Source organism: Photobacterium kishitanii (assembly GCF_003026355.1).
Taxonomy (GTDB): Bacteria; Pseudomonadota; Gammaproteobacteria; order Enterobacterales; family Vibrionaceae; genus Photobacterium; species Photobacterium kishitanii.
Genome location: NZ_PYON01000028.1, coordinates 1 through 44,959, shown reverse-complemented (window position 1 = coordinate 44,959; position 44,959 = coordinate 1). Strand labels below are relative to the sequence as shown.

Below are 44,959 nucleotides of genomic sequence, written 5' to 3'. Positions count from 1 at the left end.
GGTCAGCAAGGCAATAAAGACCAGCAGCAACAACAAGGTCAGCAAGGCAATAAAGACCAGCAGCAACAACAAGGTCAGCAAGGCAATAAAGACCAGCAGCAACAACAAGGTCAGCAAGGCAATAAAGATCAGCAGCAACAACAGGGTCAGCAAGGCAATAAAGACCAGCAGCAACAAGGTCAGCAAGGCAATAAAGATCAGCAGCAACAACAATTAGGAAACGAAAACAAACAACAATCAATGACTGAAGCTGAGAAAAAACAGCAAGCAGAACACAATGCACAGCAAGCATTAAGCCAACAGACGCAACAGCAAAAATCAGGGAAAGAAGTTAAACAAGGCGAGAACCAGCCATCGGCAGTCACGATGCAGCAAGGAAAACCAAGTGCGGATCAGCAACAAGTGCTTTCAGTCAGTAATCCGATTTTGAAAAAACTTGAGCAAGTACCAGACGATACCGCAGGGTTAATTCGAGCCCAATTAATGTTGCAAGCCCAGCAAAGAGCCGAGCAACAACAAAGTAATAAATCATGGTAATAGAGAAAATGAAAATGTCAGTAAATCAAACAAATTGGGCTAAAAAGTGCCTCTCTCCATGGTTATTACTTCTAGCCATGCTCGTTACATTAGTGCCATTACAAGCAATGGCCGCACAAGCAGAAGCGACGGTGTCTAAAAATGTCGTGGCTGTAAATCAAGTGTTTCAGTTATCTGTTTCAGTAGATACTGCTATCAACCCCGACAGCGTTGATTTTAGTGTTTTGAGCCCTGACTTTGCTTATGGTCAACCAAGTGTAAGCAGCTCAACGTCATTAATTAACGGGACGATGTCACGCAGCACGACTTGGACAATTGCTGTTGCTGCTAAAAATGTTGGCACAGCAACGATTCCTGCATTTAAAATTGGTAGCTCGCAAACAACACCAATTACCATTACCGTTCTAAAAAACAGTCAAAAAAATAATTCAGCGGATACTGATCAAGCTAATGTTCGCATAACTGCCGAAGTTGATAAGAACAGCGTCTATGTTGGTGAGAGCATTAATTATCGGGTTAAGATCTTCATTGGTGAACAACTATCTCAAGCATCGTTGAGTGCACCTTCAGGTGAAGGCTTCGCGGTATCGCAAGTGGGTCAAGATGCTCAAAATAATATCGTTCAAAATGGACGCCGTTATTTAGTCATCACCCGTAACTATCAACTTACTGCAGAAAAAGCCGGTAAGCTAATCATCCACGGCGCAACATTTAATGGTAGTGCTGTGCGTGGTGCCAATGGTTTCAGTTCAGGTATTACTGTACCTGTTAACAAAGATGCTAGAAATATCACTTTGAATATCAAGCCCAAACCTACAGATTACAAAGGGCTATGGCTACCAACACCAGATTTACAGTTACATCAAACATGGCAACCACAAGTTTCTAACCAAAATGATGTCACAACCAAAGTTGGTGAGCCAATAACTCGTACAGTTACATTACGTATTAAAGATATTGCTCAAAGTAATATGCCAAATATCAACCTTACCTACCCCGATACTGTACGCATTTACAATGAGAAACCTGAGTACAGTACTGAAAATGGCTACAGCGTGATGACGTTAAAACAAGTCATTATTCCTCGTCAGGCAGGTAAAGTCGCACTACCACCACTAACGATTAATTGGTGGAATACCGCCACAGCGAAGCAGCAACAGAGTAAAATTGACGGCTTAACCTTAAATGTGGTCGCAGATCCAACGGCTAATAGTCAATTTTCTCCACCAGCAGTAACAGCTACGCCACCAACAACGGCAGCAATAAATCCAATAAAAACGGTCACATCTGCAGGTATGTGGCCATGGGCAACACTAGTGTTTGCAATATTATGGTTAATCACTCTAACGTTATTACTTAAAAAGCGTCAGCAAACCATTCTTGCACCAGCAATAATCACAACTGGAAAAGCAGATGTCGTTTCAGCACTTGAGATGGCAATTAATGATAATGACCCAATTAAAGTACAAACTTATTATCAGCAATGGCGTCAACAACAGCATTTGATGCTCAGTACTCAACCACAGTTATTACAGCAACTTGATGATGAAGTAAAAGCAATGATGGCTGCTCATTATTCACCACTGGATAACCCGTGGAATAACCAAACATTGTTAGCATTATTAACCCAAGCTAAACAACTAACGGTAATAAAACATACATCTACAGCCTTATCCAGCCTCGACCCTAAGTAACACTACAAAATAATAAGAGGCTATAACAATAGCCTCCCTAAACGCCTAATATCGGTTACTACTTAGAGTAGGAATCAATTTATATTAGGCGTTTTTCATTTTGTAACCGAATGTAAATAAACATAACATTCACTGCTACCCCTATAAATAATGTAACTAACAAACTTTTAACAGTTAAATGCTCTGCATTAATTCATATTTTTTATTTACGTGACATATAGCAATAGAAACACTCATATTGATATTTAAATGTGACCAAAACGTAATAAAATTTGTTAAAAAACAGCAATAACTATGGTTATTAAAAGAAGGCTGGCTATTTGAAACAGATCCTGTTAAAAAATGTTTCTGTTACAAAATATAAAACTCTAACACAACAATAAAAATGCAGGATGAACTATGAGTCAATCACAACCTTTTCTTGCCAGAGTCGCTAATGGCAGTTTAGTAATACAAATATTGGTGGGGATTATTGCCGGCGTGGCATTAGCGGTTATTTCTCCATCATCAGCACTCAGCGTTAGCTTTTTAGGTGGACTATTTGTTGCCGCATTAAAAGCTGTCGCACCGATATTGGTGTTTATATTGGTAGCATCATCGATTGCTAATCAAAAAAAAGGCACCCATACCAATATGAAGCCAATTATTTTCCTGTATTTATTAGGAACATTATTAGCTGCTTTTACCGCCGTAGCAATGAGCTTTCTTTTTCCTACCACTTTAACGCTTGTTACTAACACGACCTCAATTGCACCACCAGAGGGCATTGCGCAGGTAATTAACTCTCTGTTTTTTAAGATAGTTGACAACCCAATCAATGCTTTAATGACCGGTAACTTTATTGGCATTTTAGCTTGGGCGATTGCACTTGGCTTTTCACTCCATCAAGCAAGTGATGCCACTAAGCAAGTTTTCCAAGATATGTCTGACGGCGTAACCTTAATTGTACGTTTTATTATCCGTCTGGCGCCTATTGGTATTTTTGGACTTGTAGCACATACTTTTGCTCAAACAGGTTTTAATGCATTATTAGGCTATGCGCATCTACTCGCTGTATTATTAGGCTCAATGGCAATTATTGCATTAGTCGTTAACCCGATTATCGTATTTGCCAAGATCAAATCTAATCCTTACCCGCTTGTATTTCGTTGCATACGTGAAAGTGGTATTACTGCCTTTTTCACCCGCAGTTCAGCTGCCAATATTCCGGTGAACATGAAACTATGTAAAGATCTTGATTTACATGAAGATACTTATTCTGTTTCGATTCCTTTAGGTGCAACAATAAATATGGGTGGTGCTGCAATTACCATCACAGTCTTAACGTTGGCAGCAGTACATACATTAGGTATTGAAGTTGATCTCGCAACAGCTGTATTACTCAGTGTGGTTGCCGCAGTATCAGCATGTGGAGCATCAGGTGTTGCCGGCGGTTCACTACTTTTAATTCCATTAGCAGCAAGCTTATTCGGTATTCCAAATGAAGTCGCAATGCAAGTTGTTGCGGTAGGCTTTATTATTGGTGTAATTCAAGATTCCGCAGAAACAGCGCTAAATAGCTCAACAGACGTAGTATTTACTGCTGCGGCATGTCTTGCTGCCGAGCGTAAACAGGCAAAAGTACTCCTACAAAAATCATAAGTACATTGCTAGCAATATAACAGCACAACATAAAAATGCGGCTATCATATGATAGCCGCATTGCTATCTAACACAGTACTCATTAATAACTATTAGTTGCTTTACGAATAGCGTTATTTGAACGATGAATCAGACTATTAACAGCCTTTTTCTTCTTGTTTTTTACTGCTCGCCCAACACTTTTCTCAGCATATGTGCCCTCTTTAATCTCCGTTATGTTTCTTTGGGTATTGTTATATTTTTTCTGAGTACCATTAACAGTATGTTCAATACGAGAAAGCTGTTTATTTACTTTATGAAGTTGCTTGATTGCACCATCGGCATGCACAGCCGTCGAGGTTGCTAATAACACGACCAGAGGGATAAAACGAAGGTTTTTTTGTAGCATTACTGATGCCTCTTAACTTAATATTCATTCTTATTGTGCAAATCTTACCTACAAAGACACCGATTTCAGACTAAAATGTAATAATAAAAACCCCAAAGGCTATTATTATTACATTTTTATACAGAATCTGGTCGTTATTCGAATAAATGAAGCAAATATCGAAACTTCAATATTGATGAAAAGATCTAATGACGATGATTGAATTATTTAGTTGGTAACCATATGTCTTCGCCCGATAAAATCGTTTGATATAGACAAACGTTACCCCTAACGTCCTATCCTCAACATCGATAAAAGAGGGCTTCGTCATGGCGACCATCACAGCGCATCATACTGGTTATACCATCGCAAAATCAGCCGTAACAAAAGCAAGTAAACAACTTTCAGCCGCTGGCTATTTTACTGATATTTACTGTATGGATCGTCGATTTAGATTAGTGATCACTAACGACAAACAATTACCTTATGAATATGCCATCCATTTTATTCCCAGTGTTGATGGTGATGAGACCCACCTTGAAGTATTTATCAAAAATGATCAACAACGCTATTTTGTCGATGATTTTTCAGAACCAGAGATCATCGCTGATATTATCAATCACTACCAACATTACAGCCGCAGCGAGTTTTAATACCACAATAATAAAACTATAGGGGTCATATGCTTGAACACCTAACCAGCATAATCACTGAACTCTGTAGTATTATTATTGTTACTGCTATTTTTAGCAGCTTGTTCCTCTATACTCGCCAACCCATTATTCTTGCTTATATTTTTACTGGTATCGTCATTGGTCCTTACGGGCTCCAGCTTGTCACTAATGCCACCAGCATTAGTCAAATGGGGCATCTTGGCGTCATTTTATTACTGTTTATTTTGGGGTTAAACCTCCAACCTCAGCGACTACTGCACCTATTTAAACAAAGTGCCGTGATCACTATTGTTAGCTGTTTATTATTTTTTATTTGTGGGTTCTTATTTGCTTTATTAATCAACCTTTCAGCGACTGATGCATTAATTACTGCTGCCGCAATGATGTTTTCTAGTACCGTTATTGGCCTTAAGTTAATCCCAACCACAACCCTACATCACTTACGTATGGGGGAAGTAATGACGAGCATTCTACTGATGCAAGACATTATCGCGATCAGTGTGTTGCTACTGCTTAATATCGATGCTGATCATAATCTCACTCTCAGCCTTAGCTTATTGGTCATTAAAATAGTCGTTATTATTGTTAGTGCTTACTTCGCCGTAAAATACATTATGTTACCGCTACTAAAGCGGTTCGATATTATTCAAGAATATAGTTTTATTGCAACATTAGCATGGTGCTTTTTCTGGGCAGTCTTGAGCCATAATATCGGTCTATCATATGAAACAGGCGCATTTATCGCTGGTATCTCTCTTGCTGTAAGCCCTGTATCACAAGCCATTGCTGTTCACCTCAAACCATTACGCGAATTTTTCTTGATCTTATTTTTCTTTGCTATTGGTGCAAAAATCAATTTATGGGACAGCGATATTTATACTGCTTTAGGGGTTATTTTTGGCATCTGCCTTATTCGAATAAAAGCATGGGGATTTAAAATTGCTCTAATATTAGCCCATGAAAACCACATCGAAAGTGTCGAGCTGCGCGCTCGCTTAAGTCAAGCCAGTGAATTTTCATTATTATTAGTCTACGCGGCAACCGCTCAGGGCTTACTGTCAGATCAAGGAAAAACTTTCATAGAAACAGTGACGATAACGACTTTTGTTATTTCGACCTATTGGATTGTACGTCGTTATCCAACGCCAATTTCAATGGTCAACAATCTTCGTAAAGATTAATTTCAATAAAAAGACCTGCCGCTGAATAAACAACGACAGGTGAACCGAAAAATAACTACTATTATTATAATTTACAAATATCTATATTGACCAAACATAGAAAACTTGTGCCTTCATTCGAATGATAATGCCACGAATAACATCTAAAAAACCAAGGAAGCTAATCGGTTTTTCAGCACTCACCCACGCTAAGCCTACCGAGCCAACAGGAATATCATAACCTTCAGTTTCATAAAGTTTTAAACGTACAAAATGATGTTTATTTGCAATATTTGCCCCTGTCATCTGACGGACATTGGTTTCACGACCAATCAAATTACCTTGTGACTCTCCCGTCGCTTCGACAATACCCTCAACTTCAGCCGCAAACACTTTACCTGGATAAACTGCTGACGAAAATTCTGCCATTTGTCCCGGTTTTACATTGCGAATCGCTTGGTGGTTAACACGCATCAATACATATTTTTCATCGGTGTACATTTGAATACGTGGAATTGAACCGACAAACTGCCCTTCACGCATAATAAAATTCGTCACAAACCCATCAGCAGGTGCGTAGACCTTAGTATTATCTAAATCCCATTGTGCTTTAGCGACATTCTCTTGAGCAGTGACGATATCAACTTCACGACTATTTAAGCTTAATTGCGCTTTTTCTATCCCTAATTGCGCTTTTTTAACTGCTATATGTGCTTTTTCAATTTGCGAGTTCAACATCACCTGTTGTGATTTAGCAACAGCAACCGCTGTACGTTGCTCATCTAACATACTTGCTGTCACCGTGTGCTTAACGACACTATTTTGTTTTACGTAACGGGCCAACATCGTATTTTTTAAACGATAATCAGCATCAGCAACCGACAACTGTTTAGTCGCTATATCAATATCTTTCACCGCTGCTGTTTCTGAGGCTTGTGCCATGGCGATATTTTGTTCAGCCATATCTCGGGCTACTTTAGCTGAATCTAAACTTGCCAGTGCTTTGTTAAGAGCAATAGTGTACGGTTCAGCTTCTAATTCATAGATTAACTGGCCTTGAGTCACCTGACTATTAGGCTCAACATAAATTGCTTTTACTCGGCCATTTATTGTCGTTAATGCTGGTCGTAACTGTACATGCGGTGACTGCACTAATGAGCCTCCCGATAAATCCATTGGGGCGTAAGTTATTAGCCCAAACCACACAAACACCAACCAACTGCCCCCACCAATATACGCAAAAGATTGAGTAAATTTATTCCATGGCATACCCACCAAGCGCAGCAAATAAATAAACAGTGCCCAAACCGCTAAACCTTCTAACATACTATTTATCCTCTGTATTGACGGATTCTGTTGGCATTGTCGGCATACGATCGCCATGCCAAATATCACGAATACGACGCAGTGCTTGCTCACCATCTACAAACGCAATAATGACCGCAATAACCCATACCCAATGCCATACAAAGCCAATCCAAGTCAGCGCAGTTATTAGCCCTATTTGATGATGTTCTTTTGTTGAAGCCTTATGGATCGGTAATTCATGTATTTTCCAAAAACCAATTCCAACCGCGGCGATAGTGGCAATTAAGACCACCCCAGCAAACACACTTAACGCCGTATCAATATTAGTATCGACAAATGGCATACTCAGTAGACTCATTCATACTCTCCGGTTCAAAATTAGCAATTCAAAAACCATCACTCATGCAGTGATGAATGCAAACCATCATGGACAGTGATCACACTAATTACGTAAAAAGAGTCTATTTAAATCGGAAAAAAGCTATATTTGATACAATCAATCCAATATCAACAGTAACTATGATTGATATTCACCAAGGATCAACCAAATTATAGGGATACTAATGATCAATATTGCCTTTATTCGCACAGCTTTTCTGAAACCATTAGAGCTTGGCTTACAAAAAAAATATGGGATCAACTTGGCTGAGTTAGGTATTCCAACACAACTCCTTAAAGAACCAACCTCATTAATTCCTTTCAACGATTACTTACACTGGCTAGAACGTATTGAAACATTAACCGCAGATCCCGCTTATATGATCAAAATAGCAGCAGATCTTACTTTCGAAAATATTGGGGCAATTGGTAATTGGTATGTCACTTGCCCTGATCTCGCATTAGCTTTTCGACGCATCAATCACGGGATTTCATGTTTACAGAGCGGAGCGTCTTATCATGGTGAGCAATCAGGAAAAATCGTAAAATGGGTATATAACAATAGCTATGCACATGGCCGTGCAGCGAGCTTTGATAGTTTAAAAGTTGCTATTTTATTTACTCAAGTCACGCGTAATTATATGGGTGATAATTATATGCCTTTAAAAATAGAGTTATCTGGTGCAGAAATTGTCGATCCCGCCATTCAACAGTTTTTTGGTTGTCCTATCACATGGCAAGCACCAGCAACTAAAGTATGGCTGAACCTATCGATATTAGAGCATGGCAATCAGCGCCCATTACCGATAATCAAACCCATTTTAGTGTCAAATTTACAACTTGATGATTTGCTCAACATGCCACAGCCACAAGATATCGCTAAAGTTATGTTTGAAGTTATTAACTATTCACGCTATTACGGCTTTCCAAATCTTGATTTTGTTGCTGAAAAAATAGGATTATCCAAACAGCAATTACAACGGCGATTGCACGATAATGGTTGGACATTTATGGGGACGACTAACTATATTTTATGTAATTTAGCCATAAAATATATGCTTTCAGGCATGAGTATCAACAATATTGCAGCAGCGCTTGGCTACAGTAATGTCCAAAGTTTTAATAAAGCATTTAAGCGCAATCGCGGTTTAACACCAGCTCAATACCAACAAAAGTTATTAGAACGCAGTCTGAGTTAAACGTCATATAACAAAAAAAACCATAAAAAAACGCTAAATAACATCGGTTATTTAGCGTTCATTTATTGTCACGCAACCAAATTTAAGCCATTGCGTGAACCAATTTTTTAGATGTAGGTTGTTCAGAGGCGTGATCCATTTCAGTATTAGAAAAACGTTCTTTAATTGTCGACACCAGCACAATAGGCCCCATCATCGTCACCTTAAGCGGCGTACTACTTAAACCAAATTGTAGATCTAGCTGGTCTGAGGTTGAGTAATTATAGCGACAATCAAATCTATCACTCGCAATATGTAGCAAATCAAAATCTTTACGATGGCATGAAATATATGCACACCAATACATGGCATCGATAATTTCATCTTGACGCATAGCGCGGATTACAAAACGCCAGCTCCCCTCTTCGCCATAAAAATCAACAGGAAAGTGATTTTTTTTCTTTCGTCTCTTCAGCAAGTCAAACCTTCCACAGCTCATTTAATGCTTTAAGTTATCCCCAAAATTCAATCATAGCCCTTAAAAAAAGAGATACCAACTGCAATTTGAATTATTTCAAACTTATCAATAAAGTAAATTATGCGGGTATTCGGGAAGGTTTAAAATTAAAATATGATAAAAAATAAGGGATTAATAATAAAAAAGTGATAATTATGAATAAAACCATTCTTATTGAGATATATTTATTTACATTTTAGGGGTTGTGTTTAAAAAATCTCTGCCTATAATGCTGAAAACCGGAGCGTCTGCCAACGCTCCGGTTTTTTTGTGCCTGCTCAAAAGGCAAAAAAGTTACCTGCCAGTAACTATTTTAACTAGAGCTGCATTCGATCTGATTTAAGGAATAAATATCATGCGTATCGAACAAGACTTAAAATTAGGCTTTAAAGATGTGTTATTTCGTCCAAAACGCTCAACATTGAAAAGTCGCTCTCAAGTTGATTTAACCCGTGATTTTACATTCAAACATAGCGGTCGTCAATGGTCAGGCGTGCCAATTATTGCTGCTAATATGGATTCCGTTGGTAGCTTTGATATGGCAATCGCATTATCACAACACAAAGTGATGACAGCTATTCACAAGCACTACACTGTTGAGCAGTGGGCTGAGTTCATTAATACTAACGATGCATCAGTATTAAACAACGTGATGGTCTCTACAGGAACGTCTGATGCAGACTTCCAAAAGACCAAAGACATCATGGCGCTGACCAACGATATTATCTTTATCTGTATCGATATCGCTAATGGTTACTCTGAACACCTTGTTGAATACGTTGAGCGTGTACGTACTGAATTCCCAGACAAAGTAATCAGTGCTGGTAACGTGGTTACTGGTGATATGGTTGAAGAACTTATCCTTGCTGGCGCAGACATTGTTAAAGTTGGTATCGGCCCAGGTTCTGTATGTACTACTCGAGTTAAAACTGGCGTAGGTTACCCTCAGCTTTCAGCTATCATTGAATGTGCTGATGCTGCTCACGGCCTTGGTGGTCGTATCATCGGTGACGGTGGCTGTTCATGTGCTGGCGATGTAGCAAAAGCTTTCGGTGGCGGCGCTGACTTCGTCATGCTTGGCGGTATGCTTGCAGGTCACACTGAAAGCAACGGCGAAGTTATTGAGCAAGATGGCAAGCAGTTCATGAAGTTCTATGGCATGTCTAGCCAAAGCGCGATGGACAAACACTCAGGTGGGGTTGCAACATACCGCGCAGCTGAAGGTAAAACAGTACTACTTCCTTACCGTGGTTCAGTTGAACACACCATTCAAGATATCATGGGCGGCGTACGTTCTACTTGTACTTATGTTGGCGCAGCGCAGCTTAAAGAGCTAACTAAGCGTGCGACATTTATCCGCGTACAAGAGCAAGAAAACAACGTCTACGGTAAAGAATAAACTCGATATAATTGGTCGTTTTGTTGAAACAACCATAAAGTATATCTATAGCTGTTAGCACTAGACTAAAAGCTATCTTAAGCCAGAGCAAGATAATGATCTTGCTCTGGCTTTTTAATTAGATCAATAGTCATGCATAAAGCACACTTGGATGTTAACAATCTCCGATAAGTAAGAAACTTCATAAAAGTTCAATGATAGCAGTTCACTACATGTTTGATAGTCATTCCAATCATTACAAGAAAACTTATTAATTGATGTTAAATATTAACGCTATATAAATAGTTTCGGCTTCAATACAAAGAAATTAATTAAACGCGGGAATATAGATTTAAAATAGGTAAAGATACTATTTAATGAGTAATTAATGCTATCCCATTTCAAGCGAATAATAATCAGTATCTTGACCTATCTTATTTAGGTATTTATACAAAAATATATCAATGGTGATTTCTATTATTTTTTTTCAACTTTATTATCGTTTATTTTGTCTAATTCACATTCTGTCTCTAATTTCTGAGCATCTTTTTCATCAGAACTATCTTTATCTTCACCGTCATCTGAGTCACATTTTGATTCTTCATCATCAGATTCATTCTCTGATTGATACTTTAACTCTGTTTCATACTCGTCATCTTTATCTGATTTATCTTTAGACTTCTTTTTTAGTAGTCCGCGATCCTCAAATACTGACTTTGCCTCAAAAATAGCGTCTATTGAACGTGACAACCCACAACTGAAAGAAATCTGAAGCATCGTTTCTAAAATTTCATCACAACTACAATCTGCATCAATAGCTTCATTAATGCTTCGTTTAAGTACTTTATGGCATGAGCCTAGTGTAGTTAAACTTGCAATATTGATTAAGCACGTTGTTTTTTTATCTAGAATTTCTCGTCGCTTAATACTGTGTGTAGATGTATCTATACAGGTTGCAATATCAGGTGATATCTTCGCAATTTTAGCAATGATCTTATCGAAGCTGTTAGACATGATGTTTACTCGTTGATTTGAAAGTTGATACCAACAAAATAGACTTAATTGGTAGTATAACAATCTCCATTCGCTCAATATAAAAATGACAAAAGTAGAAACTACTCAAACAAATTATTATCAATAACAGCTAAATTTATAAGATAAATTGATTTTTACTCAATCTAACTAACTGCTCACCATACCATCATAAACAATGACGCTAATTTCAAAACAAACCACAGCGCCTAAATGATAATTTGACTAATTAAGTGAACAAGAAATAGGATGTAAAGGCACATGACAATAATGTTCAGTTATATACTGTATACCTTAATGAGTAAGAGTAATCCTAATGTCTAATGTCGTTCAATTCTCTATGTTCAGTGGTAATAAGAAGCCTAATACTACTCCATCCAGCCCTAAAGCTTTAAGGGAACAGGCAGCATTGAAACAAGAGAATCGCTGCTACTTTTGCGGCACACGTAAAGACGCCAAAGAACTGAACTGGCTTAATAAAGTTGGTTTTAAACAAAAGACTTATGTTGTCTGCGGCAGTTGTAGTTCTGAAGCTAAGTCACGTTCAATGGATGAACTACGAATAATCCTTGCGCTGAAGGCTATGGATTTCAGAACCATTAAAATTCAGCAGTACCTTGAGCTAAGAGAAAAAGGCGTTCAGATAGACGGAGTACGTGCATACAAATTTCACTTTGAAACTATTAAGTGATTATGAACTAAATACTTTTTTCGTAAGGCCTTTGGATAAAGGTCGCTGCTAAGGTTTCACCCTGCACCGTGCAATGATAGATTTTATGCTCGTAATTGTTAACGTGAAAGTTTCACCTGACTCTAAGTGACAGCTGTTTTCAACTGCTCGGTTAGCGCCACTAATCCCTGCTACAAATGTAAATGTTGTCCCCATTAGCAGGACGGAGGAAAGCAGTGTGGAAGATGATTTTAGTAATGTTTTAGGTATTGTTATATCCAAATAAAAGCCAATACCTTATTCACTTTCGACTAAAAGTATTGGCTTTATTCGTATGATGGCTGTTGCGATTGGAGTGTGCTATCCGTTAGGGACAAATAAAAAGACAACTATCACGACGTTGTTTTTATTTACCTCACGGTGTTTGTTGTATAGCCCAAAAGTACAACCCCATTATTAAAGTTTACAGACTGTAAGATGCTAACAAGTTATGAAAATACAGTGAGATACTTGCCCAGGTTCGAGTGAGCCAGCCACCTTGTTGAACACTGTTGAGCGCGACAAGTGGCTCAGATTGAATAACTTTGTCTTTATAAGTTACAGTAATTTCACCTAATTTCTCGCCCTTATCAACCGGTGCTTTGATATCACGGTCAATTTGAAGCTTAGTTAGCAGATCTTTCTCATCAACACTGGAAGGAAGAACCAAGGTTAGTGGCTTCTCAAGGCCTAAAGAGACATTATCTTGCTGTCCTCCCCAAACGTTTTGTTCAGAAAGTTTGCTGTTTGCTGAATATAAGGTGTCTTGCTTGAAGAAATGAAAGCCGTAATTGAATAGTGCCTTACTTTGAGCGGCAACCTCATTCAGTGATTTTGTGCCTAGAACAACTCCAACCAACTTCATTGGATTATTTGGTATCTCAGCAGAGCTTACCAGTGAGTATCCCGCAGCTTCTGTACTACCTGTTTTCATGCCTGTCGCATATTGGTAAGTGAACAATAAACGATTGAAATTTGGTTGGCGGATATGATTGTATTCAAAATACTTTTGACTGAAAAAATGAAAGTATTGAGGGTAGTCGTTCATGATGTGCTGTCCGAGCAGCCCAAGATCATAAGCGGTTGAGAAATGTGCTGGCGCTGGCAAGCCCATGACAGTTGTGAAGTGGGTATTGTGCATACCGAGCTTAACGGCAGTCGCGTTCATCATCGAAACGAATGAAGATTGCGAGCCAGCTACGTAATTTGCCAGGGTGACAGCGGCATCATTGCCCGATTCAACAATCATACCTGAGATAAGATCTTTCACTGAAACATAAGAGCCTGGCTTTAAGAACATTCTTGAACCACCAGTGCGCCATGCGACTTCTGGCACTTGTACTTTTGAGTCTAGTGAAATTACACCGTCGGCCAGTTTTTGCTCAACAATGTACATTAGCATTAACTTGGTGGTGCTGGCTGGTGCCATACGCATGTTGGCATCGTTAGCGGCAATAATCTGTCCAGTATTGGCATCCATTAAAATGAAAGCTCGTGCTTCAACTTGAGGTGAGAATATTCCTGCCTGAGTCCATTTTTGCACCAGTGTTTCTGGAATCCCATTATTGCCACCAGCTGCTACTGGTGCAGAAGGCACTTGTATATTTTCTGGAATATTGGTTTTTACGTCGATAGCACCGAAGCTATTGAGTGGAGCTTGAGCTTCTTTGTATTGCGTTGCTGCGAAGTAATCACTATCAGGCATAGTGTTCGTTGCATCGTTACTAGGTGTGGCAAATACTGTACTAGAGGTAAATAATGCAGCGATGGTTGCTGCTAAAGAAAGCTGTTTGATTATTGTCATAAGAGTATTTAATTTACAGTTACTTACTAAAAGTGCGATATAAAAAAGCGACTAGATAGGATGCGGACTTCGCTGAGTAATTAATGCCCTACCGAGTCTATCCATCACTACCACAAAAATGGTGAGTGCTTTTCCGTTCTTGATCAACGTTACAATGACTTGGGTTACAGATCGTATTTCTATAATGATGTCCCTATCATTATGCGCATGTAACCTGAATCCCGTTGATAGCTATAACTAAATGATGGTGCTTAAGCCCTGCTTTCTCAGCGGGTCATTAGAACCTCATGTTGGTTATTGCCTCTCGTATATTGTCTGTTTCTATCTTACCAGCAGATCCATTATGGAAACCTGAACAGTAATGATATTTATGCTGCAATAAATTCGGTAAGTAACTCTTTTTGACGATCGCTTAGGCTTTGTGGAAATGACATAGGACACCCAAATGATATAGCCCATAAATTTACCTTTATAAAACAGATAATTATTGCGCTATTTTTCATTATTCCTACAGTGAATGCCCGCGGTAGTGATAAGCAAGCTGTAGCAAACAGAACATTAGACAGCAAAATATTTGATAACTAAAAGCACCCTCTGAAAAATAGAATATTCCACTAACAACAGGCTATTTAGTATAAAAATTGCCGCTTATTGTTTTACATTATTACTTAAATCGGTGCTGTTACTCTATTTCAGGATCGACAAAACCCACCCCCTAGTGCTTATTGCGGTATTGTTAATTTATATAATTAATAGCTAATTGGGATGTACAAGGATATGGCTGTCCTATGTTTTCTTTATGTTTTATCCTTAACTACATCCTTATTGATCTAACAAGTTTTGGAGCAAAAACGTATTTTGCGTTGGCCTAATGAATGTCCGCAAATGACACAGAATTCCCGCCTTTAGCAGCTAAATCTCTACTACATTCTGCCCCTGATAATGATAGAATCTGTGCATTAAAATTACCGAGAAACTTTATGTTTATCCATCACGTTAACGGCATCGACTGGCTGGTGATCACCGCTTTTGAAGAACTAAAAACTCTATTTGTCGAAGATGCTGGTGCAATCCCCATTTGCTTCTCTACTGCCAGCGAATTGAGCCTGATAGATCAAGCTAAACGCACTTATGGATATTTGCCAACACTTAGCGGCGTAATTACCGATACAGGTACATTTCAACGTCATAATAACGAAGAAGATTTGAGCCCACAGCTTGCTTGTGTCGTTGAAGGGCGTGGTCGAGTGTTTATCTATTACGGCGGCTTTGTCGCTTTTGTGGATGACGAGCAAACCTTTATTACTCGAATGGACTGAAAATTATTCAGTAAGTTGAAATCGGCGAACGGTATCCTTCGCAAGGAATAAGACATAAAAGAGTTAACTAAATCACTAACTCTCTTATAGACAGCAACGCAATACGGGCGGTTCCCTATCATATCTAAAATGTATGGGAATATTTTGTGCCATATCGATTGGCTTTTAAGTTATAAATTTGCACACAGATAAATCATAAAACAGCAGTTAAAATCGAGATGTTTTTGTTGTCATGTTGAGATAGTAGGACTATTGTAACTACATCGAATAACATTACGTTCTACCCTTTTAAGGTTCTAGAATATGATCTATAGATTAATGACCGCGCGCTTAATAGCAGCACCGTCAGAGGTCTTATTCGATATTAACGAAGGTCGCTTTAAGCGGCCTTTGTTACATCTGTATTATGCCAGTCTCCAAATAACACATCAGAAAAAACAGGTATGGAATACATTTATTTACATCTCTATTCATAGCGTTTTGGAACCTTCATAAATAAAAATGTGGATCCTATCTTTCTAACTGAACTTAGATGGTCATTAATAGCTATCTTGCTTATATAATAAAAATTTAAATCCAACTTTTGTTAATAAAAGAAAATATAGAAATAATAACAATTTTATCAGTGCTAGATCAGGTGTTATTTCCTGTTACACTCTATTTTGGATTACAATATACTTCATCACTGAATGCGGTAATATATATGGCAGCAACGCCAGCTATTATTATTTTAATAAATGCCTCAGTATTTAAAGAAAAAAAGCTCAAGATTAAAAAGACTCATTTATCTAAAATTTAAATACTTAACTTGATGATATTTACCACCATCTTCGAGGCTGCCAACTGACAGCCTTTTTTCATCTCTAAATAACAATTTACATTAACAAATAGACGTCATGTCAATCACAGCTGTTCTACACTGAAGGTAAAGGGAATAAAAAGGATAGGTTATGGACGCCATAGATCCGGTATTACTTACTTTGCTACCTCAAGATATTAAAAATCTCTTTTTCCCTTATGCGAGCGTACAACTATGGGCATTATTGCTCAATTTGTTATTAGGATTTGTACTGGCATCGATTATTGGTATGCACTTTCGCCATTATTCTTCTGCGTTTTGTAACCGCCAAGATTTTTCACGTTTATTTCCACTGTTAATGCTAACCGTTATTTTAATTATAACGGTTGTTAAAGCCTCGCTTGCATTAGCGTTAGGGCTAGTCGGCGCCCTATCTATTGTGCGTTTTAGAACACCGATTAAAGAACCAGAAGAATTAATTTATCTCTTCCTAAATATTGGTATCGCTGTCGCTTTAGGTGCAGGACAAACATTAGCGGCGGTATTAGCCTGCGCAGTAACTTTAGTCTTAGTCACTTGGACCAAACGTCATAATGTCGCTATCTATCAAGAACAGGGACTATTTTTATCCATTAATCATCACAGCGAGCAAGAAATCACAATCTCAGTTAATGAACTAAAAAACTTACTTGCCAAACATAGTGAACGCTTAGAACTACGGCGTTTTGATTGCGATAAACATAGTTTTAGCGCCACTTTTTTTATTACTGCGATAGAAGCTGAACAATTAGACCACACTCTTAAATTATTAAAAGACCGCTTTCCAATGATTAAGATCTCATTACTTGAACAACATAATATTGCTGGAGTATAACGTTGAGACTCACTCCGAATAAACGTGGTTTAACCTCAACCGAGCGCATCACTATTGCCGCTGTTAGCCTGACGATCCTCATTCTAGTCTTCCCTTCCGTTAGCTACCTTAAAAATCAATTAATCCATTCCGGCTATGTGGCATTAACCACTACCACGACAACTAAAATCCACCAGCTGACAACGGATCTATTACATGCTCCTGTTCGCTGGCTTTATGCTAATCACCAATTACCCGTTATTGTGGTTGATATTGATTATCCTAATTGGAAAAAATTAGCCGATAATCGCCAACAAGCTATTAAACAAGGTATGATCCCTGCGATAAGAGCAACAGTTCCCGCCAAGCTATCGTTTAACAATCAAAACTTTAACGCCGATATTCGGCTACAGGGTGATCTCCTTGATCATGTCAGTAGTCATCAGCGTTGGTCGTTAAAAATCGATCTCAAAAAACAACATGCTCTGCTTAACTCACAACGTTTCGCCCTTATTAGTCCTCATGTCAGGATCCATCATGGGCCAGTACTTTTTGAACAAACCCTGCAACTAGCTAAATTTGACATCATTTCTCCCAGATACACCCCCGTAAAGGTGATCGTCAATGGTGATGACTGGGGAGTGATGTACCATGAGCAAGGATTTGGCCAAGATTTACTCGCAATACATAATCGCACCGAAGGCATGATCCTACGGCTCGATCTCAATCAACAACAGATCGACAATAAGCAGGTTAAACGTCAATTAACCCCACGAGTCATACAACAAAAACGCATTAGCCGTAAACTTGAGCTCAATTATCAGCGCCAATTAGCATTAGCACTACTGAGTGATTTTATTAATGGTAACCGCACAGCCAGTGATGTATTTGACAGCCAACTCCTCGGTCAATATCTGGCAACGGTTGATGTTTGGGGAGCGTGGCATGCACTCTCATGGAATAACTGGCGCTGGTATTATAATCCGCATACCGCAAAATTAGAGCCCATCCAAAGTGATGTTGCTATCTCCCCTAGTCGCCATCAGATGTTAATGCGTCCACCTAGCGAACAGCTACTAATAAGCAAAAAAATGCTTGAAGATGCAGAAGTAAAACACCACTATCAACTCGCACTCAACCAATTAGCGACCTTAATAGAATCTGGGCAACTGCAACAACACCTCAATGCAATTCAACAGACACAACGCAAAATGCTTGATGGTAGTGCACCGCTAACACCATGGTTTGATACCTCACTGTTAGCCACTCAACTTACATGCTTACAGCAGCAATATCGAAGTCGTGAATGTCATACTATTGGACGATTAGATACCGCACTCCATCTTAATATGACCACCATGCAGGCAACGCCATTATGGGAATTATCAAGCTTTTATGGCGATCAACATCAGTTAACGATTGCTAACCCCACCCAAATACCACTGTATATTCAAAACCTTGCTGGCTTTAATGCTAAAAATCACCCCATTGCCATAGAAGAAGCGAATGACCAACTCCCCCTTGAACTACAACCAGGAGAAAAACTGACCTTGTATCTTGCTGACGATGTTGACTCCGTTGAGATTAGCGCAACCACTCCAACAACCACCTTACCCAAGGTTAGATTCATTCATGATCAAACAGCTACCCACTTTTTACCGCGGCCTTTAAAGCAGCCCAACCTTTCAGGCTACCCGTTTATTGAAATAGGTGATCACTACTGGAAAATCCCTGCAGGTCGCTGGCAGATCAATGACCGCTTACATACTCCCGCCAATTGGCACCTCATCATCGATAAAGGTACGCAGTTAGTTTTTGGTCCTCAAGCTGGAATAATGGTCTTTGGTAAATTAACAATTAACGGCACCCCTCAAGCCCCCGTGGAACTAACAGCCAAAAATCGCCATCAACCATGGGCTGGTTTAGTGGTCTTTGCTTCCACTCCGACAACACCCATCAGCTTAAATCATGTCAATATTGCCTATACGGGTAGTCCTAAACAAGGACTGTGGCGTCCACGAGGAGCGATTAGTTTCATTAACGCCACTGTCTATCTCAACCATGTTGAAATACACCATAACAAGACTGAAGATGCGTTAAATATTATTAATAGTGATATTGAAATTAATGACTTAGCACTACACCATAGTTTATCTGATGGCTTTGATTGCGATTTCTGTAAGGGGATCATTAACAACAGCCGCTTTGATCATATCGGTGCTCGCTCGGGCGGTGATGGCATTGATGTCAGTGGCTCCCAATTAGCCCTCTCCAAACTTATGTTTAGCCATATTCGTGATAAAGCCATTTCTGTCGGTGAACGGAGTCAGATCACAGCCTTTGATATTGAGTTTAATGAGGTTAATGTCGGATTAGCAGGTAAAGATGGTTCACAGATCAACGCAACTGATATTCGCGCTCGTAACGTCACCCACTATGGATTAATGAGTTATCGCAAAAAAAATCTGTTTGGCAGTGCCATCGTCAAGGTCAACCACTGGCTGTGTGTTGATTGCCAACACAAAATCATTGCCGCAAAAGGTAATCAGTTAATTATCGATGGTCAGCCCGTTCCCCCACAGAAACTCAACGTCAATCAGCTTTACAACACAATCATGAAACCGGATAAACCCCAATGAATTCACGCTTTGAAGTTAAAATACCGATTCCATTAAGCCGATTACAACATATCGAGAATTGGTTAACGTTACATCCATCGCTGTTTCGACGCCAGTATGATACACGTTATATCAATAGCTTATATCTCGACAGTCCATATTTGGATCGCTATCAAGAGAACCTAAGTGGCATCAGTTGCCGTAAAAAAACCCGCATTCGCTGGTATCATCAGCTTGCCACTCCTACCCATGCAGTACTTGAGCACAAATACCGCCGTGGTGGTAAAGGCTGGAAAAAGCAATATCCATTAACCCTTAATTGGCAAACCAATAACCATTGCTGGTCAGCGATACTACGTGAATACTTTGCAACTCTAGCTCCAGAGGCTCAAGCGACAATAGGTAATGAACAAAGTCCGATAGTGATCATTCGCTATCAGCGCGATTATTTTATCTCTAATGATGGCAAATTACGGATCACTTTTGATCGCCAGATGGAGTGTTATGATCAACGTTATTTTGATGTCGCTAATTTTAATCATGGCGTCAGTTTAGGTGAATATGTTTTACTCGAAATCAAAACCGATGCTGACAATGAAAGTGCGTTATCGAGCTTAGTCGGATCTTGTCCACTGCGCCCCTCACGCCATTCAAAATACGTTAATGGTATTCGCCAATTAATATGGTCATAACCGATAAATATTGGCTTTGATAATAACCTTAATCATCACCATCTTTAATCTAATTGAATATTCAACACACCACTTTTACAGCGTGATACACAGGGGGTCATATAGGTTTTCCGCTCTCGCGCTGATAGGATCGTATCTCGATGGTCAACATCACCACTATATTTTACCTTGCAGCGACCACAAGTGCCGGTTTCACAGGCAGAATCAAGCGTTAAGCCCTGCTTTCTTATCGCATCTAGCACTGATTGTTTGGCAGTAACATTAATCTCAACCTTAGCACCAGAATGAGTAATAATGGCACTAAAAGCGCTATCATCGACATATTCAACTGGGCTAAAGTTTTCAAAATGAACATTTTTTGAGCTCCAATGACTGGCATTATCCCGAACTAGTTGCACGAACGCAGGACTACCACAGCTATAAACATGTGAACCGCGCTGATGGGTATTTAACAGTTGCGCCAAATCAAGTCGCTGTGCGGAAGTATAAAGGTGAATATTAGCTGCATACGCTGATAGCTCACGTTTAAATGGGTAATCATCGATATTATCAACACAATAGTGCAACTCAAACTGTTCTTGATGAGCAATCGCTTCATGGATCATCGCTATAAACGGCGTGATCCCTATCCCTGCGGCAACAAACAGTTGGTGTTTATCACGTGCCATTTCAAAAAAATTCGCAGGCTCATAAACTGACAATACATCACCAACATTTACCTGTTGATGCATATATTGCGATCCACCTTGGCTATCTCGCGCTTGCTGCACCGCTATCTGATAGACCCCTTCTACAGCAGAATCACACAGAGAATAAGACCGCTTTAAGCCATTGGGTAATTTAAGCGTGATATATGCGCCGGCACTAAACGAAGGTAAAGCGCCAAGATCGGTTCGACTTAAATAAAAGCGTTTAATGGTGGCAGACTCAACCACGATTTTAACCACCCGCATTTCCAATTTAATTAGACTTTCAAGCCGAGAATTCCAGTCTTCAACTTCATTACTTTCTAAGCGATGCTGAAAAACACCTCTAACTTCTGCACCCAATTCAGGTAATTGAGCTAATGCGGTTGTAGCCGCTAAATTATCGGTTTCGATATAGAGATAATGCTGTACGGTAGCAATCGTCCATTGAGGATAAGGACGTTCAATGACCCGTATTTCATCATTAACGTTAATGTCACCTTCTTGCAGCACACGGTAAAACCAGCCCGTTTTACTGTTATCTTGTGAATAACGTGAGATTGTTGGCTCTTTAAAACGGTGGTTCAACTTAAAACAAGGTTGCCTTGGTTGCGCGACTTCTAACATAACGGAGCCGACAGCGATCTTATCTCCGATGCAGATATTATGCTCATTCATACCTGCAACAACTAAGTTTTCACCATAACCACCGCAGACAAACAAAGACGCTGATGCGGGAAAGAGCTGTTGTAGCTGCGCATAATAATGACAATCAAACTGCAATACTGCTCGCTCTATACCACCATGAAATATTTCGGCTTGCTCATCGCCAACAAATCCTAATGCCGTGACGCTAACCTTATCCGTGGGCTTTTTTTCAATCCCCGTACGGAAAAAATAATCTTGGTTAGTAACATGACCATAACGTAATTGTTCAACTGTTGAATAAGGGAGCATTGTGGCTTTCCTGATGGATACGATTGCAGTACTTATAAAAAAGGCCGCTAAAACCACTTAACATACGGGTTTTATGCGACCTTATATATACAGTTATCAACAAACTTATTTTTGAAGTTGCTCTTTAGCCGCTTCTACCTTTGAAAAATCTAACCCTAGTTCTTCAACGGCTTCTTTAATTAATACAGGATTTTGCATTACTTGTGCCATTAACATTTGCAATTTATCTTGCGGTAAACCTAGTTGGCTAATGGTTGCCATTGCTGCAAGAGGATTTTGAGTCAACGTTTGAAAAATACTGTTGATCTGCTCATCGCTAATATTATTCTCTTTTAACAACGCAATAATCGGATTCATCACACTACCTTTTTGTAATCACTAAATGGAATAAGCGCCAGTTTAGCATTTGAGCCTACCTTGTTGCACGATCAATAAAAAAGCCGTAAATAACAAAGTTAAATACGACTTTAAAACTGTCACTAATTAGTGCTAATTACGGTTAGTAATGACCAATATATTGCCAGTTACCATTACTTGGATCTTGTTCTGATGGCCAAGGGAAGTAACCATAGCCAGTTGTCTTTAAACGATAATAATGCGTTTTACCATCATGGAAATAATAGTCATAAATATCACCGACATTGCCCCTTTGACCATTGTCACCCCAGTTGCCGAAATTATCTTGTTTATACCAATCAAGTACTAATTGCTCAAATACCGTTTGGTTAGTACCCATTTCAAGTACTAATTGATTAACTGAGTTGTCATCAGCTAAGTAAATCCAATCTCGATTTGAAGCTTTATTGGTTGGGAACTCGCCACCTTGAGCAGGGATTCGTTGAATAAAGTATTCATTAATTCCCTCAGCTGTTGGGTTGATAAACACCGCACTGCTTGATGTATCCCAGGTGGTGGTAGTGCGTTGATCCCACGTCAATAACGCTGACTGCTCAAAATAATTTTTTAGGCGTTCAACATTCGATAAATTTTGACGATTCAATTTAAGTGGATTGAAATCAAAATTGACATAAGATTCAGCCGAACCTAAATATTTCCAATCATTATTACTACGGTGATCAGTTGGAAATGCAGCTGCAGTTACCGTTTTCATTAAGAAGTAATCACGGGTGTTTAGTTCAGTATTTGAATGAACATAGACAGCACCTGCACGCTTACGTTTATGGGTTACACCATTATTCAGCTCACCCTTGCCATAACGATCTGCAACCCATTGATCAAACTGATTAATGGTTTCAAAATCAAGCTGGGCTAAATCACTTTGCTCAGTAAATAAAGGTTGTGATTCAATCGCTAAATCGTACCCTTTACCTTTACCGATTGTCACCGCTTTAGCTAGGTATTCCGTATTAATAGCAAAAGTACGGCTATCAACAACCACTCGACCTAATTCATCAAAATTGACCGTTGGTTGCTTCTCAGCAATCATTTGATCAAGATAGCCAATAAATGCCCACTGGTGGTTAGAATTTCCTGACTCAGGGAAATACCAATAATTTTGGCTTTTTAAAGCAAACAGCTCCACACGCCCATTGCGATGGTATTCAAATACATCCCCGACATCACCCCAACGGTTATTTTCACCCCACGCATAAAAACGATCTTGGCCGTAATGTGCTAATAATTCATTACGGACAATCGTTTCTAAGCTTGTTTGAGGACATTCAACCGTCACTGCCTGTGGGTTACGCTCGCGTGCTAAGTTAAAATGGAGTTTGTTACTTAGACCACCATTTTTACGAACACCTTCTAGACCAATAAGCTGTTGAGAATTATCACCATAGGTGACGGTCGCCCAACACTGACCAACAACGGGTTGTGGTAGATCGTAAACATTACCTGAACTACCATATAGAGCAGGATAAATATAACTGGTATTGGTCAACTGTGGATCATAAAAGCCCACCACAGTCATAACATCAGTCCCTTGCTGAACTGGCTTTAACTTGGTCGTGGTTGCAACAGCTTCAAATTGCTGAGTAACCGCATTCCAATGGCTATAACCACTAACTGATGTCGCATCAAGATAATCTTTACTCTCTAAATAGTGTTGAATTCGCTTTGATGAATAACCAGTGAATAATGGATAACTTGACGTTGAAGAATCAAAGCCACCGCCGCCCATTGGATCTGTGCCATAGCCATAGTGGGTTTTATAAGGCGTAACCATTATATCGCCATAGCCATATTCGCCATCAACATTTGACCACCAATTAAGGTTGTCTGCCATGTAACCGCGATACGCATCATAACCCCAACCAGTGGTTGCACCGTGAGTTGCATTCGCATAACCACCAGGATAATGACCCATACTCAGTGCATGACCAATTTCATGAGTTACTTCATTACCTGTCGTATCTGCAAGTAATACCATGCCATTACCGCCCGACAAGCCGTGAGTATAATTACCAACCTCACCTTTATCATTTTTATAGCGACCAATAGAATGACCAATAACAATCGCTGGATAATTATCAGCTTGCCATTGACTTGCACCAGAGCTAGCGACGCCATAATTGGCATTAGCAATACCTAGCTGAATCAGTGATTTGGTAATATCTTCTCGCATATCACCACTGTGAATACCTGGTGACGCATAATCACTATATTCTGTTTTTATATCACCATTAGACATTACAACTTTATCTAATTTAATGGGTAAATAATTACTGATCGTCATCGATGCGAGTGGAAAACGTTGAAATAACTCAGAGCCATAATGCGCAGTTTTTAGTTCAAGCGCTTTTGCTGCTGGCGGCTCAGTTAACATACCAATTCGAATCATAGGTAAATCAAGATGAGCAGGCGCTGCAAAATCAATACGATCAGCCGTTAATTCACCACTTAAACCACTATAAGTTGCAAACTCTAAGCTCAAGCCTTGCTCAACCCAATTCCACGGTAATACTGTAGTAAATGAGCGTTTTGAATAGACAACATCTTTACGATCATCTTGCTTAGCACGATCCGATTCTAAAATTTGGAGAGGATTCGTCATCTGACGAGTTTCAAGTAACACCCCATCTTTATAAATCTTTAACTCAATACTTTTTGGTTCATCGTTAAGCATTGGTGTTAAAACTAATAATGCTTCACGTTGAGAGACAATTCGTTGTTGTTGTTTTTCGTCATTACCAAAAGGCTCTGCCGTTTGATTTTGAATAAAACGTATTTGTGCAGCAAAATCACCACTGAGATGATTAACAATAGGTTGTTCATCAATAAAGCCATATGCTTCAATTAAGTCGGCGTTATAAGGCAAACAATCTTTTGTGGCGGTACTGACTAAATCCTTATCACCAACAAGATATTGCACATTACACTGCTTATCTTTATCCCATTGCTCTAAATAAGTGTAACCAAATTGGTCGTTATAAATATAAACACCATCCATCTGGTTAACTAATTTCCATGGCGCCTGAATAAAATCAAACATTGCTTCTGCTGAACGATCTGCATAATCAAAACCATCAACAAAAGGCATAAAAGAAGGTAAATTGCTGGTTGTTAGTGCATATAAATAACCGTTATATTTAAGGAAACGTTGTCCATTACGAATCTCAATATTGGTAGGATCTTCAATAAGTTTTTTCGTTTCAATGATACGTTGCAATACTTTTGCTTTCATTTGCTCAAGTTGTTGCACACTTTCAGTTTGTGTACTTGATGCAGCAAAACTTGCTGTAGAATAACCGCATAACAATGCACTCACAGCGACAGCAATACGTTTAATATTCATATATAAGCCTTAATTATGATAACCATAAGAAATATACATATGAAAGCAATTTAACGCCACACGACATAATTACTTTTTTATAACAACTATCCATATAACGAATTAATTGTGATCAGCATCACACTAAAGTATTCGTTATTAACAAAATAATTCACTCTTCCTATATTTCACATCAATAACTGCTGAATATTGATCAGGCTAACTAGCCATTGCATAAATTAAAAATGGGCTAAGCACCTAGCACCTAGCACCTAGCACCTAGCACCTAGCACCTAGCACCTAGCACCTAGCACCTAGCACCTAGCACCTAGCACCTAGCACCTAGCACCTAGCACCTAGCACCTAGCACCTAGCACCTAGCATTAAAGCGCTTAGCATCTCGTGCAACAGAAAAAGGAATAAAAGCACAACGAAGGTAACCAGCAATTACATTATCTTTATAAAGTGTTTTAATTTGATATCGAATAGAAACAATATTTGCCAGCATTAACCAACTACATATTAGAGCTAACATGCTGCCATATAAAATAAAAAGGCTAAAATCGGAGATCAAGAAAATAAGATTAATTATCAAAAGTGTTTTAGAAAGGTTAGATAATTTAGCCATTACGTGAGGTGATACTTTTTTCATAAAATAGAATTTATCATTATCGGATGGTCGCTAATAATAATCCTATTCGCAAAAGGCATAACAAGTATTTAAGAAAAACATTTTTACTAAAAAAGTATTATTTATGATGCATATCTCTTACAGGAATCCGCTTTATTATTACCAACAAGCAAATTTATAAAAAACACTATTACAGCAGTCACAATGATAAAAAAGCCGCTATAAAAAGCGGCAAAGATAAGATGATCGTATTATTTTTTCACAGGTTCTAATTTAAGCTCACCATTAGCAATAGCGATACGATACAGTTGACCATTAACTTCATCACGAATAACAACCCCTGCCCCCGCTTTATTGATTTTGATGTCATCTTGCATCCAACATGCACCATCTGCGGTCATAAATCCTTGTGACGCATTTCGATTATAAGTTTGACCATACAATGCACTGATATTTAATTGACCGGCCTGCTCAAAACCGCTATAGGTTATCACTATAGTTTTAATATTAGCAGCATTAATAAACCCAGTAACATTGGCAGTTTTCAATGTTTGACGAGAAGAATAAACTGATTTTTTATGTCGGTCATGTAAATCAATATCAATGATCCCTGCCGATAATTGATTATAACCAAGTGTGCTACCGATCATATTAAAGTGATTTCGCGCCCCCTCTAACGATATAATAACTTTATATTCATCACCTTTTTCAACCTCTAGTCGTACTGATGATTCAGGGTTAAAATCGAACATTGGGGTAAGATCAACCTTTGATTGCAACTTACCATTTTTTAATAATTGAGTATAACATCGAGGGCGATGATTAATAAAAGCAAGAAAGTTATCTAGCTTAGGTATATAACTATTAGTTAATGCTGAACCAACAGTCGGTGGCGATAATTCTGGCATTATATTACGAGCGACATAACCTTCAGCTATAAAAGTATTTAAACCAGGGTTAGATTCATACACTAATGGTGATAAATCACTACCATTTAATTTTCCTAAAGTTGCACCATAAAGCTCAACAATATTACCCGATGCCTCTGCATAACCAGGTGGGAAAGTATTACCCCGTAAAAATTGAATAGTATTGGTTGCTGTTTTAGGTGCATCCCAGCCCATTAATTCAAATTTATTATTACGCCCTTCACAAATAAGAAATGCTTCAGCACTCACTCGTGACCATTGAAAATCAAGACTTGCACAAGTATTACCTGCAACTTCACCACCAATTTTCCCATTAGGGCGTAGTAATGGTGATTTAACTACAAACCCTTGTTTGAATCGGCGTGCACATAAATTATGTAATTTATTACCGTTAACCCAAGTGATCCAACGGTTAGGAGTAATATCATCAATTACTGCTTGTAATACATAAGGTTGTTCAAAGCCATCGACATAGACATCAGAAATAAAATTGCGCCAAACATATTCATGAGAGCGCCGCTTAGTTAAGTCAGCAGTCCAACTTCCCGCTAATAGAACTAAACCTTGTCCTGTTAATTTAGTTTGATCTGCAACAATACCATGTGCGGTGTAATCATAATCAATCCAGCCATTGATAATGTTAAGTTGTGAAATTTTATTTTCAATACACCCTTTTGTTACCCATTTCCCTTCAAATTTTTCTGATGATGATGTCAACATAACCATTGCTTTATCAAAATACGCAAGTGATTTTGAACGCATAATTATAGGTTTCCCCACAAGGTTGACATTATATTTCAGTATGACACCAATAATATTACTACATAACTCTAGCGTGCCATCCCATTGCACATTAATATCTTTCAATTCAATGGTCTTATTAAAACGATAGACTTTATTTGGTATCCACAATATTAATCCATCTTTACGACAAATCTCTGCAGCATAATTAATCTTATCCCCCCAATCAGATAATGGGGCATAATCAGCCAGATTATCAATAGAATAAAAACTTTGACCTTCAATACAAGGTTGTAAATAATATTTTTGTTTATCTACAATAATAAAAGTTGTATTGGTATCAATTTCATTAACATCGCCATGGCAGGCCACGCGATAAATTTTATCATTAATACGTAAGCCATTATATCCTTCAGGAATGGTATCTCCGACAGCTAAGTTACGACTAATAGGATAAATTTTAAGGCCTGAGACGCTTTCTATTGCTTGGTGATCCTTCGCTTCAGCCCATCCTTTATCAACAACCGTATTTTGAGGTCGTAAGTCACTGACAGATCCATCTGTCATTACCTGACAAAGTTTACAATAATAATGATGAACACCATCAGTATTAACATAATTTTTTAAATCTTTATTAGAAATAATAATATTAAATTTTGTTTCTAATCCGTCAATGTCATTATTGTTTTTATAAGCATCAACATATATATAAAAAGGTTTATTAGATGCATCAATAACACGATTATTTTCTAATTCAATACGATGGCCAGAAATATAAGCCACACCTGCCATGACTTTATATACCCCTTCCATAGGTAATACCATAAAACCATTTTTAATAAACCAATCTTTACCTTGCTGATCAATAATGGCTTGCAATGCTAAATTTTCAACATTATCTAATCGTTGATGAGCCATAAAACTCGGGCCAGCAGCCATGATGGTGCTATTAGTAATTTCAGCAATGTTACTATAATTTAAAATAAAAGATCGGATTAACGTATTACCTTTTACGCCTGGACCATCGACGGTTTTAGTTGTTAACTTAGGATAAGTAATCGCAATAATAGTGTCATATTCACTACAATATAAGCAGCTCCAATTAAATTTAAATGGCCCAACATCACTGTCTAATGTTGTCGAAAGCGCTATTGCATCTTCAGATAAACGAATTTGTTGTTGAATTTTAGCATTATGAACAATTTCATTAGGTTGTAATGGTTCATTTTCTGTTGGCGCTTTACCACGATTAGGTTTATAAGCAAAAATCATTGAGTCAATTAGCAAGATTTTTTTTTGAGCTTGCATTTTAGCAATGAGTGCTCGACCTTTCGCAGTAATAATCACTTCTGGCTGATTTGACTGTTTCATCAAGTCAAGTGCATTAACTTTATCAACAGCGCCTGGAATAAACATGCCAGCCGTAGCACCGCCTGCAATCATTGTCGTACTTCTTAAAAAAGAACGGCGAGAAATACCTTTGTTATCATCGTTACTTATTGAATCTATTTTACTCATTCACTTACCTACTATTATGTATAAATAGCCCTTCAATTCATAGTTAATATATATAAAACATTGCTCTATACCATCATTGCAATGTATAACTAAAGTAATTAAACACCGCTATAAGTATTTATGGATTATTTATCTTGATGAAGTATTTTCAATATAGCGAAAGTGATCATCAAATACTACCGACCGGTATTAATATTAACAATAATTGACAAAGGTTAATTAACATCATCAATTAAATATTATTGATGCAATAAGAGAATTTTAAAGTAGCGAATAAAAAAGGCGTATTATAAATACGCCTCTGATAATATTTTTTACTTAATATTGATTAATATTTAATTCCATATCTAATACTGATGAATAATCACTATCACCGTAATCTGGATATAGTATTAGTGTTAATGCGCCCGAACGGCGACCAATACGAGCTCTAATTGGTGAGCTTTCACTACCATTACTAAAACGATCATTGCTATTAATTAAAATTTCAAAGCTACCATCATTCTTGGTGGCATTCCATTGTGCTTGAGTCCACTTTTTAGTTGTTGGATGGAAGTAGCCAATGGAACATGTCTCTTTTTCAATATTAACATTACTGATTTCAATACGAGCATAGAAATCAAAACAGCCCGCTTTAGTTGTCATTGTCCCGTTATAGTCATGAGTTTTATTCTCTAAACAACCATTACTTGGACGCGTTGCATTCATTACTATGATACCTGGTGTGGAGCCAGCAACCTCAGCATACGATATCCGGAACTTACCTGTTGTCATATCAGCACCAAATACATTTTGTTGAATACGCCCTAATAAGGCATTTTTAGCGCTTGAACTGTAATTCCCCCCCATATCTAATCGTATAACTTTAGGTACTTTATTTCCTGCAACAAAAACATCATGCCGTGGCGTAACATCATTTTTAGTTGAATCAACAATATGAACACGATTATCCAAAGTAATCTGATTAACAATACAGTCTTCAGGTTTAAAATCAGTTCCAGTACTACAGGATAGCTGTAACTCTTTAAGACAATTTGCTGTAATGTCATTGTTACTAATATCAATAATATAACCACCATTACGATGTTGGCGCGCATCATGCATATTAATATAAGCTAGCTTACCCGCGGTATTATTTGGCGTATAAACACGGTTACCCTTAAATACAGCACGACGATTAACCATTTGATTATCAATTAAGTATCTACTGTTATCCCACCAATTCACCGTTAGGAATGTAAATGCGCCAGACATTCGACCATCGCTGTTATAACCATCATCTGGTGATTCAAAATCACAATCAGTTATCTCATAACTTCCCACTATTTGCGTTGATATATCAGCAGTACGCGATAATTTAGGTAGCCAACACTTCACATTACGGATAACAATTGATTCAGCTGGCTCACTGCCATAATCAACACTGTTGTCCCATGGCATTCCAGGTTCAGGATAATATCCAATAAAGGTTCCTTGCGTTTTATCAACCGTTACATTAAATTTCTCTTTCATCGAACTAAAAAAGTTCTCTTCATAACGATGTTCAATATTATTAATTAAAGCATTACGTACTTTTTTCAAGTAAATACAAGTATTTGGTATACCGTCAGGCTTAAAATTATACGTGTTAATTGTTTCACAATCTCGCATTTCAGCACGAATACCAGCCAGATAAACAGGAGATAACTCTCGAGCACCAAGGCTATTTTGATGAGAACGAACCTTCACTCCTCGAATTCGCGCATTATTAAAAATTAAACGGTTACCTTCCCATAATACTGAAGTAACATATGCACTTGTATTACCATCTTCTCCACACCAAAAGTCAGCATCATTTTCCCAATCTAATCCTTCAATAATTAGACTTCGCATTGCTTTTTGTACGTCTAAATACCATGGATTAGTATTAGTAATACCACCAGAATATAGGCCTCGACTACAGTTTCGCATCACAACATTTCGAAAAACAATGCGATCATAAGGGAATTGATTCGCCCCTAAAAATGCCTGATGGCGCGAATTAGTTAGCGTTAAATTATCAAAAATCACCTCACCAAAACCAGCATAATCACCTCTAAAAGTATACTTTGTTGAATTGGGATTACCTTTTATTGGGTGTTGTTCTTTGCCTAAGAACTTATAACGGAAGCTACCATCATAAGTACAATCACGAGAAACAATACCACGGTATCCCCCCCAACCATCACCTTCAATAAGATTGAGCTTATCTGTTGTAACATGGTTACAATTTGTCTCACAATAATAAGGCATTTCTGGTACATTAGGCATCGTCATTGCACTCAAGCAATCATTAGCCTCAATACTAATAGGTGAACCAGTCCAGTAGATTTTTTTACTTCGGCAGCCATGAAACTCTAAACCATAACGAATAACAATTTCACCAGCCGTAGTATCAAAATAGACATTATCAATAAACGCTAACCGTACTATTTTATCCGCTGCTAAGTTTTTAAGAATTAATGCATTCGCTGCTGCTTTTTTAGCATCATTATAAATAATACCAGCCGTACTTGCTTCAACCCATAACGGTTTATTTAGCCCATCACTGAGATTTGGCGATAACGTAGCTTCTGTCCAATGACCATTTTCACGTACATATTTCTTATTATCATGAGGGGCATCACTAAGAGCTTCCGCCCATGTACCATCAGTACGCATATTATAAACTAAGCCTGGTTGGCCATTCGTTAATGCAATTGCAGCCCCTACTTGCTCTACCGTTGGAATATTATTTTCATGAAAAAATTTCACGAAATCTCGGCTAGGTAGTGTTTTCTTACTACCACTTCGAAAACCAATATCTTCATTATCATAACCACTTAATATTTGAATCGCAGTATCTGCTTTTGGCGATACTAGTGATAACATATTTCCGTAAGTTGCCCATGATGGAATATTCGGTTGTGAAGAACCACCAAGTCGCATTGTGGTGCTATCAGTCGGAAAAGTATTAATATCAATATTTCCATCAACAATAGCAGTAATATATTTCTCATTATTTAATGTGGTGTTTTTTAAATTTTCATTAATTTCGTTAATTTCGTTAATTTCATTTTTCATTTTAAAATTTCTCAATTTATTAATTATATTTATTTGTTTTTATTTGTTTTTCATACCACTGAAGATAATCATCGACTTGTTTTGCACAATTAGATAATGCGTTTTTTAGTCGAGGTAAATCTTCAGCAATTGTCTGTGCTGGTGTTTTTCCTGTTAATTTTGGTTTATTGCATGCCGTGATTAACCACGGCTCAGGTAACATAGTAATAACCTCTACATGGACTGGTTCAATATGGTTGCTGCAACCAACTAATAACATCATCAGGCCAACGAGTCTGATATTTTTTGTCTTTATACAATAGGTTATGTAACGATTCTGTAGTAACAATAAGTTCTCCTTGTTGTTTTACCTTTCGTTGCTCCCGTTGTCGTAATAAATTATTATTCTCTCTTTTCTGATCGACTAATCGTTTCAAACTTGCTGTGTTTGATTTATTAATCATTAGAATATTATCTCTATCTATTATTAGAGACTTCACTTCACGATCCGTATATTCAGATTTCACTAATAAAATAAAAATAATTGATAATAATAATAGCCTCATAGATACACTTCCTATTCAATGCATCGTGAATATTCTGACATTCTCCGTTTAACCAATCCTTTTAATTTTTTACCTCCACCATAAACCCAGCGAGATAATTGCAAGCAAGCTTGTAGCATTTTTCCAGTTCTTACATATGTGGATATTTTTGTTGCTGTAAGATCTTTATTTTTTAGAAAACGCTTACAGCCAGTATTAAAGATAAATGATGTTAAAGCATCATATTGCCCTTGAGTAATATAATTACTTCCAATAACATTATTTAAACAAGACTCCGCCTGTTGAATATTTGATACCCAATCTTTGGCAACTTGTTCATTATCTATAATATCTGTCGTTATATTATGAATATTACCAATACCATTTGTTTTATAGCCCGCAGGACAGCGATAAGCATCTAACCTACAACCTTCATAATCTCCAATCAGTTTTAATCCTTTATATGTTAAATTTAGTTTTCCTTGGTTTTCTCCAGCAATAACAACATTTCCTATTGGTAATGCACTATTCCCTACTCCACTATTACCAAGGAGTGCTATCACTGCAGTAATTGAGCATAAAATTGGTCTTAATTTATTCATGAATAAATATTCCTTTCTCTCTCGCTATTTGTTGCATAACTTTCTTATGCCAATAACTCAGAGATAGAGCGAATATCCCCATACAGAGTGAAATAATTAAAGACCAAGCTTCTATCGTCATGAATTGAAAATGGCCGATGATAACAAAAACCACAAACACCATTTTATTGACTAACCAATCCAATAACTCATACATCTTGTTATTCCTTGTTTATCTGAAGTAAATAGGGATTTTCTTCCAATATCTATCTTCAACGATGTAAGTCTCAATATTGATATTTCCGGTTACTCCAGTGTTTTACTTGATGCAGTGATTATTATTCATTTGAGGTGATAATGCATCAATTGTCGTTATGATACTATCGGAAAGGAGTGATAATCCGAATGAATCCGAATTTCAATTTACCATTTGATATGATTGATGTGTTTTTATGACAGAATTAAGCAATTGACTGACATCTCATTCACTAAAATGCAGCAGATCGAGGTTAATAGCGGTAGGTGTTCCTATCATTTCCCATAAAAGCAAAAATCTAAGCTTATCTATATCGAGCTAAAGGCTCACAATATTTTAGCTCTTTGTGGGTAATGACATTGTTTATACCAATGATTCTTGAATTTTTGCCTCAATATTAAATAGGTAATTCAAATGGCAATGCGTATTCACTGTACTCAGTGTGGCGAAAAAGCACGTATTAATAAAACAAACTGGTTTTCAAATGCAGCAGCAGACTTATATTGTTCATGTTCAGATCCTGAATGTGGGCATACCTTTGTAATGTCTTTAGGTTTTAGTCATACCATTAGCCCGTCGGCAAAAAACGTAAATGAACTTGTTATTGCTTTAGTTAAAACAATGCCACCAGAAAAAGTAAAAGAACTTCATCAAATGCTAACAATATAAACCTACGCGGAACGTTATTCGTTCCGCTTTAAAAAACCAATAACATCAATTGCACTTTATGAGGGAATGAATTGTAAACGGAGGAGATGAAATGTTGCTTTTAGGATATATAAAATTAACTGTTACATCTAAAAAACGCATAAACTCTGGTAATTAAATTCATTTGGCCGATATTTTATGTAAACGAGTCAAATATGACAAAATGAAATGATATAATATGCTATAAGTTTCATCGCTAACCCAGTCTGAGTAAATTTACACACCAACATATAAAGTAAATGTATAATTACCAACAAACACATAACGATTACGTTATAACGTATATTTATCTCTCATGTGTTAGTAACTATATACAGACTTAATCTGTTGTTATTCCATTACCTTGATAGGGTTGATAGTCCCAAATGAAACCTACTTCAACACATAAACCTCATATTACGACTCTTTCTCCTTACCAATATCTCGGTGGTAAAGCCGTCACATCAAAATTATGTTCAGTATTAGAAATTGATGAATATCAAGATCTTGCTGATATTTTCAATATTCCACGAGGCACGGTATCGACATGGCACTCTCGAGAAACGACACCATTTGAAATAGCTATCCGCTCCCACCTTGCAACAGGGGTATCGCTACGTTGGCTACTCTTAAATGAAGGTGAGGCATTTCCTCACATGATCACCTCAGATACAGAGGTAATATCAAACGCATTAACATTGCCTTATTACCAGTTAAAGTCAGGTGAACTTATGGCTCTTCCTGATTTATCTTTTGACCCAATATTACTTAAACAAGCTGATATTGAAGCCCACCTTTATATGGCACTACAAACATCGACTACAATCTTAATTATTGATAAAAAGGATAATTTACCTATTAGCGGCAGTTACCTCATCAGCATTGATAATTTAATGTCGATTAATGATATTCAACGATTACCCGGCAATAAGCTCGTATTGCATTATGGCCAATCTTCAATCGCGATTGCGCAAGACGATATTAAAATAATAGGTAAAGTTATTCTCTCAATTGAGCACGTATAAATAGCAATTGTTATTTATGAATAAAAAAGCCAATAAAAAAGGCGATCCGAAGATCGCCTTTTTAGAACATTTTTATATCAATCCATTGCTACTATGCTTTTTGTTCTTCAAGCTCTAGCATTTCTTCTTTCTGCTTCATTATATCATTAAACACTATTCGTGCTTCCTGAGCTAATGCAGATGCTTCAAGTTTAGCTTCTTTCGCTGTCATCGCTTCTGTTGTTAAACGGTGTAATTCTTCTGCTAATTCTTGAGGAACATCGCCATTATCAACACCACTATCACCACTTGCTAATGCTTCTGCTCGAATTTTCTTCTTAATCTTCCAGATTGCATTTAGCGCATCACGCTCAGTATCAGCAGCCTCAATCGCAACATCTTTTAATTGCTCAAACTTCGCTAACGCCATGCCTTCTTTTGACCATGGATCAACGTCTGGTAGTTCTTCAATATTGATCACTGGATCTTCGTAACCATTTTGGTGACTTAAATCAAGTGATGCTGCTTTTACAGCTGAAATCATTAACATTACAGTAATGAATAACAACGGTAAACCACCAACGATTGCTGCCGTTTGTAGTGTTGCTAGGCCTCCCATAAACATTAATACTGATGGCATGAACGACATTGCAAATGCCCAGAACAAACGGTTCCAACGCATTGGCTCTTCTGTAACATCATTTTGAACTACAGAAGCAAGAATATATGAAATTGAGTCGAACGTTGTTGCTGTAAAAATCAGACACAATAATGTAAATACTGCAATAACCACGGTACTGAACGGTAATTGCTCAAGAATAGAGAAGATAGCTTTTGTCGCGCCTTCTGCATTCAAAATACCCACAACATCAAGCGCACCGGATAATTGTAGCGATAGTCCATAGTTACCTAATACCATAAAGAATAGGAAACAACCCATTGAACCAAAGAAGATAGAGCCAGTAACCATTTGCTTAATTGTACGACCACGCGAAATACGTGCGATAAATAAGCCCATGCTTGGCGCAAATACTAACCACCATGCCCAGTAGAAAATAGTCCAATCTTGCGGGAAATGCGTATCTTCAAATGTACCATAGCCACCAAAAGGTTCAGCCCATGTTGCCATAATAAAGAAGTTAGAAAGCATACGTCCTAAAGAGTCCAGACCTGTTTCTAGCATGAAAATAGTCGGACCTACTGCAAGAATGAACGCAAGTAAACCCAATGCACCCCAAAAGTTAATATTACTTAGTACTTTAATACCTTTTTCCATACCAGCATAAGCAGAGTAACCAAAGATACAAGTACATAAAAGTAGCACTATAATTTGTGTTTCTGTATTTTTAGGGGTTCCAAATAAATAGTGTGCGCCTTCAGTAATTAACGGGGCGGCTAGACCTAATGTTGTTGCACCACCACCAAGCAAACCAAAAATGAACAGCACATCAATAACTTTACCCACCCAGCCATGACTACGTGCTTCACCAATTACTGGCATTAATGCAGCAGATACTTTCAATACAGGTTGTTTACGTACGTAAAAGAAATAAGCAATTGGCACCGCTGGAACAAGGTAAATACACCATGCAATAGGACCCCAGTGGAATACACCATAAGTTGCAGCCCAACGTACAGCCTCTTCACTACCTGGCTCTAATTGAAATGGCGGACTTTGATAATAATAAGCCCACTCGATAGCACCCCAGTACAAAATACTTGCACCGATACCACCACAGAAAAGCATTGCAGCCCATGAAGCTGTTTTAAATTCAGGCTCTTCATCTGCATCACCCAATTTAATTTGGCCAATATCAGAAAAAACAATGTAGATCATGAAAAAGAAAGCAGCCATACCAAGCGCTAAATATAAAAAGCCTAGTTTGTCTGTCATAAAGGTTTTAGCGACGGCAATCCATTCTGCACCTTCTTTAGGGAACAAAATAAGTGGAACAACCACCGAAATCAACATTGCTAATGCCCCAAAGAATGTAGGCTTATCAATCAATTCGAAATTTTTACGTAATGTACTCAAACGATATCCTTACTGCTATATATCATCCATGAAAAAGTTACATATATGATGTTCTTTTAACACTAAAGACACAAATAATATCAATTATGGTAACGATAAATTATTTTCATAATTAGCAAAGCAATCAATGATTTAATAAAATATCGACTATCTGATTTATTAATAATCAGATAGCTGATGTTTTTGTTACAAATAGAAACAAATAAGATTAATCGACAAGTATGATACTGATAAAATTATATGTTGGTTATCAAGTTAATCTTAAGCAGTAAATATCAAACACGTACCATATCAGTAGTTAAATATATGGGTTTGTAAGGATCTGTGACCGATAAATACTTATTTATTTTTCTAATATGGTTAACAGTATCATCGTTCAAATTTCATAATAATAATTTAAGTTCACCAATACCATTCTTCACCATTGCTAATTAACTAATGATAATACGAGTATTACTCTCCTTTTATTTATCATTAAAATAAAAAACAGTAGTAATATGACAATTAAAAAGAAAAAATGAGATTTAGTTACAACTATAGTAACTATTTTTAGTGTCTTATTATAAAAGTTAAGTACAATAGGCTAAATTACTTTTATTTAGAATTAATAACATGATTGAAACTCTTTTAAATCTACGCTCTTTAAGAGCTCAAGCGCGTGAAATGTCTATTGAAGATCTACAAGAAGGTCTACAGAAGTTCACTCAAGTCGTTGAAGAACGTCGCGTGGAAGAAGAAGCAGCTAAAGCAGAAAATAAAGAACAAGAAGCAAAACTGCAGAAATACCGCGATATGCTTGCTGCTGAAGGTATTACACCTGAAGAATTAATTGCATTAATTGGCGACAGCCCAAAAACAAAGAAAAAGCGTGCGGCTCGCCCAGCTAAATACAAATTTGTTGATGAAAATGGCGATGAAAAAACGTGGACAGGCCAAGGCCGTACACCTAAAGCCCTACAACAATTACTGGATAATGGCGACGCACTAGCTAGCTTCGAAATCTAATTTACATATTATTTATGTAATTGAGTAGATAAAAAAAACGCTCGTTGTATTAATCAATGAGCGTTTTTTATATTAAGCATAAATTAAAACAATATTAAATATTTTATAAATTTACTTATTTTCAGCTGCTAATTGTTCAGCAGTATCATTGCGAGTTGTAAATAGTTTATAGCTCATAATTATAATGACTAATGCTTTAATAATCATCATCTGTGGATTACCATAATAACCAGCCATCCCCACAAAACCTGAAAGCAGCATCAATATCCGATATTTTTTCAATTCTGTCATATACAATGCGATCACGATCACGCCTAAATCAACAAACTGTAATCCAACAGCTAATGTTGGCTCTGCGATAAAAGCATGAATTGCAACATAAACTATATATGATATACCAATAATCATCACAGCCGCTAACAATTGAATAACTATCTTTGCTGTTTGAGTAAAGTCTTTAAAATATCGGTATAAATTAATTGCTGTAACCGATAAATTAAGAATAACTTTCGGCCACCACCCCATCAAGATTGACCATATTGTATCATTTGTGGCAGAAGCAAAAGCCGCGTAACGAGTAACTTTCATCGTGTTAAATATAGTAATTAAGATATAAAACACCACAGATGTCCATCCTAATATATCTTTTAATAGATCAATCACAGCAACATCTCTCAACATACCATTAACTATTAATGGTGGTAATAATAAACTTTGATGTTAATATTTAACGTATATCCATATATAAAGTGGAGTAACACTAAAAACACAGTGGATAATACCATATGAATTTACATTATCACATCAAGGTATAATGCTGATTTGATTATTTACAGAGGATTAAATGCTGATGATATTACATACCAAAGATTTAACCGTACTATTTCGTATTACAGGGAGGTGACTACGTGGTTAAAAATACCAATATTAAAAACCAGTATACGTATATAGTAGATAAAGGAGATCAAATCCCTCACTTTCACCTCATAAAAAACCGCTAATATTTAGCGGTTTTTTGATATCTAAAACCATCATTTATATCTAAACTAAATTAACTAAAGCACTCATTATTAAAGCTTGATTGGCACATAGTTAACACTGAAGCTGTCAGTCTTAATGCCATATTAATTGAATCATCAGACTCATCGCAAGACTGTAATAAAGTAATATGATTGTTTAAACAACTATATCCTTTATTAACTAAGCAAGCAGCGATACAAGCATAGTAATAACTTGTTTTATCTTCAACATCTAACTCTTTTAATGGGGCTAGCTGCATAGCATTAGTAACATTACAATTCAAATCAACACTATGCATTGCCATATAGTAAGCATTCGTCGCAGCCATTCTGACTACTGCATGATGGATATCTTGGCGCTGATTGATCGTTACATCACCAACAAGGTGCTGAATCATTTGCAGCACATTCTTATTCTGACAAGCTAAGGCCGCAGCATAAACAATATATTGCATTCGATTAGTAGATAATAATGATTGTCGAGAGATTAATGCATTAAGTAATTCTGAATGTTCACATGCTTCATCGGTAATTGGCATAACAATACTCCTAAAATTATGAATAATAATTTCATCACTATGTTCATAACTTTATAGTATGCTTCTTAACTCAAACTGCAATCTGCAGATATGGAGCATTACTGTGTATTTATGATCAATACACATATAATAAATATAGAAAAGGGATGATAGTAATCATCCCTTTTCTAATATAAATAATTTTATGCTGATGCTGAAAACAACATTTCCATATCATAGTTATCATTGGCTAGAGAACGTTTTAGTCGAGTAAGATTTTTTATTTGTAATTGCCTAATTCGTTCACGTGTTAATCCAACGGCATCAGCAACCTCTTGTAATGTCTGAGGTTCGTAGCCTTGTAATCCAAAGCGGCGACAAATAATTTCTCGATCACGCTCTGTTAATTTAGACAACACTTTTTGAGTGATAGTTTGCATGTCATTATCTTCTAATGCTTTATCTAAATTAGAATTTTCATCTGCAACAAAATACGACAACGAATTATTTTCGTCTTCACTTAAAGTTTGATCAAATGATAATACATGCATATTATTTGTCATTAAAAATGAAACTTCACTAACATCACGCTTTAAGTAGTCGGCAATTTCTTCTTGAGATGGCTCATTATTATTTTTAGTCATTAAATCACGATGAGCACGCAAAATAGTATTTACTTCTTTTGACACATGTACTGGTAATCGAATAGTACGACTTTGATTATGGATCGCTCGCTCAATAGTTTGCTTAATCCACCATGATGCATAAGTAGAAAAGCGAAAACCTTTCTCCGGATCGAATTTTTCTACTGCGGTAATTAAACCAATATTTCCTTCATCAATTAAATCACTCAATGATAAAGTAGACGCTCGATATTTTTTTGCTAAGCTAACAACAAGGCGTAAGTTAGATTCAATAAGAACACGTTTAGCTCTTTCATCACCTAATAATGATTTACGGCTATAAAGGATCTCATCTGCTTTTGTAAGTAGAGGTTTAAACGATATATCGTTTAAATAAAGACGAACCACATCATTTTCAAATGTTACTTCCTTCATACATCATCCTTGAGTACTTATTGTTCTAATTGTTATTTATTAGTTATAATAATAAAGATATTTTATCTTTTACACAACAAGTGATCACACAAATTAAACACAATATTATCCTAACTGAAAACCATCGCTGATAATACTGTAAATACTCTTTATCGTTATTTTTCATGCCCACTCAATACGCTTAGGGTATACTATTTAATAATTTAGAATTAAAAATAACAGAGTAAATTTATATGCTTCCTTTTTTAAAAAAAACACTTTTAGTGACTGTTAGTATTGGCGCGTTATTTTCAACAGCCGCGAATGCAACAAACTCAACTGTTGCGCAATCATGTATCACAAATCAAAATTATAATGAGCAAGGGCTTATTAATTGTTTACAACAGGCAGCAAAAAATGCCAAGGAACAAGTCTACAATTTGACTGATCAGGGTGATATTTACGACAAAACAATTAACACCCAGTGTAACAATAAAAAAGCAGCCTTTGATAAAGGGCCTGTCATTAGCAGTGATAATGAAAAATTAGCACTATGCTATGCAAACGCTTGGTCAGCAGCACGCGATAGTTTACTGGGTGAAAAATACAACACTAAATTAACAACTGATGTTTATAAGGATAAATAGTGAGACATTTATCTGATTACCAACAGCAAATTCAGGCCTTAGTTTGTAATAATGAATACTCACTAGAACAAGCGATCTTAATACTAAGATCACTGCTTGAAGATATTGAAAATGATGATGCTATAACAGATATAACAATGTACGCTCAATAGTTCATATTAAATCAACATCTTGCCTATTGAAAAATATCAAAAAGTAGTTATTGCTATATCATCACTAATATACGACTCAATTTCTTGATAAAGAAGTTGAGTTGATGGATTTTGCATTTTTTCATAATTACTTACTAAATAATAACCAGGGATTTTATCTTGCATCTCCCCCATATCAATAGCCTCTATAAGTACACCTTGTTGTATATATGATTCAACAAAAATACGATTAACAAAGGCAATGCCAATCCCCTGTATAGCAGCCTCAATCGCATGCAATGAATTTTGAAAATAGACCTTACTCTGATTTGGATGAGGTTTAACATTATTATTAGCTAAAATTAGATCCCATTGAATCAATCTATTTGTCGTTTCAATCAATGTACTGGTTGCTAATAATTCACCTGGAAATTTAATTAAAGACTTATCAATATAATTAGGGGCACATACCGCTATCATTCGTTCTGGAAATAATAACCTACAATATTTTTCACTCGGCCTCTCAATACAGTAACGTATTGAAATATCGATATTTTCTTTATTTAAATCCAACATTTCAATGGTATCTATAAAAACAACAGAAATACTATTTTCGCTTAAATATTGGTAATTAATTCTTGGTAATAACCACTTATTTAATAACGTAGGCGGAATTGATACCATCATTTTCTGTGTTTTTGTAACAAAGCCTATATCCGTCGTTGCTTGCTCTAAATCCTTTAAAATCAAACCAATACGATTAAAATAGCGTATTCCAGCATTAGTTAATTTAATTCCCCGGTGTTGACGGATAAACAATTTTTGACCAATAAATCCCTCAAGAGTCTGGATCTGATGACTTACAGCCCCTGGAGTTACAAATAATTCTTCAGCTGCTAATTTAAAACTTTGTAACCTTGCACAAGCTTCAAAATAAATAATACCTTTTAATGGGGGCAATGATCTCACATTTTATCCTTAAGTTATTTTTTCTCAACTATTCTTGTATTTATATTGGTTTGAACTATTGTAACTAATGCTACATTATAAGCATAAGAGATTTCATCTTAATGCTTAATAATTATAGATCGTTTAAATAATGAAGATTTTATTCTTCCATAGGTGCAATAATGAAAATTAAAACAATTGCTGTGGCGATGCTTTTTGCTTTACCCGCTTTTATGTCACAAGCTGCTATGACATTAACTAGTCAAAATATTACGAATGAGCAAACATTAAATAACCAACAGCTATTTAACCAATGGGGATGTACCGGTAAGAATGAATCACCACAACTAAGCTGGACTGATGTTCCTGCTGGAACTAAAAGTTTCGCAGTAACAATGTACGATCCTGATGCGCCAACAGGCAGCGGTTGGTGGCATTGGAGTGTGATTAATATTCCAGCCAATGTACACTCATTAGCAGAAGGCGCAGGTGCTGTTGGTGGTAAAGCATTACCTAAAGGTGCAAGCATGGTAACCAATGATTTTGGCTTTAAAGGTTTTGGCGGAGCATGCCCACCACCAAATGCAAAACCACATAATTATCAAATTACTGTTTATGCACTAAACACAGCAAATATAAAATTACCTGAAAATGCATCACCAGCATTAGCTGGCTATAACATCCTAGCTCATGTCATTGGAAAAGCACGCCTTGTAGCACCAACAAATGCTCGATAAAGCTTTTTATTAATAGAAGCCACTTCTCAAGTGGCTTTTACTCTAAAATATATTATTTATAACGACTCACCGATTAGCTAATTATAATATATAACTAATGTATATATGTGGAATGGTATCTACAACCAATACATATAGATTTAAAAGAGTATCTATAACTATTCATCACAGTTTTGAATGCTTAAAAAGATATCACTAGTACAATTTATTCTTACAGTAACTATAGCGTCATGAAAATCGACTAAATATACATCCATCAAATGTTAGTTAAATATTAATAAAAAAGCAATATCATAATACTGCTCAATCTATTTAACTAATAGACTGATATTTAATTAAAATATGTAATTTAATTAAACACCCTCCTTTTATTTATTGGTTATTAATTGAAAACAGCCAATGCTTTCATTGTCATTATTTTTGATTATACCTTTTTCTAGATCTTCACAATATGAAAAACTAATATTTATATCATCGACATCACCTTGAATAAGTACATGTCGTAATAACACATCACTATTCAACTGATGTAATGTCGCATGCCACTGTAAATTATTTTTAAATAAATTAAAACTTACTAACATTAAATTACCTCTTATATAAATCAACATTAATTACATTAACATGAATTTAACAAAATGCAATTGCTTAATTTCAATAAAAATAACAAATAAGATTGCGACTTCAATTCTAATTTGAATCTACTATTCAAAAATAATAACGATAATACGTAAAAAGAAACTTAGAGGAAGATAATAATTTGGAGTTTGGAGTTTGGAGTTTGGAGTTTGGAGTTTGGAGTTTGGAGTTTGGAGTTTGGAGTTTGGAGTTTGGAGTTTGGAGTTTGGAGTTTGGAGTTTGGAGTTTGGAGTTTGGAGTTTGGAGTTTGGAGT

General features: G+C 36.8%; 39 protein-coding genes and 1 pseudogene. 18 read left to right on the top strand and 22 right to left on the bottom strand.

Annotation, left to right across the window (positions count from 1 at the left end):
* From C0W29_RS21685 to sstT, 3 genes and pseudogenes are all read left to right on the top strand, one after another.
* Positions 1-537: pseudogene (locus C0W29_RS21685) on the top strand (hypothetical protein); the annotation flags it as partial.
* Positions 538-551: 14 nt separating this feature from the next.
* Complete coding sequence (locus tag C0W29_RS20220) at positions 552-2,231, top strand: BatD family protein (RefSeq protein WP_052671723.1); 1,680 nt, start codon at positions 552-554, stop codon at positions 2,229-2,231.
* 399 nt (positions 2,232-2,630) lie between these two features.
* On the top strand, positions 2,631-3,872 hold the full coding sequence (gene sstT / locus C0W29_RS20215; RefSeq protein WP_036791240.1) for a serine/threonine transporter SstT: 1,242 nt from the start codon (positions 2,631-2,633) through the stop codon (positions 3,870-3,872).
* 82 nt (positions 3,873-3,954) lie between these two features.
* Here sstT and C0W29_RS20210 read toward each other — a convergent pair whose 3' ends face one another.
* Positions 3,955-4,260, bottom strand: a complete 306-nt coding sequence (locus C0W29_RS20210; protein WP_045042996.1) for a hypothetical protein — start codon at positions 4,258-4,260, stop codon at positions 3,955-3,957.
* A gap of 308 nt (positions 4,261-4,568) precedes the next feature.
* On the opposite strand from C0W29_RS20210, the gene C0W29_RS20205 reads away from it, so the two are divergent.
* Both C0W29_RS20205 and C0W29_RS20200 read left to right on the top strand, forming a co-directional pair.
* Positions 4,569-4,892, top strand: coding sequence for a hypothetical protein (locus C0W29_RS20205; RefSeq protein ID WP_045045704.1), 324 nt, complete (start codon positions 4,569-4,571; stop codon positions 4,890-4,892).
* Between the two features lie 29 nt (positions 4,893-4,921).
* Positions 4,922-6,094 (top strand): cation:proton antiporter, encoded by a 1,173-nt coding sequence (locus tag C0W29_RS20200; RefSeq protein WP_045042995.1) that lies wholly within the window; start codon positions 4,922-4,924, stop codon positions 6,092-6,094.
* A gap of 81 nt (positions 6,095-6,175) precedes the next feature.
* Here the strand turns inward: C0W29_RS20200 and C0W29_RS20195 are convergent, their stop codons facing one another.
* Positions 6,176-7,399 (bottom strand): HlyD family secretion protein, encoded by a 1,224-nt coding sequence (locus C0W29_RS20195; RefSeq protein ID WP_045045703.1) that lies wholly within the window; start codon positions 7,397-7,399, stop codon positions 6,176-6,178.
* Between the two features lies 1 nt (position 7,400).
* A complete protein-coding gene (locus C0W29_RS20190) occupies positions 7,401-7,739 on the bottom strand; it encodes a hypothetical protein (RefSeq protein WP_045042993.1) in 339 nt (112 codons plus the stop codon).
* Between the two features lie 205 nt (positions 7,740-7,944).
* Here C0W29_RS20190 and C0W29_RS20185 point away from each other — a divergent pair, with 205 nt between their 5' ends.
* Positions 7,945-8,958, top strand: a complete 1,014-nt coding sequence (locus C0W29_RS20185; RefSeq protein ID WP_045045702.1) for an AraC family transcriptional regulator — start codon at positions 7,945-7,947, stop codon at positions 8,956-8,958.
* Positions 8,959-9,040: 82 nt separating this feature from the next.
* Here C0W29_RS20185 and C0W29_RS20180 read toward each other — a convergent pair whose 3' ends face one another.
* Positions 9,041-9,415: a hypothetical protein gene (locus C0W29_RS20180; RefSeq protein ID WP_235862044.1), complete on the bottom strand. Its 375-nt coding sequence runs from the start codon at positions 9,413-9,415 to the stop codon at positions 9,041-9,043.
* A gap of 394 nt (positions 9,416-9,809) precedes the next feature.
* Between C0W29_RS20180 and C0W29_RS20175 the strand changes: the two genes are divergently transcribed.
* On the top strand, positions 9,810-10,853 hold the full coding sequence (locus C0W29_RS20175; RefSeq protein WP_045045701.1) for a GMP reductase: 1,044 nt from the start codon (positions 9,810-9,812) through the stop codon (positions 10,851-10,853).
* Positions 10,854-11,309: 456 nt separating this feature from the next.
* On the opposite strand, the gene C0W29_RS20170 is transcribed toward C0W29_RS20175, so the two are convergent.
* Positions 11,310-11,846: a carboxymuconolactone decarboxylase family protein gene (locus tag C0W29_RS20170; protein ID WP_045045700.1), complete on the bottom strand. Its 537-nt coding sequence runs from the start codon at positions 11,844-11,846 to the stop codon at positions 11,310-11,312.
* 334 nt (positions 11,847-12,180) lie between these two features.
* Here C0W29_RS20170 and C0W29_RS20165 point away from each other — a divergent pair, with 334 nt between their 5' ends.
* Complete coding sequence (locus C0W29_RS20165) at positions 12,181-12,555, top strand: hypothetical protein (protein WP_045045699.1); 375 nt, start codon at positions 12,181-12,183, stop codon at positions 12,553-12,555.
* Positions 12,556-12,997: 442 nt separating this feature from the next.
* On the opposite strand, the gene C0W29_RS20155 is transcribed toward C0W29_RS20165, so the two are convergent.
* Positions 12,998-14,377: a D-alanyl-D-alanine carboxypeptidase family protein gene (locus C0W29_RS20155; protein WP_045045698.1), complete on the bottom strand. Its 1,380-nt coding sequence runs from the start codon at positions 14,375-14,377 to the stop codon at positions 12,998-13,000.
* Positions 14,378-15,357: 980 nt separating this feature from the next.
* Here C0W29_RS20155 and C0W29_RS20150 point away from each other — a divergent pair.
* The 4 genes from C0W29_RS20150 to C0W29_RS20130 all read left to right on the top strand — a co-directional run bounded on the left by C0W29_RS20150 (position 15,358) and on the right by C0W29_RS20130 (position 20,658).
* Positions 15,358-15,696 (top strand): hypothetical protein, encoded by a 339-nt coding sequence (locus C0W29_RS20150; RefSeq protein ID WP_045045707.1) that lies wholly within the window; start codon positions 15,358-15,360, stop codon positions 15,694-15,696.
* Between the two features lie 950 nt (positions 15,697-16,646).
* Positions 16,647-17,369 carry a DUF4956 domain-containing protein gene (locus C0W29_RS20140; protein ID WP_045045697.1) on the top strand — a complete coding sequence of 241 codons (723 nt, stop codon included), beginning with the start codon at positions 16,647-16,649 and terminating at the stop codon, positions 17,367-17,369.
* Positions 17,370-17,371: 2 nt separating this feature from the next.
* Positions 17,372-19,987, top strand: a complete 2,616-nt coding sequence (locus tag C0W29_RS20135; protein WP_107174239.1) for a CotH kinase family protein — start codon at positions 17,372-17,374, stop codon at positions 19,985-19,987.
* A complete protein-coding gene (locus tag C0W29_RS20130) occupies positions 19,984-20,658 on the top strand; it encodes a polyphosphate polymerase domain-containing protein (protein WP_045042984.1) in 675 nt (224 codons plus the stop codon). Before C0W29_RS20135 ends, C0W29_RS20130 begins: the two co-directional genes overlap by 4 nt.
* A 44-nt stretch (positions 20,659-20,702) precedes the next feature.
* On the opposite strand, the gene C0W29_RS20125 is transcribed toward C0W29_RS20130, so the two are convergent.
* The 9 genes from C0W29_RS20125 to C0W29_RS20085 form a co-directional block, all read right to left on the bottom strand.
* Complete coding sequence (locus C0W29_RS20125; protein WP_052671722.1) at positions 20,703-22,301, bottom strand: MOSC domain-containing protein; 1,599 nt, start codon at positions 22,299-22,301, stop codon at positions 20,703-20,705.
* A gap of 105 nt (positions 22,302-22,406) precedes the next feature.
* Complete coding sequence (locus C0W29_RS20120; protein ID WP_045042982.1) at positions 22,407-22,658, bottom strand: DUF2999 family protein; 252 nt, start codon at positions 22,656-22,658, stop codon at positions 22,407-22,409.
* A gap of 142 nt (positions 22,659-22,800) precedes the next feature.
* A complete protein-coding gene (locus C0W29_RS20115) occupies positions 22,801-26,058 on the bottom strand; it encodes a M66 family metalloprotease (RefSeq protein ID WP_045045694.1) in 3,258 nt (1,085 codons plus the stop codon).
* 349 nt (positions 26,059-26,407) lie between these two features.
* The gene (locus tag C0W29_RS20110) at positions 26,408-26,689 is read right to left on the bottom strand and encodes a hypothetical protein (protein WP_045042980.1); all 282 of its coding nucleotides are present in this window, start codon (positions 26,687-26,689) and stop codon (positions 26,408-26,410) included.
* 230 nt (positions 26,690-26,919) lie between these two features.
* Positions 26,920-29,856, bottom strand: a complete 2,937-nt coding sequence (locus C0W29_RS20105; RefSeq protein ID WP_045042979.1) for a phage tail-collar fiber domain-containing protein — start codon at positions 29,854-29,856, stop codon at positions 26,920-26,922.
* Between the two features lie 318 nt (positions 29,857-30,174).
* Positions 30,175-32,937 (bottom strand): hypothetical protein, encoded by a 2,763-nt coding sequence (locus C0W29_RS20100; protein WP_045045693.1) that lies wholly within the window; start codon positions 32,935-32,937, stop codon positions 30,175-30,177.
* Between the two features lie 19 nt (positions 32,938-32,956).
* The gene (gene lysC, locus C0W29_RS20095) at positions 32,957-33,139 is read right to left on the bottom strand and encodes an Rz1-like lysis system protein LysC (protein WP_205067879.1); all 183 of its coding nucleotides are present in this window, start codon (positions 33,137-33,139) and stop codon (positions 32,957-32,959) included.
* 25 nt (positions 33,140-33,164) lie between these two features.
* Positions 33,165-33,482, bottom strand: coding sequence for a hypothetical protein (locus C0W29_RS21775; protein ID WP_045042976.1), 318 nt, complete (start codon positions 33,480-33,482; stop codon positions 33,165-33,167).
* An 11-nt stretch (positions 33,483-33,493) separates the two neighbouring features.
* Entirely contained in the window at positions 33,494-34,063 is a 570-nt protein-coding gene (locus C0W29_RS20085) for a lysozyme (RefSeq protein ID WP_045042975.1), read from the bottom strand.
* Between the two features lie 655 nt (positions 34,064-34,718).
* Between C0W29_RS20085 and C0W29_RS20075 the strand changes: the two genes are divergently transcribed.
* A complete protein-coding gene (locus C0W29_RS20075) occupies positions 34,719-34,967 on the top strand; it encodes an Ogr/Delta-like zinc finger protein (protein ID WP_036792931.1) in 249 nt (82 codons plus the stop codon).
* Between the two features lie 404 nt (positions 34,968-35,371).
* Entirely contained in the window at positions 35,372-36,010 is a 639-nt protein-coding gene (locus tag C0W29_RS20070) for a helix-turn-helix domain-containing protein (protein ID WP_045042973.1), read from the top strand.
* 91 nt (positions 36,011-36,101) lie between these two features.
* On the opposite strand, the gene C0W29_RS20065 is transcribed toward C0W29_RS20070, so the two are convergent.
* A complete protein-coding gene (locus tag C0W29_RS20065) occupies positions 36,102-38,024 on the bottom strand; it encodes a BCCT family transporter (RefSeq protein WP_080888946.1) in 1,923 nt (640 codons plus the stop codon).
* Between the two features lie 603 nt (positions 38,025-38,627).
* Between C0W29_RS20065 and C0W29_RS20060 the strand changes: the two genes are divergently transcribed.
* Positions 38,628-39,029 (top strand): H-NS family histone-like protein, encoded by a 402-nt coding sequence (locus tag C0W29_RS20060; protein ID WP_036791321.1) that lies wholly within the window; start codon positions 38,628-38,630, stop codon positions 39,027-39,029.
* Between the two features lie 111 nt (positions 39,030-39,140).
* Here the strand turns inward: C0W29_RS20060 and C0W29_RS20055 are convergent, their stop codons facing one another.
* From C0W29_RS20055 to rpoS, 3 genes are all read right to left on the bottom strand, one after another.
* Complete coding sequence (locus C0W29_RS20055) at positions 39,141-39,710, bottom strand: hypothetical protein (RefSeq protein ID WP_045045691.1); 570 nt, start codon at positions 39,708-39,710, stop codon at positions 39,141-39,143.
* Positions 39,711-40,080: 370 nt separating this feature from the next.
* Positions 40,081-40,587, bottom strand: a complete 507-nt coding sequence (locus C0W29_RS20050) for a hypothetical protein (protein WP_045042972.1) — start codon at positions 40,585-40,587, stop codon at positions 40,081-40,083.
* A 182-nt stretch (positions 40,588-40,769) separates the two neighbouring features.
* Positions 40,770-41,624 (bottom strand): RNA polymerase sigma factor RpoS, encoded by an 855-nt coding sequence (gene rpoS, locus C0W29_RS20045; protein ID WP_052671721.1) that lies wholly within the window; start codon positions 41,622-41,624, stop codon positions 40,770-40,772.
* Positions 41,625-41,857: 233 nt separating this feature from the next.
* On the opposite strand from rpoS, the gene C0W29_RS20040 reads away from it, so the two are divergent.
* Both C0W29_RS20040 and C0W29_RS21680 read left to right on the top strand, forming a co-directional pair.
* Positions 41,858-42,250 (top strand): hypothetical protein, encoded by a 393-nt coding sequence (locus tag C0W29_RS20040; RefSeq protein WP_045042971.1) that lies wholly within the window; start codon positions 41,858-41,860, stop codon positions 42,248-42,250.
* On the top strand, positions 42,250-42,402 hold the full coding sequence (locus C0W29_RS21680; RefSeq protein WP_155395137.1) for a hypothetical protein: 153 nt from the start codon (positions 42,250-42,252) through the stop codon (positions 42,400-42,402). The genes C0W29_RS20040 and C0W29_RS21680 overlap by 1 nt, the downstream gene beginning before the upstream one ends.
* A 36-nt stretch (positions 42,403-42,438) precedes the next feature.
* Here the strand turns inward: C0W29_RS21680 and C0W29_RS20035 are convergent, their stop codons facing one another.
* Positions 42,439-43,350: a LysR family transcriptional regulator gene (locus C0W29_RS20035; RefSeq protein WP_045042970.1), complete on the bottom strand. Its 912-nt coding sequence runs from the start codon at positions 43,348-43,350 to the stop codon at positions 42,439-42,441.
* Between the two features lie 161 nt (positions 43,351-43,511).
* Here C0W29_RS20035 and C0W29_RS20030 point away from each other — a divergent pair, with 161 nt between their 5' ends.
* Positions 43,512-44,066 carry a YbhB/YbcL family Raf kinase inhibitor-like protein gene (locus C0W29_RS20030; protein WP_045042969.1) on the top strand — a complete coding sequence of 185 codons (555 nt, stop codon included), beginning with the start codon at positions 43,512-43,514 and terminating at the stop codon, positions 44,064-44,066.
* Between the two features lie 368 nt (positions 44,067-44,434).
* On the opposite strand, the gene C0W29_RS20025 is transcribed toward C0W29_RS20030, so the two are convergent.
* Both C0W29_RS20025 and C0W29_RS21795 read right to left on the bottom strand, forming a co-directional pair.
* Positions 44,435-44,650 (bottom strand): hypothetical protein, encoded by a 216-nt coding sequence (locus C0W29_RS20025; protein WP_045042968.1) that lies wholly within the window; start codon positions 44,648-44,650, stop codon positions 44,435-44,437.
* Between the two features lie 120 nt (positions 44,651-44,770).
* A partial coding sequence (locus C0W29_RS21795) for a hypothetical protein (protein ID WP_208019748.1) occupies positions 44,771-44,959 on the bottom strand: 189 nt, incomplete at its 5' end.

Bases quoted from the DNA above. Each gene is read 5' to 3' on its own strand.
- C0W29_RS20220 (WP_052671723.1), top strand. From the start codon at position 552: ATGTCAGTAAATCAAACAAATTGGGCTAAAAAGTGCCTCTCTCCATGG.
- sstT (WP_036791240.1), top strand. From the start codon at position 2,631: ATGAGTCAATCACAACCTTTTCTTGCCAGAGTCGCTAATGGCAGTTTA.
- C0W29_RS20210 (WP_045042996.1), bottom strand. From the start codon at position 4,260: ATGCTACAAAAAAACCTTCGTTTTATCCCTCTGGTCGTGTTATTAGCA.
- C0W29_RS20205 (WP_045045704.1), top strand. From the start codon at position 4,569: ATGGCGACCATCACAGCGCATCATACTGGTTATACCATCGCAAAATCA.
- C0W29_RS20200 (WP_045042995.1), top strand. From the start codon at position 4,922: ATGCTTGAACACCTAACCAGCATAATCACTGAACTCTGTAGTATTATT.
- C0W29_RS20195 (WP_045045703.1), bottom strand. From the start codon at position 7,399: ATGTTAGAAGGTTTAGCGGTTTGGGCACTGTTTATTTATTTGCTGCGC.
- C0W29_RS20190 (WP_045042993.1), bottom strand. From the start codon at position 7,739: ATGAGTCTACTGAGTATGCCATTTGTCGATACTAATATTGATACGGCG.
- C0W29_RS20185 (WP_045045702.1), top strand. From the start codon at position 7,945: ATGATCAATATTGCCTTTATTCGCACAGCTTTTCTGAAACCATTAGAG.
- C0W29_RS20175 (WP_045045701.1), top strand. From the start codon at position 9,810: ATGCGTATCGAACAAGACTTAAAATTAGGCTTTAAAGATGTGTTATTT.
- C0W29_RS20170 (WP_045045700.1), bottom strand. From the start codon at position 11,846: ATGTCTAACAGCTTCGATAAGATCATTGCTAAAATTGCGAAGATATCA.
- C0W29_RS20165 (WP_045045699.1), top strand. From the start codon at position 12,181: ATGTCTAATGTCGTTCAATTCTCTATGTTCAGTGGTAATAAGAAGCCT.
- C0W29_RS20155 (WP_045045698.1), bottom strand. From the start codon at position 14,377: ATGACAATAATCAAACAGCTTTCTTTAGCAGCAACCATCGCTGCATTA.
- C0W29_RS20150 (WP_045045707.1), top strand. From the start codon at position 15,358: ATGTTTATCCATCACGTTAACGGCATCGACTGGCTGGTGATCACCGCT.
- C0W29_RS20140 (WP_045045697.1), top strand. From the start codon at position 16,647: ATGGACGCCATAGATCCGGTATTACTTACTTTGCTACCTCAAGATATT.
- C0W29_RS20130 (WP_045042984.1), top strand. From the start codon at position 19,984: ATGAATTCACGCTTTGAAGTTAAAATACCGATTCCATTAAGCCGATTA.
- C0W29_RS20125 (WP_052671722.1), bottom strand. From the start codon at position 22,301: ATGCTCCCTTATTCAACAGTTGAACAATTACGTTATGGTCATGTTACT.
- C0W29_RS20120 (WP_045042982.1), bottom strand. From the start codon at position 22,658: ATGAATCCGATTATTGCGTTGTTAAAAGAGAATAATATTAGCGATGAG.
- C0W29_RS20115 (WP_045045694.1), bottom strand. From the start codon at position 26,058: ATGAATATTAAACGTATTGCTGTCGCTGTGAGTGCATTGTTATGCGGT.
- C0W29_RS20110 (WP_045042980.1), bottom strand. From the start codon at position 26,689: ATGAAAAAAGTATCACCTCACGTAATGGCTAAATTATCTAACCTTTCT.
- C0W29_RS20105 (WP_045042979.1), bottom strand. From the start codon at position 29,856: ATGAGTAAAATAGATTCAATAAGTAACGATGATAACAAAGGTATTTCT.
- C0W29_RS20100 (WP_045045693.1), bottom strand. From the start codon at position 32,937: ATGAAAAATGAAATTAACGAAATTAACGAAATTAATGAAAATTTAAAA.
- lysC (WP_205067879.1), bottom strand. From the start codon at position 33,139: ATGTTACCTGAGCCGTGGTTAATCACGGCATGCAATAAACCAAAATTA.
- C0W29_RS21775 (WP_045042976.1), bottom strand. From the start codon at position 33,482: ATGAGGCTATTATTATTATCAATTATTTTTATTTTATTAGTGAAATCT.
- C0W29_RS20085 (WP_045042975.1), bottom strand. From the start codon at position 34,063: ATGAATAAATTAAGACCAATTTTATGCTCAATTACTGCAGTGATAGCA.
- C0W29_RS20075 (WP_036792931.1), top strand. From the start codon at position 34,719: ATGCGTATTCACTGTACTCAGTGTGGCGAAAAAGCACGTATTAATAAA.
- C0W29_RS20070 (WP_045042973.1), top strand. From the start codon at position 35,372: ATGAAACCTACTTCAACACATAAACCTCATATTACGACTCTTTCTCCT.
- C0W29_RS20055 (WP_045045691.1), bottom strand. From the start codon at position 39,710: ATGTTGAGAGATGTTGCTGTGATTGATCTATTAAAAGATATATTAGGA.
- C0W29_RS20050 (WP_045042972.1), bottom strand. From the start codon at position 40,587: ATGCCAATTACCGATGAAGCATGTGAACATTCAGAATTACTTAATGCA.
- rpoS (WP_052671721.1), bottom strand. From the start codon at position 41,624: ATGAAGGAAGTAACATTTGAAAATGATGTGGTTCGTCTTTATTTAAAC.
- C0W29_RS20040 (WP_045042971.1), top strand. From the start codon at position 41,858: ATGCTTCCTTTTTTAAAAAAAACACTTTTAGTGACTGTTAGTATTGGC.
- C0W29_RS20030 (WP_045042969.1), top strand. From the start codon at position 43,512: ATGAAAATTAAAACAATTGCTGTGGCGATGCTTTTTGCTTTACCCGCT.
- C0W29_RS20025 (WP_045042968.1), bottom strand. From the start codon at position 44,650: ATGTTAGTAAGTTTTAATTTATTTAAAAATAATTTACAGTGGCATGCG.